This is a genomic window from Prolixibacter denitrificans, from assembly GCF_003014495.1.
GTDB lineage: Bacteria > Bacteroidota > Bacteroidia > Bacteroidales > Prolixibacteraceae > Prolixibacter > Prolixibacter denitrificans.
This window is the reverse complement of sequence record NZ_PYGC01000004.1, coordinates 230,687-287,159: the sequence shown is the minus strand read 5'-3', so window position 1 is coordinate 287,159 and position 56,473 is coordinate 230,687. Positions and strand designations below refer to the sequence as shown.

The following is a 56,473-nucleotide window of genomic DNA, read 5'->3' as shown; positions in this document are numbered from 1 at the left end:
CTACGGAGTCCCGCTTTCGGATAAAACAACGGTTGACCGTTTGGCAGAGGATATCGAAAATAAAGAAGTTGAACCTGTAAACAACGCCCTATGATTTATCTGATTATAGCCATTGTACTGGGAATTATTATGCTGGTGGCTGCGGTCATCGCGGTGTATAATAAGGACCTGAAAACAGCCATCATTGCGGCAGGTGTTACCAGTCTGTTTGCATCGGTGCTGTATGTGCTGCTGGCCGCTCCTGATGTGGCGTTGACGGAAGCGTCGATTGGAAGTGGTTTGACGACCCTCATTTTCTTCTATGTGTATAATAAAATAAGACGAAATAATGCTCAGGAATAGTTTAATACTGCTGGTATTGCTCGGATTTGCCGCAGCGATTTTTCCACTTCTGCACTCGTACGAAGCGAAAGATGCGTTGACCGGTGTTGCTGAGCATTATGCCAACTACGGAAAAGAAGAGGTGGGAGCAGCCAACCTCGTATCGGCGGTGGTAGTTACCTACCGTGGTTTCGATACGCTGGGTGAGGTGACCATCCTGTTTCTGGCCTCTGCGGTTATCGGCCTTTTTCTGAAGGCTTCGGAAACCTATACCAAGGATACCCGGTCGGTTTTCTTCAAATCGACAGAAATTCTGGTAACGGCTTCACGGTTGCTGGTTCCCATGATTCTGCTGTTGGGCGTGTACATCTTCATCAACGGACACTTAACTCCGGGTGGAGGTTTCCAGGGAGGTGCAGTCATTGCGTCGGCATTTGCACTCCTGCTGTTGTCGCGTCCGCAGAAACATTTCAGCCACAAAGTGATTTCGGTGGTTGAATCGATTTCGGGAATTTCCTTTGTTTTCATCGGCCTGTTAGGTGTTTTGCTGGCCGGCGGATTTCTTGATAACCATATCCTGGCGATGGGAAAATTCGGTACGCTGTTGAGTGCCGGCGCCATCCCGATTATCTACATTCTTATCGGACTGAAAGTTGGTTCCGAACTGACCGGTATTGTCCGTAATCTGAAAGAATCTCAAAAAGAAGGATAAATGCAACTCTTTAGTATAGAATATATCAGTCTGGTCGTTGGTTTCCTGATTCTGCTGATCGGAATCTGGGGCATTCTCACCCGGAAGAATATCCTGAAGATGGTGATTGGTTTCTCACTGTTCGACACGGGCACACACATTATTATTGTGGCGCTCGGTTATGTGAAAAACAAAACCGCTCCGATTCTGAACCAGCCCGATCTGCAAACCGATACCGCACATAAGATTGTTGACCCGGTGCCACAGGCGCTGGTATTGACAGCTATCGTGATTGGCCTGGGTGTAACCGCTTTGATGCTGGTTTACGCCATGAAGCTTCATAACGAAAAGAAAACGTTGAACATTCAAAATTATAAAGACTTGAAATGGTAGCACCTATCTACATCATCGCTACGTTGCTGGGAGTTGCATTCGGCCTGGGTTTATTTGGAAAGAAAATGAACTCATCGGCTGGCTTCCTCTCACTGCTGGCGCTCGGTTTTGCATCCTTCATTTCCCTCGAATGGCTGGCCGGTTTCTGGTTGTACGACAGGGCTGCCGAGTATATTTATACCGCAGGCTTTCAACCGCCATTCTCCATCAACCTGTTGATGGGAAAAGAGGAAGCACTGTTTACGTCCCTGATAAACATAGCCGGATTTTTCGGAGCAGTTTATCTCTGGGATAAGTTAAAGAAAATTGGTTCGAACGGTTACGTCACCCTGATGGGAATGATTCTCGGTCTGAACGTGATCATCATGACCCGCGACTTGTTCAACCTGTTTGTGTTTCTTGAAATCAGCAGCATTGCAACGGCTGGTCTGATTATCTTCAGTCAAAACCTGAGAACTATCGCCGCCGGTTTTAAATACATGCTGGCCACCGGAATTATCTCCGGAATCCTGTTGCTGGGAATCGTTTTCATGTACTATTTTACCGGTACCCTGAATATCGATGATTTCCTGGCCGTTCATTCCCTTGCGGTGAAAGGATTTGGCGTGGCTGTCTTCTTTGTGCTGATTGCCATTGTACTCGAATTGAAACCTTTTCCGGCTAACGGTTGGGGACTGGATGTATACGAAAGTGCCGATTCGGGCATCGCTGCTCTGATTTCCGCCGGAACAGCCACTGCATCATTCTTCGTGATGTACAAACTGTTGCCGCTGGGAACTCCGCAGTTCCATATGGTACTGGCCGGTATTGGTCTGGCTACCTTCATCGGTTCCAACCTGATGGGCCTGAAACAAACCAACCCGAATCGTTTGTTGGGTTATTCATCCATCGGACAGGTTGGTTTGCTGGTGACTATCCTGGGACTTTCTGAGTTTCTGGGCGAGCGCACGACATTCATTGCCTACAGCATTCTGATTAGTCACTTCCTGGCGAAAGCCGGATTGTTTTGGATTTCCGGAATCGTGAAGCGCTCCACAATCAAAGAGTGGGCTGTACTGCGCAACAGCCGCCTGTTGATGATTCTTTTCGGCGTGTTTGTTTTTACGCTGATTGGTTTTCCTCCTTTCCCTTCTTTCTTCGGAAAATGGGACATGATGCTGCAGTTGGCTGCCTCTAACCAGTATTTTTGGATCATTGGCGTATTACTCGGCTCACTGCTCGAAGGTGTTTATCTTTTCCGCTGGTTGGGCTACGCACTGAAACTGGACAATACGGAACTGCCTTCTTTCGAAGTGAAATGGAACAAGGTATTGCCGGTAGTTGTCTTCGGAGCTGCGACCTTCGTGATTGGCTATTTCGTTAGCTCGATTCACCCTTACGCAAAAGTGATTAACTACATCCCGTTGGCAGTTGCACTGGCATTCGTGCTGATTGACTTCCTTCCGGCGTATGTGAAAAATACCCTGGCTATTCTGGCCATGGCTTACTACTATTATTATCTCTACCCAACACTTTCCAGCTTTGGAGCCGTGTTCGGAGCCATCTTCATGGTGGGAGGTATTGTAACCCTGATTGCCGGCTATGCTTACAAAGGTCAGCGCCGCGGTTTCTATCCGTTTGCCCTGATGATGTTTGCCGGCCTGATTGGTCTGATTGAAGCAAAAACCACCATCGCATTCTTCTATGCCTGGGAAGTAATGACCGTTGGTTCTTATTTCCTGATTATTAGGGGTAAGAAATCGATGCCGCACGCATTGAGTTACATGATCTTCTCGATGGGAGGGGCTTACCTGATGCTGGCTGGTTTCGCCATCGCGTCGGTTGGACAGTTTAACCTCGATATGAGCACGCTTTCACATGTGCTGGTTTATCCGACCTGGGTGTTCATCCTGCTGGCGGTTGGTTTTATGACGAAAACCGCGTCGCTTGGATTGCACATCTGGCTGCCGGGTGCACACGCCGAAGCAGAGACCGATGTCTCTCCGATGGTGTCTGCCATCCTGCTGAAAGCTGGTGTTTTCGGTTTGGTAACGCTGTTCCTGGCTATGGGCGACCAGTTGATTGGCGGAGAAGTGAGTGTGATTTACCTGTTGGGTTGGCTGGGTGCCATCACCGCAGTAATGGGAAACCTGATGGCAGCTTTCCAGGAAGATGCCAAGCGTTTGCTGGCTTATTCCAGTGTGGGCGTGCTGGGTTACATCCTGTTCGGCCTGTCGCTGATGTCGCACTTAGGATGGTTATCGGCCATTTCCATTTCGGTCACTCACTTCATGTTTAAAGCATTGCTCTTCCTTGCTATCGGTGGAGTCGTATGGCGGGTGAAGACGAAAGAGATGTACCGCATGGGAGGACTCATCAAACGGATGCCGTTCTCATTCTTCTCTGTTCTGATCGGAATCATTGTGTTGGCTGGTTTGCCACCATTGTCCGGTTTCTCCGGAAAATGGATTTTCTACAACGCCATCATGATGAAACAGTGGTACCTGCAGGGAGCCTTGATTTTCTTCTCCGGAATTGTGGCATTCCTCTATACCTTCCGGTTGATTCACTCGGTTTTCCTCGGTCAGTTGAAGGACGAGCACCGCGAAGTAAAAGAGGCTCCGTTTTGGATTCTCGTTCCACAGTACCTGATTATCGGCGTATTGTTGTTCTTTTCGGCTGTTCCGAATTCACTGCTGAAACCGATTGGCAAGATCATCACTCCTTACTTCCCGGTAGGAGCTTTGGACTGGACCGGACAGCACGCTGTTAGTCCGTTTGGTTACTGGAACGGTTTGGTGATTTTCTACATCGTGGTTAGCATCTTCCTGGTGGTACTGGTTTGGTTAATCATCAACAACCGCAGGGCACAGAAGGTAAAACAGTTCAACATTGTGTTTGCCGCTGAGCGTCCGTTCAAACCCGAAACGACACATTACGCCTATAACTTCTATGCACATTACCGTAAAGCCATCGGTATTCTGGTTGAACCGAAAATCACCGGATGGTGGGAAGGTGTTGCTGAATGGGCGCATGCCATGGGCGATAAAATCCGGAAAATCTACAACGGCGACGGACAGTCTTATGTGATACACATTATGGCATTCATCGTTATCATCTACCTAATTTCATTTGGAGGTTTTTAAATGGGAACTATTGTAACGAAAATACTATACGCGCTGCTCACCCTGTTTATTGTGACCAACTACGGATTGATTCTTTCGGGTGTGGTTCACAAGATTGGAGCAAGGGTAGGGCGCCGGCATGGCATTCGGTTTTACCAGCCATACATCGACTTAATCAAGAACTATACATTCCGTACCCGGATTACTCACGGCATCATGTACTACATTGGCCCGGTTTTCCGGTTAACCGGAGGAATTGGCTTGCTGCTGTTCCTGCCCGTGATTTACGGTTCACCGGTATTCGATAACTTCTCGTTCGCCGGGGACTTAACCTTCGTGCTCTACTTCCAGTTCTTTGGTGTACTGGGAATGGCACTGGGAGCAGGTGAAAGCGGTCACCCGTATTCGGCACTGGGTGTTTCACGCGGTCTGGCTCAGACCACCGCCATGGAGCTTCCGCTGACGCTGGGTGTTCTGGCACTGGCTGTTCAGTATCATACCTTGAATATTCACGATATCGTAGCTGCACAGCAGGGAAGCATCCTCCACTGGACGCTCTTTACCAACCCGCTGGCTGCTATCGCGATGATGTTGTCGTTCCTGGCAATGATGGGACGCTCGCCATTCGACGTGGTACTGGCACCGCAGGAAATTCCGATTGGCCCGCCAACCGAGTACCATTCAGCCTTGCTGGGTGTACTTCAGCTCAACCGCGCTATTTTCCCGGCAGCCAAGCTCATCCTTTTCATGAACCTGCTGTTTGGTGGCGCTACCAATTGGGGCGAACTGATTATCAAAACCTTCTTCATATACATGTGGTCGGTGTTTGTTGGAATCGCTTACCCGCGTTTCCGGGTCGACCAGTCGGTGCGGTGGTACCTGGGTATCCCGCTGTTAATCGGGGTGGCCGCCATCCTGGTAGTCAAATACTTTTAAAGCTTAGTTGACATGGGTAAAGAATATATAGAAAAGAGGACCGTCATCTCACCGGAAGGTAATCCAATTGAGGTGGATCCGTTGAAGGATTACTTCTGCGATGCCGCTCCTAAATCATGCAAATCGGCCAGTGGCATCATCGAAAAGTTCGCCAACTGGGCCCGAAGCGAATCACTCTGGGTGCTTGGTTTCGGAACCGGGTGTGGTGCGATTGAAATGCGCCCGCTCATGACGCCCCGTTTCGATGCTTACCGTTTTGGTATCCAGTGGCGGCCAACGCCCCGTCAGGCTTCGGTGTTCGTTATCTCTGGTTACCTTTCGGTGAAAACGCTGAAACGCGTGGTTCGCAGTTACGAACAAATGCAGAACCCCAAATTTGTGGTAGCGCTCGGAAGCTGTACCATCAACGGCGGAATGTACTGGGACAGTTACAACACCATTAACCGTCTCGATCATTACATGCCGGTTGACGTATACATTGCCGGTTGTATGCCGCGCCCGGAAGCACTCCTGGCCGGTTTCGACAAACTGAAGCATATCATCCGTGAAGGAAGAGGAGAGGGCGCCAACAAGTACGCCGAGAACTTCGACTGGTACAAAGGCAACCAGAAGAAAATTATCAAGGACTGGGATATGCCCGATTATAACTGGTAAACTGGTTTGAACCTGTAAAAAAGAAGATTATGCAAACGATTATAGAAAATCTGCAAAAGCACTTTCAGGTGGTCAGCTATCACCAGCAACGGGAAAACCTGGGTTTTCTGATTGCCTCAAAAGAGGTGGCTGTTGGTTTGATTACACACCTGAGAGACTATGAAGGTTTCGCTCACCTGGTGCTGCTGACGGCAGTCGACTGGATTGAAGACGAGCATTTTCAGCTGACCTACCTGCTTCACCATCCTGAAAAGAAAGTGGATTTGGGTGTTCGCGTGATGATTAGCCGCGAGAACGCTGAGATGTACTCCATCCACCACTTGTGGGAGCAGGCTCGCACTTATCAGCGTGAGCTGCGCGAAATGTTTGGTATCAACTTCCCCGGCAGTCCGGACGTGGACAAGCCGTTCATCCTCGAGGGGTGGGAAGAAATTCCACCTTACCGGCGCGATTTCGATACCAAAGAGTATTCGGAGAAAACGTATTTCCCCCGTCCGGGACGCGAAACACACGATCCGGCGGAATACATGAAGAAAAAGCTTTATCCCAATGAGTAAGAAGCTGCTGAAATGGAACGAGGACAGAACCCTCTTCCCCGAAAAAAATAGCGAGGGCAAGATTGACGTGGATTACGATTCGCACAAGTTCATGAAAATCTGGCATGGCCCTCAGCACCCCGGTATCACCGGAAATATGTCGCTGGAGCTGACTTTGCTGGGCGATGAAGTAATGGATTGCGAAACACACGTGGGCTATCTGCACCGTGGTTTCGAAAAGCTGATGGAGCGCCGGAAATACATTCAGTGTTTCCCGATTGTATGCCGTGTAGCGGTTCCCGAACCTGATTTTAACGAGTACTGTTTCGCTTCCGCGATGGAAGAGCTGGCCGGCATCGAAGTGCCGGAAGCTGCCGAGTGGTTGCGTACTCTCGTACTGGAAATGTCTCGTCTGCAAAGCTTCCTCGCGTGGATGGGCGGACAGGCCGGTTCTCTCGGACAGGGTATCATCGGACAATGGACGATTTACCTGCGTGACCTGATTCTCGATCGTTTCGAGGAACTGACCGGAGGCCGTATTTATCACATGTATATGCTGCCCGGTGGTGTTCGCGGTTTGCTGCCTGACGGTTTCCGCCAGCGGATGACTGAGAACCTCGACGAAATTGATAGATTCATGAAGGACGTGAAGAAGGTGATGTTCGACAACGCCGTGTTCAAGAAACGGACCGTTGGTATGGGCGTTATCGACCCGGCCTGGATTCATCCCTTCGGTATTACCGGCCCTAATGCTCGTGCAGCGGGTGTGGCCAAAGATGTCCGCAAGGACAATCCGTATCTGAAATATCCGGAGCTGGATTTCGAACCGGTTGTAGGAAAAGATTCTGATATCTACACCCGTGCCGATGTTCGTCGCCGCGATTTGCTGATGACGGTTGATTTGATTCGTCAGATCATGGCGAAAATTCCGGATAAAGGCGATATCCGCGCGAAAACTCCGAACGTCCTGCACTGGAAAGTGCCAGCCGGCGAGACTTATTCGCGTGCTGAATGTACCCGCGGTGAGTACGGTTATTACATGGTTTCCGACGGAACCGAATACCCGCGCAGAATCAACGTACGCGGACCGAGCTATACGCACGCTGTGGCCCTTCTCGAGAAGATGATTGTAAACGCCAACATCGCCGATGTGGCCGGATTAATGGTTTCATTGCATACGTATCCACCTGAAATTGAACGATAATTATGGCAAAGTTAAATGATATACTGTCCCCGTTCACAGCATGGAAACATGTGGTCCGCGAACCCGTGACCATCAAGGATCCGCTGAACCGTGAGGCTGCCGACCGGTACCGGGGATTTCATAAAAACGATATCAGTGAATGTATTGGTTGCGGTACCTGCGAGTCCATTTGTCAGAATGCTGCCATCGACCTGGTGCCGGTGGACGGCGTCGAAACAAAGGATGGCGACAGTGGTCTGCGTCCCCGTGTAGACTACGGACGCTGCTGCTGGTGCGGTCTGTGTGTGGATGTTTGTACCACCAATTCGCTTTCGCTGAGTAATGAATATACCTGGGTGGACGAAGACCCGGATAACTTCCGCTTCGTTCCCGGTGCTGAGAACAAGTCGTGGGACAGCCGCGAAAAAGGTTACAAAAAACCGGGTAACGGCTATGAGCTTTACAATCCGAAGCGTGAAGCGATGGAAGAGCTGGAACCGGAAAAACGCGACCAGTCATTCATCGAAATCGTACAGGGATACTCGAAAGAGCAGGCTGAGCAGGAAGCCGACCGTTGTGTGGAATGTGGTATCTGTGTGGCTACCTGTCCTGCTCACATGGGTATTCCGGAGTACATCAAAGCCATTCGTAACGACGATTTGAACGAAGGTTTGCGCGTGCTGTACGACACCAACCCGCTGCCTGAAATTTGCGGTCGTATCTGTACCCACAAGTGTGAAACCGTTTGTTCCGTTGGTCACCATGGTGATCCGTTGTCAATTCGCTGGCTGAAGCGTTACATCGCTGACCAGAATCCGGCAGAGGAGTACAAGAAAATCCTCAATACCGAGAACTTGCAACCTACCGGGAAGAAAGTCGCTATTATCGGTTCAGGACCTTCCGGCTTGTCCGCTGCACATTATCTGGCCCTCATGGGTTACCAGTGTACCATCTACGAAAAATTACCGGCTGCCGGTGGTATGATGCGTTTCGGTATTCCGGAATATCGTCTGCCGTACGACCAGCTCGACAAGGATATCAACTACATCCTTTCATTGGGCGTTGAAATTAAATACAATGTGACCATCGGTAAGGATATCACACTGGAAGAGTTGCACAACCAGTATGACGCAGTCTTCTCAGGAACCGGTTTGCACATGGGCCGTAGTACTCGTGTACCCGGAACCGACCATCCGAAAGTATACCAGGCAGTCGATTTGCTGCGTGACATCGTGCTGGGTAAAGAGATACCGCTGGAAGAGAATATCGTGGTGATTGGTGGTGGTAACGTGGCAATGGACATCACCCGTTCACTGGCTCGTTTGCAGAAACAGAAATACGGCAAAGTGGGTGTGTTGGCCACTTCACTCGAATCGGAAGACATTATGCCGGCCGACCGTGAAGAGGTAATTGAAGCCCGCGAAGAGAACGCCGTTATCGATCCGGGATGGGGACCAGTTGAAATCGAAACCGAAGGTGATAAAGTGAAAGGTTTGCACGTGGTGAAATGCCTGTCGGTATTCGACGAAAACCGTCGTTTCGCTCCGAAGTTTGACGAAGAGCAGAAGAAGTTCTTCCCGGCTGACATGGTGGTTGAGTCCATCGGTCAGGGAATGGATCTTTCGTACCTGCCGGAAGCGTTCAAAGAGCAGCTGGATATGGACCAACGCGGACGAATCCTGGTAAACGACGATTTCCAAACCAGTGCCGGATGGCTGTTCGCCGGTGGTGACATCATCCAGGGACCTGATGTAATTCACGGTATTGCCAACGGTCATAAAGCGGCCATGGGCATCGATAAATATTTGTCTGAAAAATAATGTTAACCCGGGGTTGTGAAGAATGAAGCATTTAAATCACAATTTCGATTGGTAACTCCGAGTGAATCACCCCTCCAAACCTCCACTAAAGGGGCGGCTTAAAGTCCCCTTTAGGGTCCCGAAATTTCGGGATAGGGGTGAGCAAACGGAGGCGTTATATGCAGCTTTCGAAATACTAAATTTGAATATGTTAGTTCTAACGCAACCTTATAAAAACTTAAGACAATGACCGATCTTTCGACAAAATACATGGGATTGGATTTGAGAAATCCCATTATCGCTGCCAGTTCCGGCCTGACCGATTCGGTTGAGAATGTCGTGAAACTGGAAATCAACGGCGCAGGTGCTGTCGTGCTCAAGTCGCTTTTCGAAGAGCAGATCATGATGGACATCGACGAACAGCGCATGAACAACATGTATGGCTCGTACGACGATGTGGAAAACTACATCGGTTTCTACACTAAAAAACACCGCATCGACCATTACCTGGAATTGATTCGCGAAAGCAAAAAGAAGACTTCCATACCGATCATCGCCAGCATCAACTGTGTGTCAGCATCGGAGTGGACCGAGTTTGCCAGCCGCATCCAGGAAGCGGGTGCCGATGCACTCGAACTGAACATGTTCATCATGCCGTCGGACGGTAATTATGAAGGTGCCGATATCGAGCAGATTTACTTTGATATTGTGGCAGCCATTAAACAGCACATCACCATTCCGGTGGCCCTGAAGATTAGCAATTTCTTCTCGGGTATGGCGAATTTTGCCATCAAACTGTCGGAAACCGGAATTTCATCGCTGGTACTGTTCAACCGTTTTTATCGCCCGGATGTGGACCTCGAGAAGATGAAAATCACCTCGTCGCACATTTACAGCAACCCCGACGAGAATGCCATGGTCCTTCGCTGGATTGGCATCCTGAAGGGAAAACTGGCTTGCGACATGGCGGCTTCAACCGGTATTCACGATGGAGAAACCATCCTGAAGAACCTGCTGGTAGGTGCCAACGCGGTAGAAGTGGCTTCGGCCATCTACAAAAATGGCATGGGCATTATTCCCCAAATGCTGACCGATATGACCAACTGGATGAAGGCACACAACTACAACTCGGTAAATGAACTCATTGGCAAACTGAGCCAGGAGAGCGTACACAAACCGATGATTTACGAACGTGCCCAGTTCATGAAGTACTTTTCGGATGTAAAATAGAACCACCTGGGACTTTCTGTAAAATCTGGTTGAAAAGATTGGAATTGAGAATTTAACAGTAACCTGGATTAGACCCCTAAAAACCATTCCTGAAGGGAGACTTAAAGTCCCCTTTCGGGGAGGTTTGGAGGGGAAAAAAGTGACTGCTACAATTTGACCGTTCTGATCAAAACACAACCCCGATTTTACGAAAGGCCTATTCAATACTACCGGGTGCCGCAACGACTTCCTGCTTTATAACGTTACTCTCTGTCGTTGCTGGTGCCCGGTTTGTTTTTATCTATTCCCTTCCTGTTCTATCCTACCGGGAAAAACGTAACTTTGCTGCTTCACTTGAATAATTACGGCAGTTAAGTTATGGCTATTGATCTGAGTAAAGTTCCTTCGCCCTGTTATGTGCTCGACGAAGGTTTATTGCGGAAAAATCTCGAACTCATCCGGGGCGTGAAAGACGCGGCGGGTGTGGATATCATTCTCGCGTTTAAAGGCTTTGCCATGTGGAGCGCTTTCCCCATTGTCCGCGAATACATCAGCGGGGCAACGGCCAGCGGAGCGTATGAGGCCCGTCTGGCAGTGGAGGAGATGAAGTCGCTGGCGCATACCTATTCGCCGGCTTATACCGAGGATGATTTCGATGAAGTACTGGAATGTTCCTCGCATATCACCTTCAATTCCCTTTCGCAATTGGAGCGGTTTCTGCCGGCCGTGAAAAACTATTCGCGCAAGATTTCTGTGGGTCTCCGGGTCAATCCCGAATTCTCGGAAGTAAATACCGATTTGTATAATCCCTGTTCGCCGGGAACGCGTCTGGGCATCTTATCCTCGCAACTGGGCGACGAACTACCCGAAGGCGTTGAAGGACTCCATTTTCATACGCTGTGCGAATCAAATTCTGTTGATTTGGAGAAAACACTGGCGGCGTTTGAAGAGCGTTTTGCCCGTTTCCTGCCCAGTGCAAAATGGGTGAACATGGGCGGCGGCCACTTGATGACCCGCAAAGGGTACGATACACAACATTTGATCAATCTCCTGAAAGCGTTCCGCAAAAAGTGGGATGTGCAGGTAATCCTCGAACCGGGCAGTGCGTTTGCCTGGGAAACCGGCGTGCTGAAATCGACCGTGGTGGATGTGGTGGAGAACAAAGGCATCCGCACGGCGGTGCTCAACGTGTCGTTTACGGCCCACATGCCCGACTGCCTCGAAATGCCTTACAAACCCCGCATCCAGGGCGCACACTTCGACCCGTTGGATGGCAAACCAACCTACCGCATGGGCGGCAATTCCTGTCTGGCCGGTGACTTTGTCGGCTATTGGTCATTCGACGACGAGCTGCAACCCGGCGATTCGATTGTCTTTGAAGATATGATTCACTACACAATGGTGAAAACCACCATGTTCAACGGCGTGGCCCATCCTGCCATCGGCATCTGGAACGACGAAACCGGTTTCCACTTGATGCGGGAGTTCAGCTATTCGGATTACAAACAGCGGTTGTCGTAATATTTTCCACGGATACACACGGATTGCTTTCACTGATTTACACAGATAGACTTTGTTGTTGCCGGGAAAGACGAAGGGGCGAAATGCTTTTCGCCCCCGAGGGGTAAAATCTTCATAGCCCGGGGTAAGGAGGTACGACGCCACCCCGGGATAAGAACGTAGCTAGGGAAAGAGGCGCACGCCTTGTCGTGGATTAGAATATGAATGTCCCTGCGCCGCACGTAGTCACCAACCTGTAGTTGAACATTCCATTTAAACCGCAATAGATTTTGACATCCTAAGACGCTGGCCTGATGCGTCCTTAGCCGCATCTATTCCTTACTTTTGGCATCGTTGCCGTGGTCTCTCAACTGGGCATCAAACCATACATGAAGCGCATCGATGACGGCAGCATCTTTCGAAGCAAATGTGAGCTTTGCTCCATTCGGTAATTGCTGATAGTCAGCCGTAAACTTACCCTTTGATTCCGAAAGTGTTTTGAGTCCCGGCATATGCATCCCGTGGAGGGTTTTGGGGTCTTTAAAATCGGCCTTCGAAAACAAGATTCCCTCTTTGTGAAGGTGTTTCCTAATCATCGAAATTTGCAACGTATCTGTCGGGTCTTTCGCCTTGATTCGTAAAATGCCACCATTGCTGGTTTTGATAAAATAGTGGGTGACTTTGCTCATATCGAAAGGCATCACCATATGACTCCGGGAATGTATCATCTCCTGCCGCTTCATCAGGGTGGAATCCTTCATCTGCAGACATGGATGGTGATGGTTATCCCGGGCCAGTACATTGCCGGAAAGAAACGGACTCATTATAAATACAATGGCAAAAACAGTTTTCAGTTGACCAGGCATTGAAAATCTTTTCATATTCGTCTCCTCAAGATTGTTCTGAATGATAATAATGAGACATATGACCCGGTAAAAAGTTGAGTTCCCATCACAACTCTTTTGTTAAAGAAACTTAATCGGTAAAGCTTAGTGACACGGTTTCCGGTTGATGCGGGAGTTTAGTTACTCGGATGATAACCAGCGACTGTTGTAAACCCGAAATGATTCTGCCCGTAATGCATGCGTTGCACCCTGGTATACATTATGATCGAGTGTAAGGTGTTGTTTTTTAGTCTCTAAACAATTCCTATGTTGAGTTCTATAGTTGTTCTTTCCAATCTTATTTCCAGCATAAGCTCGTATTTTTTGTTGTCAATACTATACGGGCGAAACAAATTGGATTTCTATTTGAATTTAACGTATGTCAATTTTTTCTATTGAATTGTATTTCATATTCATTGATTGCAACGGATAAACAAAGCCTTTTTTATTTGCAAATGGTAATATTCCTTTTGTGTGCATAAATAATGTTTTGTTGTTGTAATCAGCGAAAGTTGAAACTAATTTCTTTACAACCTGCCCATTTTCATTAACTCTAGCAAGTGAAGTGTTTTGCATTTTGGCTACTTGTACGAGGCCTTTTTTGGGTACCATTTCATTGTATAGAACATATACTTTGTTAGCTTCGCATAAGTAGGAATAGGAATGGAAGGGATTATCTAGTCCAAATTGTGTCTTCTTTACCTTCCCGTAATTGATTATTTCTCCATTTTCTTTAACCCTTATAACATATAAACTTCCATAATTATATATTGAATAATATTGCTCTCGTATTCCTCCCCCAGAATCGAGTTGTCCGAATAATTGCTGTTCGGCAATAACAAAATAATCCCCATTAGATAATCTTTCTATTTTACTTAAAGAATAGTTAAAGGGATCCCATTCATTTTCTTTAGTTGCACCTTTAAAGCCTTTTAATTCATTGTGGTCAATATTATTTGTGCAATCTATTTTATTAAATGGTAATACTCTTTCGTTTTCAGTTCTTCCGTTTCCTAGATTCAGTTGACATGTAAATATTCCTTTCGCACTAATTGAATTTAACTCCGAATATATTCCAGCGCATAATATGTTATCATCATGGTTTTTAATCGAAATGTTTTTTGCGAAAAGATTCTTCAGGTTAACTACTATTTCTTTCGTTTCATTCCCATTATTTCTGAAAACTAATATACTTTGTTTATAATTAGACGGTTCAACAAAAGTAAAATACTTGTCTACAAAAGTTTTGGAGCTTTCATATAGAATCCTTTTTTGTGCCGCTTCAGTATTGATATACTTTTTTGCTGTTATGTATGCATTCGCTTTATTATCGACAAAGAAATTTTCGTAAACATAGGTTCCGGAATTTATTGCACTGTTTGCTTTCTTTTTCCAAAGGAGATTTAAGTGTTTGTCAAACGCTAAAAGATATAAGCTGTTTTTGTTAAAAGTTTTTTCTTTAGAACTACTTTGAACAATAATATTTTTTTTATCGAAAAAAGTGAGGTAGATCAATAGTTTTGTGCTGTCTTCAGATATTACGTACTTTGTTTTAATCCCATACCTTACATTTTTATCTTCACCTTCAAACTCAGCTATTTTTTTGAGATCGTCATTTAACTTTAATGATGACTTATTCATGGTTTGGATATACAGATAGTTCTTATTGTTATGCTTATCATATGACGAGCTAAAAACAACAAGTTTTGATTGAAAATAAATAAGTTCATTTAAAAATTTAAAATCATCTTCTTTGTTAAAACTGATTTTTTCCCGTGTAACGAGATTCAAGTTAGAATCGTATTTCTCTACACTATATCCTACCCCAAAAATATAAGCCATAAGTGGACCTGATGTTAAGAATAGGTACGTACTGTCGAAATTAGCAACGCCTGTATGTCTGTATATTTGATTTCTCGGTTTTTTTTGTTCAATTTTTCCATCACTTTTTTCAATGTTGATATTTTGCCCGTTGATATACTGTGTTAGACTGATTATTGATATTATTACTAAAATGGTTTTTTTCATGTTATAGATTGTTATAGGTTTATTAGCCTCATTTTTCTATCGACAGTCTCTATGTTTTCAAAAGCCACGAAAGCCAGGCAAAGGCTTTTGTACGTCAATAATATGTCTGTACATTGTTCGTATATGCCCAAATAAGGATGTATAGTGCACCTATTCTATTTGGTCAGGCATTTATCTTCTTGGTTTTGATTTAGTAGTATAGTTTTCATTTATGAAAGTAATGTTTGTTATCATAAATAAAACGCAGATGAAGGGAGATTTATTGCTCGTGTATTCGGAGAGAGACAATGCGCTTGTCTATAGTTTCTTGACTGCCGGCAGTTTTTAATCGATATTCAGAACAATCAAAATCGATATCCAAACTTCACCGACAATTCCGGGTCCAGGAGCGGCGGGTCAAAGGTTTTAGTATCGACCGGGATATGGCGGTCGCCTCCCACGCGAAGGCTCAGGCCGGCCCACGAACTGAGATAAAACCGCTGTGAAAGATTGAAGATATACCCCATACTTCCGTTCAACAGAAAAGTTTGGTACGATGCTGTTTCGAGCTGTTGGTCGGTTTGAATTTTCCCGTCCCACAAAACGAGGCCGCCACCCAGCCAAAAACCGGTCTGTTCTTTTTTCAGAAAATAATCTTCCAGCAGGGCATAAGAACGGATGGTATTGTTCGTAAATCCATCCCGAACGATAAAGTCGGGCATATGCACCCTGGCAAAAAGCGCCCGCGTGCGTAGATGTCCTTTACCCACCCAGGCGGCACCAAAGTACCCGCCGGTCAAATAGGGCAGCACATCCAGTTCAACGCCAGCTTCCACCCGTTCCTGTGCCCGGGCCGCATGAATCGAAAAGAGTGGTATCAAAAGACAAAAACATATCTTCATCGTCGTTCGGTGGGAGGCTCTCATCTTGCTTTGTTTTCTGTGTCGTGATTCGTTTTGCACCGCTTAAAGTAACTTTTTCTCCCGGAAAACAAAAGATTGCGATAGCGAAGTCCGCCCATCACCCAGCGGATAGTCAGCACCAGTCAGCGAACGATCCACACCGGTGAGCCAAATCCCTGTCAGTGGTCTTGTACCCTGACAGTGGTTGGTTCATCAAGCCTTCGCACAGTTCATTGAATAGACCCGAATAGCCACACAGCAGTAGCTAAAACATGTTAAGCATACATACTTTTCCCCGCAGGGATGGCTGAAATATGTTGGGCAGGCATACTTTTCTTTGCAGTGAAGCCCCAAACATGTTAAGCATACATACTTTTTGTACGGCACACCCTAAAACATGTTCGGGGGACATACTTTTTGGTGCGGCGCACCCTGAAATATGTTCGGGGGACATACTTTTTCTTACGGCATACATACCTTTACCGGCTGTTGTGCATACCGCTGCGTCCACGGGCACATTACCGAACAGCGCAGGCAGAGGTACTATGAATAGTGGCTTAATGGCTGTGTGAAAGCCTTGTCATTCACTAGTGAGCACAATTAAATGCGTGCTAATAATTCTGTTTTTAACCAGTTAAAAGCTTCACTTTGATTGTACGTAATTCCAGGTCGCAAAAGGCCTTCCATGTCACCTGTAAACACCGCACTATTTTCTTTTTCTTCGATATTGAGTAAAAACTCCTTCCTACTCGGAGGCCTTTTGCCAGTTGCAAATGACGTGTATTCCTTAAAACAAGTGATGATTTCCTCATAATTCAGGTCGACATTTCGTCTTGAATAATCCAAATCAAATAAGTCACGGCCTTTGCTTCGCTGGTACAATGCACGCAACTTGGTTCCCAGTAATTCATTGATTGAATAGGTCCGTATCCTGGCCTTACCCGAGAACCATTCACTTTCTACTTCAAAGGGAAAATCGATCCAGCCTAATATATTCAAATGCTCCTTGCAGTTGATTTCTAACTTTAACCGCATCCTTATTTCTTCATATTCAGATGTAAAACGGTATAAAGCCCTTGCTCCATGTCCCCGCACCTGTGTGTTTCTCGGCTCGTCAAAAAACGTAATCACTTTATTGAGCCGTTCCATTATTGGTTTTACCGGGCCTGGTTTGATTTGAACCAGGTCAATGTCTTCAGAATATCTTGGTGCAGGATGAAGGTACAACTTGTGCAACGCAGTTCCTCCTCTGAATGCCAAATTATCGTGTAAGAAATCATCCGAGAATATTTCCACTAACGTTCGGGAAATAATCAAATCCTGTTCGACCTGCGAAAATTCAGTCCATGGTGCCTGCTCCTGCCATTGGGCGATATAGGGCTTGGGTATCATAAATCGCTTTCCAATTTCACATTGACGTCTACTTTCCACTTATTATACACGGCACCCGGCTTTTTTTTTGACCCGGGAATTAACAATACCGGGAAAAAGTTCTTTTGTTTTAAGTGGTTAAATATCAATTCCTGATAGTTCTCATGCATTTCGAGCTCCTCAAAGAGGAACCCCAATCTTTGCAATGTACTTTTGTTTGGATACCAGCTTAAAAGTTCCGCTACATCATCTTGGGTTAACTCCTCTGTCAGCTCCTCAATGGTGGCAAGCATCCTGTTGATTCCGCCTAATTTTGTTTGGTGATGTATTAAATCGACAATGGTCAGGGCAGGACTTGATATTTTATAAATTCCAGCATCTGATTTTTTTATTTGAATATTCTTGTCAGACCAATTACTTGTCGTAAAAAAACGGATGTCAATATTTTTTTTTGATATATCGTTCAATTTTGGTTTTTCAGTCATCAGGTAATCCCGTTGAATCTGTTGATGACTGGCACCGTGAAACCTGGCTGCTGAGAATAAACCTACATAGTAATTTCTTTTCAGATAGTTAAAAAGCTTATTGCAATAGAGCTGAATGGGTAGTTTCTTGGCTGAAGAATATCTCGGAGTTATGATTAAATAAAATCCTTTGCGGAGGTTGACGATTTCTCCTTTTTCCGTTAAACGTTCGAGCTCTTTTTTTAGAGGAATTTCTGTTTTTCCGATAACCCGGCGAATCTCCTCCAATGAAAAAGAGTATACTTCTTCTGATAAAAGTTTCTTTATGTAGGCTGCAATTGTCAATTTTAGTAAAATTTAGAGAAAAGTACCTTTTTTAGGTGATATTCTCAAATTATTACTAAGATTTGTTTGTGCGGAGGTAATAAATAATTCGTTATAAATACTGGTAGTTAGCTCACCACTTGGTTGACGGGATTAGAGTGTTGTGCATACCGCTGCGTCCACGGGCACATCACCAAACAGCGCAGGCAAGTGGTGCAGTGTGCAATGTTTTGTTCTTCCGGCAAAGCCGAAACATCGACAAATTGCAGGAAATCGATGCCCCGATGGTATAGCTTACGAGTCAGTTCAGACTGAATGGACATGTTGGTTGGTTTGGTTATTTCAGGATAAAGATACAAGAAGATACCGGTGTATGACTGCTGAGGCTGAAACTACCGGTAGTCAATTTAAACGCTGTTCGGCCTTTCATCTTTGTGTGCCTTGCGAAAAACTTAGTGCTCTTAGTAGTAAGAGAATATAACCACCAGGGGCACAACGAAAACTCAAAGGACACTATTTGCTTGCACATTTTAAAGGAAGACAGCGTGATTTTGGTGGTCGATTGAAACCGTAATTCAGAGGCCAAACTCCTTTATCTGATTTTTCTATATTTGTCGGGCACCAAATCTGTGACAAGGAGAGGATGAAAAGTGTGGCCATCATCGGGGCCGGAGCGGCCGGTCTGACCTGTTTGAAAAGCTTATTGGAATACGGTATTCAGCCGGTCGTTTTTGAACGAAGTGACCGGTCCGGGGGATTGTGGAAGCTCAATCAAAATGAGCGGGAATGCGACACTGCAGCTTACCGGTCGTTGATCACCAATACCTCGAAACAGATGATGGCATTTTCTGATTTCCCGTTTGAAAAGGAGGTGGCCGATTTTCCCTCGCGGGAAGTAGTTTCGGAGTACCTGAAAAACTACACGGAACAATTCAATCTGGCCCAATACATTCAATTCAATACGAGCGTTATCCGGGCCGATAAAGAAACTGACGGACGGTTTGTTGTGGAGGTGGAATCGGGTGGAAGTAAAGAAACACATACCTTCGACTGGCTGATTGTAGCCAATGGCCGCCACGAGAAAACATCCATCCCAGAAATCGATGGTCTGGTAACGTTTCCCGGAACGGTTTTGCACAGCCGCGACTATTTCTCGCCGGAAAGCTTCGAAGGCACGAAAGTGCTGGTCGTGGGAGCGGGGAGCAGTGCCATCGATATTGCTTCGGAAGTCGCGGAGGTCGCCCCGGGCACGTTTCTCTCTATGCGAAGCCCGTCGTGGCTGGTACCCCGGTTTATCGATGACAAGGCGTACGACCTGCTACTCACGAAATTGTCAGCAAGTCTGCCCAAGGTAGTTCGGGAAAAGGCTTTCCGCAGCAAGCTGATGAAAGCGTACAAACAATATGACGATGAGGCTATCCGGCAATATTTTGGAAAACCCGACCACTCTCTTGATTTGGAGAAGCAACGGTTTGTGCCAAATGATTTGCTGCTGAAACGGCTGGAACAGGGGAAGCTGAAGGTCAAGCCGGTGATTCAATCCATTTCAAGAGACCAGGTCACGTTTGAAGATGGAAGTAGCGAAACAATTGATACTATCATTTTTGCCACCGGCTACCAGATTGACATTCCCTTTATGGAATCATCTTTCACAGGAGTGGAGAACAACTACATTCCCTTGTATCAGCAGATATTCTCTCCGGTTACACCCAACTTAGCCATGTGCGGCATGTGCTATATTGTGGGGCCGATTTTGCCGGCTCTCGAGATGCAGGGAAGGTACATTGCCGAAGTGATTGCCGGGCATACACAGCTTCCCTCTGCAGAGATAATGGAACAGGAAGTGGAGAAGCACCGTGTTTTGTGCGAGGAACGAAAAGTCAATCCGATGCGGGTGCAAACGCTGACGTACCTCGATACCATCGCCCAAATCATCGACGTAGCGCCGAAAGTTTGGCGCAACCCAGGCAGCCTCCTCCAATTACTGACCGGACCGGTGGTGGCAGCCCGCTACCGGCTGAATGGCCGCCAAAGCAAGAAAGCGCAGGCCCGGAAGGTGCTGAAGGATTTGACGAAGAGGATTTAAATGTATGCAGACTCACTGCTTGCGTACGGCACCCCACAGCCAAAAAAGCGTAAATTTACATCAAAAGTGTTATATTTGGCAGAGAGCCGGATCGTCCGGTTGAGGCGTCAAGGTACGTACGTCATTTGTCTCTCAGGTCCGATGGAATAAAAAAACTTGCTAGTTTATGATGGGTGAACAGAACAGGGTAAGAACCATTCAGCACGTCACATTGGTTGGGTCGGCAGTCAATCTTCTGCTGACCTTAGGAAAGATCGTGGCGGGAGTTGTTGGTAAGAGTTCAGCGATGCTGGCCGATGGCGTCCATTCGTTATCGGACCTCATAACCGATGTAATCGTGCTGGTTTTTGTCAGGATTTCCGGGAAGAAGAGAGACAAGAATCATCGGTACGGACACGGGAAATACGAAACCTTTGCCACAATGCTTATCAGTTTCGCGTTGCTGTTTGTGGGCATCGGGATTTTATGGACCGGAGCCAGAAAAATAGTGGCGTCGTTTCATGGCGTCGTCATCGAACAACCGGGTTATATTGCGTTATATGCAGCGCTGATTTCCATTGTTAGCAAGGAAGGCTTGTATTGGTATACAAAGATCATCGGTTCAAGGGTCAACAGTCGGGCCGTGGTTGCCAATGCCTGGCATCACCGGTCGGATGCGTTTTCTTCGGTGGGAACCGCGTTGGGCATTTCGGGGGCTATCCTGCTGGGGGAAAAGTGGCGGGTTCTCGATCCGATTGCAGGAGTCATTGTTAGTTTCTTTATTCTGAAGGTGGCCTGGGACATTGCCCATCCCAGTATCCGGGAGCTACTGGAGGAGGCTTTGCCTGACGAGACGGAGGAGGTGATTTCCGGGATTATCCGGACGACCCCCGGTGTGAAGGATTTTCACCAGGTACGGACCCGCAAGATTGGTGATATCATCGCCATCGAGGCACACGTCAAGGTTGACAAAACGTTGACGGTGGTCGAATCGCACCATATTGCCACGGCCATCGAAAAGTCGATTCGGGCGAAATTCGGGCGCCAGACCCATATCGGGATTCATATTGAACCGTACAGTGAAAGAGCTCCTGAAGACCCAAACGACACTGGGACATTGGATATACAATGAGTGGAACATTAGATGTCCTGCATTTTAGCAAGTGTGGTGTGACGATCATCTGACTGAACGATGACAATACCTGGCAAACTCACCATTCGAAAGAAAATCGGGGGAGCATTGTTTCATAATGTTCTTATTTTTGATGTGAAAGGAAACAGGCATGAGTGAATATTTAAGAAGCGTCAATCAGATTTCGCCGTTGTCGGAGGAAGCAGCAGAAGAACTGTTGCAATGTGTTCGGACGAAAACTTACCCGAAAGGAGCGTTAATCCATACCCAGGGAAACGTTTGCAAGCACTTGTTTTTTGTGAAGTCAGGGTTGGTGAAACATTTTTATTATCACCATGACAACCAGTATGTCCTGCGATTTTTTGATGAGAATAATTTCTTTATCGCCACGGACAGTTTTTTCAATGATTTACCAGCTGAATATTCGACCATGGCCCTGGAGGAGACGACGATTTGTTATTTGAAATATGACGATTTTGAGCATCTCTGCCAAAAATACCATTCGTTTGAAAGCTTTGCCCGGAAGTTTATATCCAGGGTCGCTTACACGGCCATTTCAAAATTAAAGAACTTACTCTATCTGGATGCAACAGAGCGCTATGCCAAATTTCTGAAGGAATTCGGTCATCTTCAACAACGTATTAGTTTGGGCGATACAGCGGGTTATCTGGGCATATCCCAGGTGACGCTCAGCCGGATTCGATCGAAGAAGTGACTTTTTAACATTTGTAAAAAGAATTCCGCGACCCACACAATACATTTGCATCACCATCTTCTCATAAACGATATCGCTTGAAGTAGAGAGACCCTGGTAAGGTTAATTGGTAATGGAGCTTGAAAATATAGCAGGCTTTACATGGAATTGCTATGCTCCGGATTGTCCAAAAGGTCTCGTGCTTTTTATAAAAACAGAGAAGATGCTACAAGCTTTATGGCTTGCTGAATGTCAGTAATGAATGGATTTTAAAGAGATTAAAATGAGCAAGTTATTGTATATAAAAGCGAATGCAAAAGCAGATGGAGAGTCACGAACTTTCCGGATTTCAGATAGTTTCATTAAAGCGTATAAAGAGAAATATCCGGCAGACGAAGTGGTGGAACTCGATTTGTATGAAGCCGGTTTGGGCTTCTTGCCGAAAGGAAAAATTAATGAATTACGCGAAGCCGTTCAGCAAAATGACCGGAATCACCCGATTCTGAAATTTGCTTACGAATTTGCCGAAGCCGATAAGTATGTCATTGCCGAACCTATCTGGAATTTGGGACTTCCGGCTATCTTAAAAGCATATATCGATTACGTGGCTGTTGGCGGTATTACCTTTACTTATACCGAAAAGGGACCGGTTGGTTTATGTCACAATAAAAAGGCAGTTAATATTATCACACGGGGAGGCGATTACTCGTCGGAGTCGATGGAAACGCTTGAAATGGCCGACAGGTACCTGCGTAATATCTTCGGGTTTATGGGGATTACCGATTTCGAGACGATTGCCACCGACCGCCTTGATGTCATTACAGAAGATACGGATAAACTGATGGAAGGTGCTATTCAAAAAGCTGAAGAAGCAGCGTTAGCATTTTAGCATCGAATGATTGATAAAATAAAGAAAATGAGAACGAAAGTTTTTGGAATCGTGCTGCTGTTTGTTGCAGCTTTTATTGCTCAGGGAGTAAAGGCCCAGGAGCCGGTAGCGAATGTACCTCATTCGGCACCTATCCCGGTGGAAATTTTCTTGGGAACGAAAGGTTGGACCTCCCAGGTTATCGTTGACAAGAAGTTGACACCCAACAGTAAGTTTGGATTCTTCGGATTGTCATTCCTGAAAGCCGATTATGATAACGCTGAATTTCTGAGGGAATCGATCAATCTGGCTTTCCTGAAATATGATTTGTTTAAGAACGTGAGCATCCTTTCCGGTGCGGAGTTTAATTCGCAATGGGGATTCAGACCGTATGCCGGCGCACAGTATGCCTATCACAGCAAAAATTTTATGGGTGTTGTTAACTCCGGATTTCAGCTGACCGAAACGAAAAACTTTGAATCATTGGCTATCGCTGAATATCGTCCGACGATTAAAGGTGCCTGGTCATTGTATACTCATGTGCAAGGTCTGTACAGCCAGAATACAGAGATTGGCGAACACGATCGCAGCTTTTTGTACAGCCGACTAGGTGTTAGTTATAAAACATTTTCGTTCGGGTTGGCGCTTGACAATGATTGGTACGGGTATGGCCCAATGAAAATATCCAATCACCAGTTCGGAGTTTTTATCAGTACGGTTTTGCAATAACGTTGGTTAAGCAGATTTTCCCAGCTAAAAAGGGACACGAATGAAGAATACGAAGCTCTTAGAGGTCACATTGCTTTTGGCCAGTACGTTGACGATTTTGGCGAATGCCATCGTGGCGCCGTCCTTGCCGCTCATCAGCAACGCTTTTAGCGGGGTAAAGGATGTTGAGATATTGACCAAGATGATGCTGACGCTTCCGGCACTTACCATTGCCATTGCGGCTCCGCTGGCGGGCCGGTTGCTTGATAAGGCCGGACGAATTAAGGTGCTGTATGTTTCTCTTTTGATTTATCTCGTTGCCGGAACATCAGGCTACTGGCTGGAAAATCTTTACTCTATTTTGGTCGGTCGAATGGTCTTCGGACTGGGCGTTGCCGGCATCATGACTGTCTCAACTACGTTAATCGGCGATTATTTTTCCGGCGCTAAGCGGGAACATTTCATGGGCCTGCAGGGAGCCTTTGTTGCCTTGGGGGGACTTCTTTTTATTACGGCTGCCGGCGTTTTGACCGATATCAACTGGCGACTGACCTTCCTCATCTACGGTTTTTCGGTGGTTGTGCTTCTGTTGGTTCCGTTTGCTTTGCATGAGCCCAAAATCATACGGCAGGAAGCAGCAGCCGGAAGTCAAAACGGGCAATCGGTTTCACCACTGGTTTGGCTGGCCATGGCAAGTGCATTTCTGACAACGGTGAGTTTTTACCTGATTCCGGTACAGTTGCCTTTTCTCTTGCAAAAACTGGAAGGAATCGACGGGAACCAGGTTGGCTTAGCCATCGGATGTCTTCCGTTTGCGCAGGCCATTGCCTCTTTCTTTTACAAGCATGTGAAGAAGCGGCTTGGTTTTATGAGCATCTATGGTTTGGGCTTCATCCCAATGGCCATTGGTTTTTCAGTCATCGGTTTCAGTCAAGCATACTGGCAGATGATTGCCGGAGTGTTAATCACCGGGCTGGGTGTCGGGCTTTTGATACCCAATGGCAACCTGTGGATGATTTCATTGGTACCGGTTCAGGTCAGGGGAAAGTACATTGGCTTTTTAACCACGGCTACGTTCCTGGGGATGTTTCTTTCTCCGATCATTATACAGCCGGTACAGGATGTGGTTGGCATTGATGCCAGTTTCGTGGTAGCCGGAACTGTTCTGGCCTTTTTGTCGGTTGTGTATCTGCTTGTGCAAAGAAGAGTGGCGGTTGTCACCGAATAATCGAAACTAAACCAAAAAAGATATGGCAATGAAAAACTTTTTAAAACAGGGGCTTATGGGCGGAATCATGGGGTTTATCATGAGTTTTGTGATGGTGTACTTCATTTCTTCGCTTCCTGAAACAGCCACCGAAAATGCCTTCGGTAATGGTATTAGTGGTGCGATTAGCGGTTTTATGGGCGGCTTTATGGGTATTATGGGCTATTGGGCACAGCAAAAGAGAAGCAAAGCTCAAGTTGGCGGCTACAAAATAAGCCATTTACGACCGGTCGGTTGATACAGTATCAGCATACCTGTGAGGTGCTTTCGTCATGACTCGAAGGAAGTATTTAACTGATTTACTTTCATTATTTGTGTATAGAAAAGCGAGAAACATATTCGCGATGTAACCTGTTCTCCTTAGAAAGAACAGTAACACATAAAAGACAAAATCATATGAAAGTATTAGTGATTGGAGCCAACGGAAAAATTGGAAGAATCCTTTCTAAGAAGTTAAGTGCCTCTGAGGATTATGAACCGACAGCCTTTATCAGAAATGAAGAGCAGCGTGCGTATTTCGACGAAATCGGAGTTCCGGCAATTGTTGAAAGCCTGGAACAATCCGAAGAGGTGATTGGGAATGTGATAAAAGATTTCGATGCGGTTGTTTTTACGGCGGGGTCGGGCGGCAAAACCGGTTATGATAAAACACTGGAAATCGACCTCGACGGAGCGATAAAAGCTGTTCAGGCCGCCAGCAAGCATCAGGTGAAGCGTTTTGTCATGGTAAGTGCCGCGCACGCTGATGAGCGGTCGTATTGGGGGCAATCGAGTATCAAACCTTACTACATTGCCAAGCATTACGCCGACAAAGAGCTTTCGCAAAGTGACCTCGATTATACCATTTTGCGGCCGGTGCGACTAACCGATGAACCGGACGCGGGGAAGGTGAAAATGCTTAATGAGCCCGGTCAACTGGAGCGGGAAATTCCGCGGGCTGCTGTGGCTGAAACCATTCTGACGATTCTCGAAGATAAAGCTACCTATGGAAAAATCATCGAGATGAGCCGAGGAGAAGACTCTATTGAAGAGGCAGTGAAGAAGGTGTGTTCATGAATTTTTAGTCTTAAATAAATGGGTTTTTTAGAAAAGAGAGTTGCAGGGGAGATTTCCCTCTTCTCTCTTTTTTTGTTCATAGCTTCTGAAAAAATATACTGATGTATTTTTGGTGGTGAGTATCTGTGCTTCCCACTCATCTTTTCCGGATTTTGTTAATCATAATAATCACTTCATCTTCAATAAATCGTATCCATCAGTAATTTAGGTAGGTAAATCCGTAAACAGGATAGGTAAGTAATAACAATCCTGGCAATATTTACATCTGAATTAACCAGGGTAATAAACCTTAATTCGGATGAGATGAAAACAATAGGAATACTAGTCGCAATAGTTTTAATCATAACATTAACAAGTATGTCCATACTAAATCAACCCCGGTTCGGACAATTACCGAGAGGAGAAAGATTGGAGCGCATCAGGAAATCGCCCAATTACGTAGATGGAGAATTCAGAAACCAGCATGAAACGCCGGTAATGACTTCTGACAAAAGCAGATTTAAGGTCATGCTTGATTTTATGTTTCGGAAGAAAATCAGGCTGTCGCCGGAAGAGGAGATTCCTGTTATTAAGACGGATATCAGGGCATTAAGTCCGGACGAAGATGTTGTAATATGGTTTGGTCATTCGTCCTATTTTATTCAGTTAAAAGGAAAAACGTTTTTGGTTGATCCGGTATTCAATAGCTATGCGTCACCGTTCTCGTTTATTAACCAGGCGTTTAAAAGTACCAATGCATATAAGGCTGACGATTTTCCACCAATCGATTATTTGATAATAACCCACGATCACTGGGACCATTTGGATTATAATACGGTGCTGGATTTAAAACCGAAGATAAAACAAGTCATTTGTGGGTTGGGCGTCGGCCAGCATTTTGAATCCTGGGGCTTTGAGCATTCGATCATTACAGAACTGGATTGGTATGAAGGAACGGAATTAGCACAGGGATGGCAGGTAACAGCCACACCTGCCCGGCATTTTTCAGGAAGGGGACTAAAGGGAAATCAGACCCTGTGGGCTTCTTTCGTCTTGCAGACACCGGATAGCAATCTTTTTTTAGGAGGTGACGGCGGATATGATTCTCACTTCACAGAAATTGGCTCGAAGTACGGACCTTTTGATTTGGCCATACTGGAACAGGGACAATACGACAAAAACTGGAACCTGATTCACATGATGCCCGCTCAGGTTTTTGAAGCAGCCAGAGAGTTAAGGGCTCATCAGATATTACCGGTTCATCATTCCAAATTTGCACTGGCCAACCATCCATGGGATGAACCGCTGAATAAAATAACAGAAAACCACATCGGTTCCGGCACTGATGTATTAACACCACGGATTGGGGAACCTGTTCTACTGAGAGACACAACGCAAACGTTCAGTAAGTGGTGGAAAGAGCCGGATTGATTTCCCGGGTAATTTGGTATCTGGGATTTGCTTCGTAAACCGGAGGCTTTATGTCTATTCAGATACGGAAGGTTTGCCGATATACTCTGCTCCAATATGGTCTACTTTTATTAACTTACAGACAACTAACTTAGCACGATGAATTATGAAAATACAAGCCAAACCATTTCTTACCACGCTAATCGTCATTTTGGGTTTAATCGTTAGTTGGAATGCCAACAGTGCTCCGGTGGAAGAAGACACAGGTCTGAGTCAAAAAGAAAAAAGCCTGGTCCGTATATCCAGTTATACGGCGCAGGGAAAACTTGACGGATTGAAAAAGGTGCTGAATGAAGGACTTGATGCCGGATTGACGATCAATGAAATTAATGAAGCGCTGGTGCAACTCTATGCTTATTGTGGTTTTCCCAGGAGTTTGAACGGGATTGTCATGTTCATGGGAGTTGTGAAGGAAAGAAAGGAAAGAGGCATCCATGATGAGCAAGGCAAAGAGATCGAGTTCAACGATGGCGTGGCTGACAAATACGAACAGGGCCGGAAAGTTCTCGAAGTATTGACCGGTAGACCGCAGAGTAAGCCAACTTCCGGCTTTGGCCAATTTTCTCCCCGTATTGACAGGTTTCTGAAAGAACACTTATTTGCGGACATCTTCGCCAGCGATATTCTCAGCTATCATCAACGGGAACTGGTAACCATTGCTGCACTGGCTTCTATGCAGGGCGTCGAACCTCAGTTGGGGGCGCATATCGGTATGGGCATGAATGTAGGAGTAACCGAAAACCAGCTAAATGACTTATTATCAATCATTGAAGAGACCGTTGGAACAAAAGAAGCAGAAAGTGGTCGAAACCTCCTGCGAGGGATAAAAGTGCGGAGTAACTAATTCATATTCCTGTACTCATTGGGCGACATGCCCACCTGCTTTTTAAACATGCGGGTAAAATGCTGCGGATGTTTAAATCCCAGTTCGTAGGCAATTTCGCTGATGGATTTCTCTGAATCGAAAATCTTTTCTTTAGCCACATCAATTAACCGAAGTTGAATGTGTTCCTGGGCCGATTTACCGGTTTCTTTCTTCAACAGATCACCCAAATAATTGGGGGAGATAAACAGCTTGTCGGCGCAATAGCGAACTGATGGCAATCCTGCCTCTAAAGGTTGTTCCGAAGAGAAGTAGTCTTTCAGGACATTCTCAAAACGAACCAATATATCTTTGTTGACGTGGCTACGTGTGATAAACTGGCGCTCGTAAAAACGTTTGCTGTAGTTGAGGAAAAGTTCCAGATACGAGACAATGAGCGTTTTACTGTGCGAATCGATGGCGTGCTCTAGTTCGTAATTGATCTTACTAATGCAATCATTGATGATTTCCCGCTCCCTGTTTGACAGGTGCAAAGCCTCATTTACCTCGTAGGAGAAAAAGGTATAATCGTCGATGTGTTTTCCCAGTGAAGTACCGTGAATTAAATCGGGATGGAAAATAATGGCCGTGCCTGACGCCTGTTGTTTTTCACCGGTTCCTTCTACACCATAAACCTGCCCGGGAGCAATGAATATCAAGGTTCCTTCTTCATAGTCGTAGTTTTTTATCCCGTAGGTGATATTGCCACATTTGATATCTTTTAGAAAGATGGCATATACGTCCATCTGCCCCCTGAAATAGTGAAACGGCTCTGTTTTCGAAAAATCAATCACGGCGACCAACGGATGTAAGGTTTCCTGCCCCACTAAATTGTTGTATTCAGTCACTGAATTTATCCTGGTAACTTTGCTCATAACTCATTCTCAATGTAATTGCTGTTACAAATTTAAGTAACATCCCTTAGGTTGTTATGGTTGGAAATCAGATTCCGTAATAATGGTAGACGTTTCCGTAATTCAGGTAGTCTTCAATAGTGTTTTCTATGGAATTTTGTATGGATGTTTTTATGCCGGTTAATGAGGATTTGAGAAACGGAGATGAAACAAATGACGAGCTTTAAAGTGCTCAATCAGTCGTATGATTGTTTCGCAAAGTTTCGGGTTACAACTGAAGTGCAATGGATAATTTCAACAGGGAATCTTCCTTGTTTTTAGTTTTGTTTGTTTAATTGCAATTCCTGTTTTTAGTTTAGGAGAAAAAGAGAGGATATGATAAAGGAAAGACAGCAAGGGCTCGTGGCCATTTTTTCAGCCAATGTCATTTTCGGGTTGAATATACCCGTGACAAAGTCACTGGTCGCGAATTGGATGACTCCTATGGGATATACCATGACCCGGATGATATTTGGAGCCCTCATCTTTTGGGCCATTGGTTCGTTTCTGAAACGGGAGAAAGTTGAGGGAAAGGATTTGCTCGTTGTGTTTGTTGGCGGATTAATGGGCTTTCTGGGGACACAGTTTTTGTTTTCGCAAGCCCTTGAATTTACCACGCCGGTTATTTTTTCATTGCTCATAGCGATGACACCTGTGGTTGTGCTTCTTCTCTCTTCTGTGTTTTTGGGAGAAGCCATTCCCAACCGAAAGATTATCGGAATCCTGATAAGTATTTCCGGTGCCGCTTTAATCATCCTGTTAGGAAGTACACACGGACAGCATGGAACCAATAATGCGCTGGGTATTCTGTTTACTATCATTTGTGTGCTGTTCTATGCCGGTTACCTGACGATAACCCGGAAAATCTCGCAAAAATACGCTCCGGTAACCGTAGCCAAGTGGATGTTCCTGTTTTCCGCATTGATGGTGTTGCCGTTCAGTTTTTCTGCATTGCCAAATCAAAAGATTTACTCGGCAGATACGACAGGGACGGCAATTGCGTTGTTGGCGTTTGCACTGTTGTTTTCCACTACGCTGGCATTTTTCTGTATGCCTTATGCGTTAAGACGGTTGGAGGCGAGTACGGTTAGTATTTTCATGAATTTGCAACCGATTGTAGCCTCAGTGGTGGCTATTGCTATAGGACAGGATTCGTTAACCTGGGAAAAGCCGTTGGCGGCTGTTTTGGTATTAACAGGAGTTTATTTGGTGACGAAACCAGCTGCTCCGAAAACAACAGAACAGCGCCGAATAGCCCTGAGTTGGGTATTTTCGGCGAATAAGCTACGAAAGCGGTAGATGTAGCAATTCATTCTCTGGGCAACCTTTCTTATAACATTCGGTAATAAGGGTAACACTATCAGTTATTGAGGTAATTTTATCGTCGGGAGTATTGTGATATTTGTATGGTAAGAATTTCCGGAAGGATTGAAAAAGCAATTCTGACAAAAAATATACGATATGGACCGAGTAAAATTAAGCAAAGAGAAATTTGAAGAGCTGTTTGGCAAACACACAGGGCCGCTGGCTGAAACCGATCCGGACCTGCAGGAGATGCTCAATCGCTTCATTTTTGGTGAGGTTTTCTATCATGGAAAACTGACCGACAAGGTTCGGGAATTGATCACCATCGTTGTGCTGACGACGAACTAAACGTTGGAACAACTAAAGGCTCATGTTTTTGCTGCATTAAACATTGGTGTTTCGCCTGTTGAGATCAATGAAGCTGTTTATCAATGTGCACCTTATTTAGGTTTTCCTAAAACCCTGAATGCCATTCAGCAGGTGAACGAGGTTTTCAAAGCAGCTAACATTTCAGTTCCAGTCGGAAGCCAAAAGCAGGTAACTGAAGAAACCCGTTTCGATGAAGGACTGAAAGTGCAGAAAAGCATATTTGGCGATGTGATCGACCAGATGCACCAAAAAGCAACGGAGAATCAGAAACATATTCAGAACTACTTATCGGCATTTTGTTTTGGTGACATCTATACACGTGGAGGTTTGGATTTGAAAACCCGTGAATTATTGACCTTGTGTATCCTGAGTGCCCTGGGAGGCTGTGAAAGCCAGGTGAAATCGCATGTATATGGAAACCTGAATGTCGGAAATGACAAGAATACCCTGCTGGAGGCGGTTACCCAGTGCTTACCTTACATGGGCTTTCCAAGAACGTTGAATGGATTGAGTGCAATCAACGAAGTGGTACCGGAAAACAAATAGTCATTACAATAAAAAGATTTAAAAATGAGTGATTTTAAGCAAATATTCCCGTTAGGAGAAAAGAACGAGGCTTTTGCCCAATACTTTATCGGACAAAGTTATTTAGCTCCATTGACCTTGGATGGTGTTCCGTCATTTAATGTGACTTTTGAACCGGGATGCCGCAATAATTGGCACATTCACCACAAAGGAGGACAAATTCTTTTTTGTACCGCCGGAACAGGTTGGTATCAGGAAGAAGGAAAGCCGGCACGGTTGTTAAAACCGGGCGATGTGGTCAATATTCCGGCCGGGGTAAATCACTGGCACGGTGCCACAAAAGACAGCTGGTTTGCCCATATTGCTTTGTCGGTTCCCGCCGAAGGTGCTACAACCGAATGGCGCGGTCCGGTGACAGATGAAGAGTACAGAAAGTTGGGCTGATAGAGAGAATACAGTTGTTTTCCTGATGAAAACATAAAAGAGGCCGTCCCCAAAAGGATGGCCTCTTTTTTTTTTGCAAATGACTAGTAGTCTTCTTTTGAGATATACCTTTTGAGTTGAAACTAGATTATCGCGCGATTAAATATTCAGCCAGTAGGTCAGTTTCAGGTTGATGGAACGGAACCGGGGACCGAAGTTGTCCAGGAAGTAATTATCGTTGTAAACGATATAGAGGTCCGACAGCGGAGCAAAGCGCCATTGCAACCGGGAGTTGATGCCGAGGTTATCGCGCTGGTTACTGTATTGTATCAGGGTTGCCCAGAATACCGATTTGCTGAAAGAGATATCCACTTTGGGTGTAAGCAGCCAGTAGTCGGCATCAGAATAGGGGGCAGGCAGGCGGATGGCGTCGTAACGCATATTCAGACTAAGCACGGCCCAGGGCTGAATACGGTATATGAGATCGGTGCTTGCCATAAAGCTTTGCCCGTTAAAGAATTGTCCTCCGGAAGATTCTGCACTAAACGAAAACAGTTTGGCCGGATTTGACCGGTAAGAAACCTCGTATTGATTGTAAGTATAGCCGTGATCTTTGGGTAGAGGAACACCTCCCGACCGGGTCGGGTCGAAATCGAAAGGCAGATAAGCGTAATGATTGCTGATATTGGCATCCAGGACCGCCTGATTGGTGAAGTTCACCTCGTAATACAATTGATACCGATGGTCCGACTGCCGGAAATCCATATTGGGCTTCCAGTAATGCAGGATCTCGCCACCCGGTCCGTGCTGGCTGACGCTTCCGTTTTTGGGGTAAAACATCAATTTAAGGTTATTCCCCCATCTGAATATTCCGGTGCGTTGAATGTAGCCCAGATCAGAATGAAAATCCTCACCAACATACATCATGTCGATAATCCATCGCAAGTTTCTTTTCAGGTAAGTGGTTGTGGCTTGCGCCGAGAAATTCCCTTTTGTGTCATTGGGCTGAAAAGATTTGTGCAGGTAAAATTTACCGGTCCACTCATTATCTGCTGAAGCCAGATTATAATCAACACCAATCACCCGGTTGTATTTTTGAGAGTCCGGTACAAAATCATAATCTTTAAATGTTTGCCGGTTGATCAGAAACACGCCGAGGCTTGAGCGGGAAAACATCTTCTTTTGCAGCGTAAACATCATGTTGTTATTCGAAGGAATCGCATTTTTAACATCCTCAGCTGTTTGAATATTCAAAAATCCAAGACGCCAGTCTTCATTTAATTTACCACTTAGACGTACTCCGCCCAAAATGCGGTTTTCAATCAGGTTTCCGTTTTTGTCCCTGGCCAGACCGATTCTTCTTGAGAAAAATGGGTTGGCTTGATTATACACATCTCCATAACTTCCAAATAAGTCATTGTTATCAATAAAGAACTGCCGTTTTTCCGGAAGGAGAACCTCAAACCGGGTCAGGTTGGTGAAAATATCGTCCACTTCGACGTTTGAGAAATCGGGATTGACCGTCACATCCAGGTTCATGCTGTTTCCAATGGCGAACTTGGCGTCTCCTCCTATCTTGAGTTTGCTGTTGGCGTCTCCTGAGTCGTAATCCTTATCGGCCTGGGCGTTTACATACGGAATAACAGCAATTGGCGTGTGTGATTTGCCCAGCGGTTTCTCAAAATTCAGATTGCCCGAAAAGGCGAGGCTTGATAGTAACTGACTTTGCGGAACCCGTCCCCAGGCACTTTGTTCGTTCGTTTGTATATCCCATCGATAGCACTGCAGCCGCCAGCTGGTATCGCCCTCTCTGAATTTTAGTGAACTGAAAGGAATCGCTACTTCTATCACAAAATGGTCATCATACATTTTGCTTTCAGCCTGCCATTTCACATCCCAGGCTGTATTCAGGCTATTTTCACCGGAACCGCCGCCGGAAACAAACACATCGCGTTTCACGCCGTATGGAGTAACCCCAAACATGAATGCGTTGGTACCATCCCGGAAGGTGTCGAACATCAGCGTTATATTGTCATTGGTGGCACCACCGAAGTCGCGCCTGAGACTCGACACGACATAGTGATTACCTTGCACTTCGGCCCGAATGCCGACATACAAGGTGTGATCGTTATAGAGTATCCTGAATTCGGTTTTATTTTTGGCCCGGATGGAATCGGTGGGGAAAAACTCCCAAAAGTTGTCGGATGGAGTAGCGGTTTGCCATATCGGCTCTTTCATAACGCCGTCCACCTGAATGGAGCCGGTAATGTATTTTGCTGTAATATTCCGGGTTGCATTTTGCCCCCAAACCGAAATAGCAAAAAGAAAGAATGCGAGGAAGCCAATCGTTTTGATCATGAGTCTTTGGTTTGTTAGTTTAGTCGAATTCCTGTTCTCACTCACATGCAGCGTCAACGGAGCATAGCATCGTGTAGTGATTTAGGCAGGTTGTTTGGTCATTATATCCCTGCGCAATTGCCGTTGATGTTATGTTGGTTAGTTAGGTTCGTTCATAATTATCAACTGACAGTCATGTAAATATAGATGACGAAGTCTTTTTTAACTTATGAAATTCAAACCATAAGTTACGAAAATCAAACATTATTAAAACTTACACTTTCTTCTTCAGGAATTGTCTGCACGGTTTCGTCTTAAAATTCAGTTAGATATGGAGGCTAACTTGCTTTTTTGCAAAAAAAATCCGGCCTCCGCTTCATGTTTTGATTTACCTGAGCGGGGCCGAACCTTACTTATTCACTACAATCAGTTCTTGTTATATTTTGATAGAGCTTCCTCGTATTTTTTGCCTACAGCATTCCAATCTAAAACCGACCAGAATGCGTCGAGGTAATCGGCTCTTTTGTTTTGATATTTAAGATAATAAGCATGCTCCCAAACATCTACGCCCAACACGGGGATTCCTTTGTTGTCTGACTGGATGTCCATTAATGGATTGTCCTGGTTAGGAGTAGACGTAACTCCAACAGAACCATCCGATTTTGCATACAGCCAGGCCCATCCGGAACCAAATTGGCCCAGTCCTGCTTTTTTGATTTCTGCTTTCAGGTTATCGAGGTCGCCAAAAGCTGTTGCAATCTCATCGGCCAACTTTCCGGCTGGTGTCAGTTGAGGATTGGGAGACAGAATTTCCCAGAACAGCGAGTGGTTGTAGTGACCGCCTCCGTTATTACGCACGGCAGTACTGTATTTGCTCACTTCTTTAATGATTTCTTCCAGACTTTTATTGGCTCCATCACTTCCTTGCAGCGCATTGTTGAGGTTATTTACATATGCCTGGTGGTGGCGCTGATGGTGAATCGTCATTGTTTCTTTGTCGAAATGTGGCTCCAGTGCTTCGTATGCATATGGGAGAGCCGGTAATTGAAATTTGCTCATGATGTCTGTTTTTATTGTTATCATTCAAATCTAACTACAGGAACAATAAAACAACAAAAAGGTTGTTTTAAATTGATGGAAATTTTCGGTCTTTGTTTCTTTTAGTTTGCTATTTGGTTGATTATTGGTTTCTGGAGAAAAAGAGGTAACTTTGTATTTGTCAATAAAACAACTAATTGTTGTCAAAATGAAGAAGAATTCATCCGATCGTATTTTAATGGTCCTAAAGATGAGAGGTGAAGCCACATCGTATGTGATTGCCAAAGAACTGGCGATTACGAAAGAGGGGGCACGAAAACATTTGCTGAATCTTTCTTCGGAAAACCTGGTAAAAGCGACAGTGAAAAGTGAAGGCGTTGGTCGTCCTTCAACTTATTATTCGCTTACCAAAAAAGGCTTGTCCCGGTTTCCGGATACGCATGCCGAAGTTACGGTTCAGTTACTCCGATCGGTGAAGAAACTTTTAGGAGACAATGCCTTGAATCTTCTGATTAGTGACCGGGAAACAGCTGTGTACGATAGGTATGAAGAGGAAATGGAAGGCTCGGAAACACTGGAGGAAAAGCTGGAGATATTGAGCAAAAAGCGCACCGAAGAAGGGTATATGGCGGAATGGAAAAAAGAAGAGGATGCCTGGTATCTGATTGAAAATCATTGTCCTATTTGCGCCGCAGCGACCGCGTGCCAGGGATTTTGCCATTCGGAACTGAATAATTTTAAACGGTTAATTGGCTTGGGATACGAAATGGAAAGGGTGGAATATATTATTGAGAATGGAAACCGCTGCGTTTATAAAATTGAGGAGTCGAAATAATCAATGGCATCTTTTCTGAACATCTTGTTATTCATCATCGCGGGAAAGTGTTTGGATTTTTTAGCATATGTAAAAAAATAAAACGAATAATAACGCTAGCTTAGTAGGATGTTTTAAGCTTAAGTCAAATAAAATAAAGAGGAAAATCGATTATGTCACAGCTTACATCCGAAATGAAAGAGATGGTGATGAACCACCAGTGTTTCCACGCGACGGTCAGTAAAGACGGACTCCCGAATAACGCACCCAAGCGTTCGACCCGTGTATTCAACGATGAAACGTTGATTTTCAGTGAGGGAACAGGTGGAAGAACCTATCAAAATATCCTGGATGGCTCAAAAGTAGCCGTAGCTGTTGTGAACCGCGAAATTCTTGACGGATACCGATTCATAGGAACTCCGGAAGTATTGACTGACGGCGAGATTTACGAGAAATCGGCGGAAATGTCATTGAAGGCAGGAATGCCTAAGCCGAAGGCCGTCATTCTGATACATATCGAGGAAATTCACAGTCTGAAACCCGGACCAATGGCCGGTAAGAAGATTGGCTAATTACCTTACCTTATTCAAAGAGACTATTGAAAACTATCGGTTTTCCCGGTAGTTTTCAATAGTTGATGCATGCATCACTTCCGGATGAGATAACGTTCTGTTTACTATCTTTAATACAGATATTAGAACACCCTGACCGTGGCAGCTTTGGCCCTGTCACTGATCATGGAACCCAGATAAGGACTATCGCTGTATTTTTCCCGGTAAGCTTCGTCTATCTTTTCGTTGATACTTCCGCTTACAGGCTCAAAGCCCACTTCCTTTACCATGCCGGCCGCTTCAATTTTACCGGCCTTTTGGCTGAGGGCGGCCTGATACCACCGGGAACGTGTTCCGTTATACGCTCTCACATAAAGATGGTCCTCTGCCATCACCGACCAAATCCAGGTTGGCGTGCCACAGGTTGCACCGTCTTCACGAAACGGAGCGATATGAAAATCATCCGCTTCAGCAATTTTCTGTATTTCTTCTTTCGATAAATTCTCTGAAACACTCATAATCTTTCGTTTCAATTACATTTCATAACCGGGCTCTTTGTAGAGAATATCCTTTCGCCCGATAATGTCATTGGGATACACCTGATTCTTCCATTCTTCGTAAGAAAAATCTTCAATCGTCACGGAAAAGGATTCATCACCGTAACCAATAACTTTTTGGGCAGCTTTGACCACTTCTTTGGCCAGCTGTTTCTTCTGCTCTTCGGTTTTGCCTTCTAACAGCTTAATTTGAAAATGTGGCATATCAACTTTTTGAATATTGTTCGTCTGAAACCTTTTCCATCCACGTTACGGCTTCACCGTTCACCTCTTCCTGGATGGCGATGTGACTCATCGCTTTATTGGCCGAAGCACCGTGCCAGTGCTTTTCATCCGGTTCAAAATAAACTACATCTCCGGGCTGGATTTCCTCGATGGGACCGCCTTCTCGCTGTATCCAACCCAATCCTGATGTTACGATGAGAGTTTGCCCTGCGGGATGAGTATGCCAGGCTGTTCTGGCGCCCGCTTCAAAAGTAACCATTGCTCCTCCACCGTGTGTCGATTCTTTTTTCGAGAACAACGGGTCAATCCTCACTTCGCCTGTGAACCAGGCTTCCGGTCCTTTTACGGATGGCTGCGTGCCGTTTTTAATAATTTCCATAATCTCTTTTCATTAATCAATTTGTATCTGTTCAGATGTAAACAATTGCTTTTCTGAAATGGTTTTAGTCGGAAGAATGAATGCTAAATAGCTGTCTTCTGGTTTTTAGTCTCTTACAAGCTAACTAATCACAAAAATTACTGTCCGGAAAAAAGCTTTGTCAGGAAGGGCAAGTTCAACATGAAAACCCTGTTCTTCCGTTGCTTTTCCCCGGACAGTCCTGTTTTTTTTAAATGATACGAATGAATTATCGTCAAAAAATGTGTTGAGTTATTTCAGTTTTCCTCCGTATACCGGGAACATACTGGCCTCTCCGTAATCTTCAATTGTTTTCATATTCTTCAACACTTCCATGTCGTCATCCGAAATCACGAAATCGACCTCTGCATTGTTTTTCATATGCGCCGGATTCGCGGTTTTCGGTAATGGAAGAAGATCAAGTTGAAGCACGTAACGAATAGACAACTGTGGCACCGAAACGCCGTATTTCTCAGCCATTTTTATAACATCCTGATTTTTCATCAGCTCTCCGTGTGCAACCGGCGAATAGGCTTCTACGAGGATGCCCTTATCCTGGCAATATTCAATCAACTCTTTGGGTGTGTTGCTGATGTGTGCCAGAATCTGGTTGACCATCGGTTTCACCGTGCAGGATTCCAGGATATTGTCGATGTCTTCTTTTTCGAAGTTTGAAACTCCAATCGCCCGAAGTTTACCGGCTTTGTAAGCTTCTTCCAGCGCTTTCCATGCCTCGCGGTTTCCTTCGAAGTAGTGATCATCTTCGTGGAATTCCATCCATGGTTTCGGGCTGTGAATGATCATCATGTCGATATAATCCAACCCCAACGTTTTGAGTGAATTATCAATGGAGGCAACTGCTTCGTCATATGATTTGACTTCTGCAGCCAGTTTCGTAGTGACAAACAGATCCTCTCTTTTCACGCCACAGGCCTTGATACCTTTTCCAACGCCGTTTTCATTCTGGTAAGCCTGTGCTGTATCGATATGCCGGTAACCCATTTGGGTGGCTTCTTTCACGGCCTGCACAACATCTTCGTCACTAATAAACCATGTTCCGAGACCTAGTTTTGGGATCTCAACTCCATTTGATAGTGTAAACCTTTCTTCTAAAACCATAACTAATATCTCTTTTAATTATAAAATTGATTGTGAATAATATGCTATTAAGATTCAAAAGTAGCTGCATCGATCACGTATCGATAGCGTGCTTCTTTGTTCACTACTTTTTCCCAGGCATCATTAATTTGTTCAGCAGAAATCATTTGGATTTCAGGTCTGATGCCGTTGTCAGCGCAATAATGAACGACTTCCTGTGTTTCAGGCATTCCGCCAATCAGCGAAGCATTGAAATTAACCCGGGTAGCGGCTAAGGCAATGTTGCTGAGGTTGATCTGAAAACCTTCGGGCATTCCCACATACGTGAAGTTACCGTAGGGTTTTACGCAAGCCACATAAGGGGCCACATTAAACTGGTAAGGAATGGTACAAATCATGTAATCCAGCTTCTTATTGTACGGGTGCATATTTTTAAATGCTTCATCAACTACAATGACCTCTTTGGCTCCCCATGACTTAATATCTTCGACTTTATCGGGAGACGTGGTAAAAGCATAAACTTCGGCACCTTTCGATACCGCCAGCTTCACGGCCATGTGGCCTAAACCACCAATCCCGGCAACACCAACTTTATCTCCAATTTTAAAATCTTCTTTGATCAACGGAGAATAAGTGGTAATTCCCGCACACAAAAGAGGTGCAGCCTCCTGAAGGCTGATATGCTCCGGAATGTGAACCGCAAAATGGTCTCTGACGACAATGTTCGTAGAGTAACCACCCTGGGTAATGCCGGTGGGCGATTTCTTGTCGGGATAACCGTAGGTAAACAGCGTTTGGCCATTTTCGCAGTAGTGCTCTTCTCCATGCTGACAGCTATCGCATTCCATGCAGCTATCGACCATACAGCCTACACCGGCACGGTCGCCTACTTTAAATTTGGTAACATTCTTACCAACTGCGGTAACAATACCCGCAATCTCATGTCCGGGAACCTGCGGGTACTTTTGCGGTCCCCAGTGCCCTTTCATTTGGTGAATATCCGAGTGACAGATGCTGGCATACTTAATATCGATTTGGATATCATTATCGCCAACAGGCCGGCGCTCAAATTCCCAGGGTTGAAGCTTGCCTGAAGTATCGACTGCTGCATAGCCCTTCGATTTAATATTTTGACTCATATTTCTTGTGTTTGAATGATCATTTTGAGAAAAAGCTTGCAGCGGATTGGAAAGCAATAAGCTTGCACCAGCTCCGGCCATAGCCGTTTGCTGAATGAACCTTCTTCTCGATGGTTGTTTTCCATTTTCTTTCATGGTGTTTCTAGTTTTGAGTTTACGTATTAGAGATTTTGGTTTATCGATGGGGGAATGGTATCCCTGTTAATTGCTCACAGACTGACAATAATTTTTCCTGAATTCCTTCATCCTTCGCCTGCGGGTGACAATTCATTTCCTTTTGGTGATGCAGGTAGCGGCCACTGATAGTTGCTTCTTTATCCTGCCCGACGGCCAACCAAATCTGGGTAAGGAATCCCTTTTCCAGGTCATCCGGTGCACTTCGGCCGCCCATCTTGGTGGGGACCCATCCCGGATCAACCGCATTGGAAGATACTTCCGGCCATTTCCGGGCTACGGCAAGTGCCAGTATCAAGTCATGCAACTTGGTATCCGAATAGCTTGGAAAATTTTTGCCTTCGAGAATAGACTCCAACCTGTCTTTACTTGCTTCACCCTGCCGATGCATGCTCGAACTGAGGTAAATCAATCGTTCAGGCCGCTTGATCATCGCTGTCAGGATGTAAGGAGCAATGGTGTTTACAGCAAATATTCTCGGCAATCCATCACTGCTTTTGGTGTTACCCTGTGAGTTGATGATTCCCGCATTGTGTATTATGGCATGGAAAGGGCCGGACTTATTCACCTGTTCCGCCAGCCGTTTAGTTTCTTCCATACTCGACAAGTCACCGATGAGAACGTTTTCAGCACCTGGAACGTCGTTCATCGCGGATTTTGCCCGTTCCTCGTTCCGGGCATGAAGAACCACCTGGTGGCCTTGTGAGACCAGTGCTTTAGCAGCTAAAAGTCCAAGTCCGTCGGATGAGCCTGTTATGAATATTCTTGCCATGCTAGTTCAATTTTATGAGACACCATTTGGTTCGTTCTGACCCCTTATACTTAGTCGATGTTTGCGTACTCTTCGTCTGTCACCGGACCTTTCCATTCAACCATGCCTTTTTCAGTATTCGGCAGAATGTAGATATGTGACATACTACTGTCTTTGGAAGCACCGTGCCAGTGTAAAACATCGGGCGGACACTTGACCACATCGCCTTTCCGGATGATCTCGATGGGCTGTCCTTTAATCTGGTGATAACCCACTCCGGAAGTGACGATCAGAATCTGACCGCTCGGGTGCAGATGCCAGTTGCTTCTGGCGCCGGCTTCGAAGAACACGCTTCCGGCTGCGGTGGTAAAAACAGAGTCGTTAGCTACCAATCCGGTCACCCACGCATTTCCTGTAAAGAATTTGGCAGGAGCCAATCTTCCTTCCGGGAAAATTCCGTCACTTTTTGCTGTCGGTTCCTGTCCGGCACAAACCATGCTGAACATGACGAAGAGCGTAACACTCGCAACGAATAATACTTTCTTGCTGATTGTTTTCATATGTCAACTGTTTTAGTGATTAGTTTGCCTGTCAGTCTTTACTCGCTTTTGTCGTGATAGTGCCTTTCGGGCTTTCGCTGTTCGCCAGCTATTCCCCGAGATTTTTCATCACCTTGGCGGGAATGCCACCTACCACCGTATTGTCAGGCACATCTTTTGATACAACGGCTCCTGCTGCCACCACTGAATTTTCGCCAACCGTAACGCCGGGAAGAATGGTCACTCCGGCTCCTAACCATGCATTACGTTTGATACGAACCGGTTGCACCGAAAGCGCTTTTCTTTGCGATGGTTCCAGCGGATGGTATTCCGTCAGCAGACTTACATTAGGGCCGATCAGTGCATCGTCTTCGATGGTAATACCTCCCATATCGAGACAGGTACAGGAGAAGTTGATAAATACGTTTTTCCCGATACGGGTAAACTTCCCGATATTGATGTGAAAAGGAGGAAATACGATGGTGCTGTCATCGATTTTCGTACCCGTAATTTCACTTAACAAGCTGCGTATATGGTCCACGTCGGCAGAAGTGTTGAGTTCTGCTATCAACTTTCTCGTGTATGCACCTGCGTCTGCTATCTGTTTGTGTTGAGGGTCGGTATACGGAACTGACTCTCCCGATTGAAGTCTCTCAAAAATGTCTCTGTTGGCCTGATTCATACACTTCCTGTTTTTTCGATTGAAAATCCTGCTTTCCCGCTTAGGTATTTTGGAGCGCGTGCAAAAAGCGGTTAACGATAATCAATCCAATGAATAAGAATTTCAAACCATGGTATCCTGTTCGTACCATTGAGGAAGCATCACCGGCAGCCTTATCGTTGCTCACAAAACTGCCGATGAAGTATGGGGTATTTTCTACTTAAACAATCGTTGGGCAAAAATGGATAAATAATCGCGCCAGTTATTCCAGGTGTGTCCGCCTTTGGATTCTACATATTCATATTTCATGCCTATGCTATCCATCTTTTCCCTGAAATTCTTATTTCCGTTGTAAATCATGGGCATATCGTCAACACCCATGCCCATCCAGTATAGTTTGTATCCATTCTCCATCTGCTGTTTGAGTTTTTCATCCTGGTTTTGGTATACCGGTGACGGATTGTTGTTCATCGGACGAACACCCAATGCAGATGAAAACAATCCCACATAGTCGAAGGTATTCGGATAATACAATGAAATATTCGCTGTATGAAAACCTCCCATAGATAAGCCGGCTATGGCACGGCTCTCTTTTGTTGCCGGAGTGCGGTAATTGCTTTCGATGAATTTCATCACATCGATAAATGTCTCCTCAAACTTCCCGTCCATGGTATGCGGAAGCATAAATGTCGGTTTCACGAATCCCTGAATTCCTTCACCTGGTGCGGCCTCCTGTGAAACATTGCCATTGGTCATCACCACAATCATGGGTTCAGCCTTTCCCTGGGCAATCAGGTTATCCATAATCTCAGATGCTCTTCCTGAACCTAACCAGGCTTCTTCGTCACCGCCAACGCCATGAAACAGGTACAAAACAGGGAATTTCGCTGTACTGTTCTCATAACCCGGAGGAGTGTAAACCGATAATCTGCGCATCATACCATTCCCGGGGGAATTGTACCACCGGTAAGCAACCGTACCGTGAGGAACGTCGTTAACTTTGTAGAGGTCAGCTTTGCCGCCACCGATAAGAAAGACATTCGAGATGTTACCCACATCACGAATGGCATGAGCATTGGCCGGGTCAACGGTTCGCACACCATCTACCGTAAAATGGTACCGGTAGAATTCGGACGGCAAAACCGGCGTCGTGAAGGTCCAGACACCACTGTCTCCTTTTTGCATTTCATAAGTGATGTTTGCAAAGGCATGCTCACCATCCAGACTGCCGGAAGCGCTTACTTCCTTAGCGTTTGGTGCCATAATTCGGAAAGTGACCGTGTGGTCTGCATTTATTTCCGGAGAAACAATCGGATTAGAATGAAATAGATCCTGCTGCCCATAAGACAAACAGGAAACGAATGCGAAAAGTAAGGTGAAGAGAAGTTGTTTCATGATTAGTTGGTATTAGTTGATTTGTAAGTATTGTATTTCTCAGATATCATAAACTTCACTTTTATCAGATTGACAATGCAAAGTTCCTGATAATTGATTAGCCGGTTGTTATACGCATTACTGATTTAATTACCCATATTACGGAATCGGAGTGCAAGGGGGTAGTTAAACCAGCGTTTTTCTGTATAAGATGCTCTTTTAAAGATTTTTCAGCCGCATATGTTTGGACGTTATAATGTTGGTTTGGTTTAATCTTTATCGTCTACCTAAATTACTTAAATAAATACCCTTATTCGCGATCTACGGTACTATTCCTGACAAAAAACTCCGGGGAACGAAGCGTTCAGTTTTTCTCAACGCACTTTTCCCCGGAGTTTGCTTTATTATATCGTTTTTCAAACCGGTTTACCGGTCGATCAGTTTCTGGGCATTTTCTGAATATCTACCTCCCAGCAGATTGATTTTAGATGCTTCTGTGTTAATTTCCTGGAGTTCATCCGGCGTGAATTCAACGGAAGCGGCTCCAATGTTTTCTTCCAACCGATGCAATTTAGTCGTACCCGGAATGGGAACAATCCATGGTTTTTGAGCGAGCAACCAGCCAAGCGCAATTTGTGCCGGTGTGACGTTCTTCTTTTCAGCAATTTGGCGGATAAAGTCAACGAATGCCAGGTTGGCCCTGATATTTTCGGCTGATAAGCGTGGAACAGAACTGCGAAAATCATTACTACCGAAAGTGGTGTTTTCGTCTATCTTTCCCGTCAGAAAACCTTTCCCCAGCGGACTGAAAGGAACCAATCCTATGCCCAGTTCTTCCAGCGTGGGAATGATCTCTTCCTCCGGCTCTCTCCACCAGAGGGAGTATTCACTTTGCAAAGCAGTAACCGGTTGTACCGCATGGGCACGCCGTATGTTTTTTACGCCTGCCTCAGATAATCCAAAATGTTTCACCTTTCCTTCCCGGATCAGATCGCTGACAGTTCCGGCTACATCCTCCATCGGAACATTAGGGTCAACACGGTGCTGGTAGAACAAGTCGATCGCTTCTATTTTCAGGCGTTTAAGCGATTCTTCAGCCACTTTTCGAATGTTCTCCGGCCGGCTGTTCAGAGCGGGTAGGCCTTTCATGCCCCTGGGATCGTTATGAGGCGTGATGTTAAAACCAAACTTGGTGGCAATAACAACTTTGTCATGAAAAGGAGCCAGTGCTTCTCCCACTAATTCTTCGTTTATATAAGGACCGTACACTTCGGCGGTGTCAAAGAAGGTGATTCCCCGTTCGATGGCTGCGTGCATCAGGGAAATCATCTCTTTTTTGTCTTTGGGCGGACCATAGGAAAAACTCATTCCCATGCAGCCCAGACCGATGGCGGAAACTTCCAGGTTACTGTTTCCGAGTTTTCGTTTTTGAATTTCTGTTGTCATATTCTGATGTTTTTAGCGTAGTGTTACAACGGTTGCCACAGTTCGACAAAAGAACTAACAGATTTCAAACCACTAGTTACGAAAATCAAACATTCCTGAATTTTGTAGGTGTCATTTCCGTGTGTTTTTTAAAGAAGTTATTGAAGTGAGTTACTTCCGAAAAGCCGAGCGCGTAGGCTATTTCTGAGATATTCCAGCTGCTGTGTTTCAGCATTACTTTGGATTCCTGTAATATGCGGTCGGAGATAAGCTGCGTGGTTGTTTTTTGTGCGGTATTTTTTATCGCCCGGTTCAGGTGATTAACATGCACATTTAATTGTGTGGCAAAGTCGGATGCGGAGCGAAGATTGATTTTGGGATGAGAATCATCGATGGGAAACTGGCGCTCAAGTAGTTCCATAAACAATGTGGAAATGCGTTGATTGGCATCGATTTGTTGTTTTACCAGGTTGGAGTTGGGTTGCATCTTCATGGCAAAATGGAGCAACTCAAATACCAGGTTCCGCAATACATCGTACTTGTGAATGTAATCGGAGTTGATTTCCTCGAACATTCGCTCGTAAACACCACTAACCTTTGCCACCTGTTCGTCCGACAAATCGAACACATGCAAACCATTCGGCTGATATACTTCATATTGTTCCGGATTGCCGTATTGTCGAAAGAAATGCTGGTTGAAAATGCAGTAGTAGCCGCTGTGCATCGATTCGGAATGTTCCCATTTGTAGGGAATCTGTGGGTTGGAGAAGACCAGCGCCTGCTTTCCGATTTTTAAAACCCGGTCGGCATAGTGTATGGTACTCTCCCCGATAATCAGGGTGACTTTGTAATAATCGCGCCTCCGGTAAGGAACCGGGCGAGGTGGCTTTACGGTAAAAGGTTCAACCCTGAATACATTGAAATGTCCCAGATCGTTGTGAATGTTATCGGGTATCCAGTCGAATTTCCGTTGGTAAAATTCTTCTAATTTTTCTGCATCTTCCATCTTGAAATCCATTTTATCAGTTAAGTTAATCTTTATTGATGAAGGACATTTCCGATGCAACATATTTCTTATTGAACGAATAAACCAGGCTTACGTTCCATAAAAAGTCCTCTCCTGCAATTTGGCTATCGATTTTTTTGTTGATGATGGCAGCAATGGAAAACGGAGAATCCTTTTTGGTCAGAGAAAAAGCTGATGTGGCATAAAGGCCATCGCGTTGGTCCAGCCTGAGGTAGTAGACCTGTGGAGTAATACCAAACGCTACATCTTCAAATAGTTTGATGTTTGAAAAACTTCCCACCATGGAAATATAGTGCGTGTTTCGCGCCACATCTTTTTCGAGGCTACGCGAATAGAGGTAATAGGGACCAACACTGATATTTCTGGTAAGAAAAAAAGTGGGGGCAAGGTCGGTTGCCAGGTACCGGTAGGTCCGGATAATTTCCTGGGAAACGCCGTTTGTTTCCGCTGTTACGGTTTTGAAAAGCAAGGCGGGGTGAGCTCCTACTCTGAACCGGAAGTTTTCATTTTCAACGAATTTGTAGCGCCACCAGAATATCAGCGACCAGGGCTTTCCCTCCATCGATATGCGAATAATGGGTTCGAAGCGCAAATTGCCTTTGCCTACCCACAGGTCCAGTTCGGCAGCTGGTTTTCCCAGTGTAAACGAGGGAACCGTGGAGATTCCTTTATTCGTAATGGAAATAGCGCCGGAAAAATGATTGAAAATGTCCGTACTGTCGGAGCTCTGAGCAAATGTGAAACAGGTAGTCAATAAAAATAATGCTGCTAATAACGGTTTCCCGAAATAATTTGTATTTCTTTTCATTAACCCAATTAGTTAGTTTACCGGGCAAAGATATGGGATAGAAGGAACTGCTCATAACGAAATTCAAACGGATAGTTACGAAAATCAAACAATAGGTGCTCGGATATACAAGCCGTATTACTCTCTTGTACTTTAAAGCAATCGTACAAATCATGCCCGGAATAAACCAGTCAGTGTACAGAGTGGTCTACCTCGGGCATAATTTCAAGTTTCAGATGTTTATTATTCAGGTAGAATGGTAATGATGATTCGTTGATACCTCGATAAGTGAGGTGTGCCTTTGTCGGTTACCTTCAGGATAATATGAGCCGTTTCCTTTTTCTGCACGTTGGGAGCAACGAACCATATTTTGTGCATATTCTCCGTATGGGTAATCAGTGCTTTTTTATAGGAGCCGGCCTCCGGGTAACTGAACCACTGAAAACTGAGGTTGTCTCCATCCGGGTCATATGAATTGCTGGCATTGAGCGAAATACCTTCCCCCGATTTGACGGTTATCTCATTGGGACTACTCAGTACGGGAACAGGAGGGTGGTTAGCCTCCGGGTAGCTTTCGGTGCACCAGGCCATCCGGGCGGCAAAATCGTTCTGAAAATCATCGCGCCAGCGCCATAAACTTACTTTATTGCCGGTAAACGTAGCCGTATCCAGCTTGATGGTACGTCCATATTCCTGGGGAAGCGTAGGTGTGTAAGTGTCGGTTGCATTGGTCCAGATGGCCCGCGGTTCCGGTTGATGCGGAACGCCGGAACTGCCTCTCTTCTCTTTGGCAAAATCGGGCTCGTACCGTTCGTACCGGCCGCCCCAACCGCCCCAGTCGGAATGTTCAGGCGCATTCAATCCATTCGGTATCAGTGACAGCCACGAAGGCGTATCGCCTTCCATCCCGTACGCGACATCAGGATATTCTGCACCAAGAGGACCGTGCCCTTGCTGAATGTTTTCGGCCAACCACGAGTTGCTGATTTTATGGTTGTCGATACCGGTTATAAAACTGTTGATGGCAATCCACGTGGCACTTCCGTAATCATCACCGGGGCTGACGATATAAAACAGCTTGGGAAAATTTTTCCGAATCCATATACCACTGTCGTCCTGGTCGGAGATGGTATACACCCGGAGTTTCGCGATCAACCTTCGGGCTTCGGCTTTCGATTTTGTGTGTTCTATCGTGTAGAGTGCCTGTGCCAGGGTATTGACTCCTCCCCAGACGGCTATCCACAAAGGCCGCTCGTCGTTTTCTTCCAGTACTTTCACAATCCAGTCAGAACCTTCTGAGTTCCTGCCTTCTCCAACACCCTTCATGCCATATACCGGCAAACCATGTTTCACTTTAGCCAAAAGGGTTTCAGCAGTTGGGAAACCAGCTTCGTGTTTTAATAGGTTGGGCTGAACCTTACCATAGGCGCGAACTATTTTTTTTATGGCTTCCGGAGCTACACTCGTTTTCTTCCAGACCGATGTGGTGGCAATTAGTCCTTCGATATCGATTTCATTCGAATACAACATCAACCGGACAAACGATTCGGTATCATCGGCTTCTGCTTCAATATCCGAAAGTACAATGAGCCGGCTTTTCTTTATTGACTGCCCAAAGAGTGAGCAGGCACTGAGCATCAAAACGACGAGGAATAGAAAGTTCTTTGACATAGTTCTTTAATAGACGATTACTTTAAATACTTCTTTATCACCAGGTATTTCAGTTCTGTATCGTTCACGTTGCGGATGCCGTGCATGACATTCGAAGGACAATAGAAACTGGCGTACGGTCCGGCTGTCATGGTTTTTCCATCCAGGTAGAATTCGGCGGTGCCTTTCAGAACGAAAAAGAATTCATCTTCGGCATGTTTGTGCGGCGCGTGTGTGGCAGAATGCGGGGCCACCACGCTCATCTTCAGGGTGCGGCCATCAACAAAGTCTTTATCGGCAAACCAGAACTGGTAGCCAACTTTGGTTTTAACCGTATTATCCATTGAGAACTTGGTGACGCAATTCTCGATGGTGTACTTTTTCTTTGTTTTTGTTGAATCCGGTTGGTCTTGCGCCAGTGAGATGTTGCAAATCAAAAGCAAAACCGCCAGGCTAAGGAATACCTTTTTCATCAGTTGAAGGTTTAGTTATATGTTGAGGTGTTGAATTTAAGCTTTTAGGCGAAATTCTGAGAACAGTATGTAGGTTGTCGATTGCTTTCAACCCACTTCATTCAGATTATCCCCGGGACTTCGGACGTGCTGCACAAAGGCCTCGGCGTAGTCGCATCCGAACTCCATTCCGCGAAACACTTCCATTCTGGCGTGATCATTCGGGTACCATTCGTCAACTTTCTGACTGACGTGGGCATAACAAGCCTCATGTTTCTGCTTGATAACGCCCGTGATATCCACATAGTCGGTCGGTGCAAAGTTCTGTGATTGCGCTCCGGTCATCACTTCACCGAAATAGAGGGTAGGTTTGGTTTTCATCCGTAACCAGGCATCGTACACCAGATTGGAACAAATCCGGTGGTCGCGGTGCGTATCGATGGGCCAGTGTGTGATGATGATGTCCGGGTTTTCCTTTTCCAGGAAATCGCTGATGGGACCGTATTTTTCCCTCGTTATTTCTGTATTCCCGTCGATTTGTCCCAGGAACTCCGGGCGGCATTTCAGAATCCTGCAGGCCGTCAAGGCTTCGGCGGTGCGGATTTTGGCCGCTTCTTCATGCGATTTACCCTCAATACCTGCTTCTCCCCGTGTCAGATACGCTGAAACCACTTCGTGCCCGGTATTGGCGTACAAGGCCATGACGCCACCGCACATGGTTTCGGGGTCATCGGGATGAGCTCCGACTACGACCAGTTTCAATTTCTTTCCCGATGAGGTGGACGGGCTGTTTCCCATCGCATTTGCCTGGGTGATTCCCATCGTCGCACCGATGGTGAGGGGGACGGTTTGGGTCAGGAATTGTCTGCGTGAATTTTTTGTCATAGCATTTGGTGTTTAGTTAGGAACCTAAATGTAATGGAAAACGAGTAAACATCAATTATCCGGACTAGCCTTTTCCAGGTAGGGAAGGGGTGAAACCAGTTCAAATTCCTTCGAAACATCAAAAAACAGGTTGAGCAGGTTCAGGTGCTCACGGCCAATGATTAATAGAATTCTGTCGTCGCTGGAGTGTTGTATCCGCTGGATGTTCCGGAAGATGCGCAGGTTGCGGTTGAACCATCGCCCGGTTTCGAAGTCAACACCGGTGAAGTCACCGGGCTTTTCCTCATACTTGAAGGGGTTTAGCAGGTATACCGATAACCGTTCGCGGATTGCAGCCGGATCGTTCAGCTTTTTCAATTCATCGATGATGTTTTTCACTTTGGTTGGCGCGCGGTGAGGTTCATAAATGGAATCGGGCGAATTCCGGAAGTATTCCACAAATTTACTTTGCCGGATGCTGTCTTTAAACAGTGCTTCAATCGATTTGTAATGCCTTCCCCAGTGGTTGACACAATGGATGATCGGTACGTTCGATATCTTCCCAATGCGGAAGCCTAGCTGGTAAACCTCACCTTTCCTTAAGGTGAATTGGTCGGCGCGGTAAAGTGCGTACAGAGAGTCTATTTTGCCTTGCTGGTCGGGAGTCACTTCAATAGCAATGATAGTCGGACGAAATTCGCTGACGGCATTGGCGATGGCGATAATTTCCGATTGATACGGTTCGTTGAGAACAGAGATTTGATTTTTTTTTTTTGTTTGGATGGCATCCAGGTTCGGGTACGCAAAATGGAAAACGCCCAACGTCATGATTTTAGTTTGGGGAGTGATTTCATCGCTTTGCGGCAATGCGTTGGTGAAGAGAAATACTCCCAGTAGAAAGGTCAGTAGTTTGTGCATGTCTTTATGTTAATTATAAACCATAAGACGCCAAGCTCCCGGAAGTTGTTACATTAGCTGGTATAGATTATTAACGTTTATAGGTTAACGGCTTTATTTTTACTGTTTTTCCGTCTTCAATACATGGACATACGACACCCAATTGGAGCCAATCAAGGCGATGTTCGCCAAAAGTGCGATGTAGTTGGATTGATTGCTTCCCCAACCGAAGTCCGAATAGTCGAACAGCACCGTTAAAATCACGATGATGAGGATAACGGAAAAGAGGATGAGACCGATTCGTAGTTTTTGCAGGTTCATATTAAGGTCTTTTGTTTGACGTTTGGATTTGAAAAGTTTTTATTCCTTACCCGTTTTTACATGATAAACCCGATAGGCTCTCGGCTTTAAAGCCGGTAAATCGTTCGTGGGTTGATCGAGATAGAAATAAGCGGTTGAGGAAACATCATCGGAACGGTAAAAGTTGGTCCATCCGTTATAGGGGATGGTTGCCAGATTCACTACCGTATCCTTTTTGTAGATAGGATGCAGTGTACGGCCATCGTGGATGGTGACCGGGATGAGTTTCGCTCCCTTCTCCTGCATTTCGATTACCTGGGCTTTCGGAGCTCCACCGATTTGCTGGATGGTGACCCGGCAATCGGAACCAAAATAGATGGGGTCGGGGATGTGATAGCGGTAGAAGGCCCATTGCTTGTTTTTGCGGTCGGCCAGGCTACAGCCGGAGTACCGCGTAATGAATTGGCCCTGTCCCCATGCCGTACCAATGTAATCTTCGGTTCCGGTTCCGGCCAGCGTCGGATATTTCGTGTCGCCGTCGAGGTACATTTTCACTTCGCCTTCGCCCCACCACGAATCTCCGTAGGCCGGGTTGGCATTTACCCCGATGTTGGTCCCCAGGAAGCGGCCTTTGCCCGATACATCGGGAAGTATGGTATAATCGACGCCGGGCGTGGTGGCGGTGTCCCGGTTCCAGTAGCAATGGAAATAGAGGTTGTCTTTCTTCCAGGGCGTCAACAGGTAATCGATGTCGTAGAACAGGGCTGAAACCGGTTGATCCGATTCGTTGGTGAGTGTAATTTTTGCCCCGGTTTTGAAGGGCATCCGGATGTAGCTAACGAACGAACGTCCTTCCGGGTCGGCAAACAATGCATTCTCGAAAGCGGTCATCCGGCCCAAACCGATGCCGAAGAAATCGCCGAAAGGAGCTGAAACAGCTGGTTTGCTTTCACCGTCCCAATACATATCGATGCGGAGTGAACGCAGCATTTCCGGACTCCGGTCATTAATGGTTACCCACATCCGGTTGATAACACCGCTACCTTTGATGTCCATCAACACCTGGGTAGCGCCGGCGCCAATGCTGTCCTGCGGATGTCCTTTGGCCCCAAAGTTCTCCATGCCACCTTTCCCCTTTTCTCCTTGCGGATTCTCAAAGCTAATCCAACGCGATTGGGTTTGCTCCGGAAAAGAGTACATCGATTGGACCTGCTGCTCCGCCTTTTGCTGGCAGGAAACCAGGAAAAGGAGTGCAACAATGAGTAGGTTACCGGTGTGTTTCATGACGTGTTGGTTTAGTTGGTTTGCTCCAGTTCTTATGTCTGTAGTCAGACAATATGCAAAATATTGGCCGTCGGTTTGGATTCCTGTGATTTAATTTATTTGATCTACTAGTTCAGGAGGTCTTCAAGATTAATATCTTCATGTATCCTAATATTTGTGAACCGCAAATCGCCATTCCAAAGAAATCCGTCTCTTGTATCGTTTCCATTGTCTGTTAAATGTATTTCTCCACCCAGTGTGATTATTTTGATCGTTGATACATTTAGATAGAATTGAACTTCATTTGTATCGTTTGTATCATGGATATTTTGTGATGTTGCTCTTACTTTAATAAAATCTTGTGTTTTCATAGTTTAATTAATTTAATGCTTGCGCGGTTAAGTGTTTTAGTGATTATGTTTTTAATTGTGTGTCTCTAATGTCTTTTTGCCTTCTCTCCTTAATGTTGTCTTGAAGGGCAAATAGATGTAATTTTTACTAATATTCTTGATTGTAAGGCTATTCCCATACTTGTCTAGTTTGATTTTTAGTTTGCCATAGTCTATCTGTTGTCCCTGTCGCTCAATGTTCGATAATTTAATTTTTCCTTTGCGAAGTCTAAGTTTTCCGTTTACTGAGACATTTCTCATTTCAGAGTCAGTTTTCTTATTTCTTGAGTTTATGATACCTACGATTTCTCCTGAATCGAGTTCAATTTCTAGTTCTAGAAAAACATAATGAGTTTCAAATTTGGATAAAGTAATATCACCTTCATTGAGCCAGTTATCATGTAACTTTCTTCGATAATATTTTTGCTTATCTCTGTATGATCTAAATAAGAAATAAGACCCTGTTGCAAAAGTTCCAAGTATTACTGCAATGTATGACAAGTTTTCTAAAGTCATTTATTTTTTCAATTATTGTTATCTAATAAGTTGTGCCTGCTGTAAGTTATATGAGACTGGGGGTATTTCCAGGAGATATATTGCCAGACCTAAAAAGTTCTTGCCTGCCATGTTACAGTTTGTTACCTTACGTAGTTTTTTAATAGAACTTTATTGTTGTGCATCCTTTTGTTTCTGTTTTTGTAATAGAGCTTCTTGATAGACTTCCGTCATCAGGTCATAAAACTCGATACTTCTCTTGTAGTAATCGGATTGAGCTAATTTCAAGTTGTTATCTCTCATGGCTAGAAATTCAAATCCTTTGGGATAGTAATGATAGGTATCCATTGATTCATTTGTTTCTGGGTAATCCAAATCACTAGCCATCTGTTTCAACAGTTTGTATGTTCTATCCATGCAAATTTTACGCTGTTCTTCGGTCTCGTCTTTTTGCAACTCCAAACGAAGGGTTCTCCAGGCTTTTATCACACTATCGTGTCCTTGAAAGACTATTTCAATTTGATTCAGCCCCATCACAAAGTCGTAGTTTACAGGAGTACCTCTCAGAGCGAAAAGCGTTAAAAAGAGCTTTCTTTTATCTTCGTCTTTCTTCTGTTTGTCAGAAAGTTTTTTCCCAATCTCAACTGCCTTTATCGGTGCTCTCCAAACAGCTAATGCAGTTACTAGGAGAATTAATGTGCTTATTCCGAACGTTAAGTAAGCAAATAAGTCACTATCGATTACTACATGTACTAATTCTGATGAATCGTTCATTTCTGATTTTGTATTCTCGTGTGGTTTAATTCCATCCGTTAGTTTTACGACGTTCAAATTAGCAAAAACTTATCATAAACCAATGACGCGGCAACTGCTATTTAGCAACCTCTGAATGATGGCGAACGGATAACTGCTAATGGCGTGTAGGCGTTCTTTTGCCTGGTGCTGTACTATACAGGCGAACTGAACGTGCTGGTCAACCGTATTTTGTCATGAAAGTAGGGGCGGAATTGCATGAAGCGTGAGTCTGACATCTTTGCATGAGAGACAAAGGTAAAAGTATGCTGACTTCAGTGGCAGAAGAGTGAACGAAATACCCGGAAGCATGAACAGAACAGCTTGAAACGGCTGTTGTAGGTTACGATTCAGGCGTTAGAGCCTACGGGCCGGTCTTCAATAACTACATTTCAGTCTTCAACGGGTACATTTCATGTGTTAACAACTACAATTCAGCCTTTAGTAACTACGGTTGGGTCTTCAACAGGTACATCTCAGTCTTCAGTGCGTTCAATCCGGTCTTCATCGGGTACGAATGACTTGCTGGCAAGGGGTGTAGTGGGTAATTCACTGTATAGGAAATAGTACTCACCCCATCCTGACTGCAACCGGAATATCCATTTCTTACCAGTAACCAAGATAGCCATTGCCCGTAGGGCATCCGGTATTGTAGCGAAACGTTGAATGGAAGACCGTTACTCCGTAGGAGTTATACATTAAAAATACCTTTTACCGGAATAGACTATTTGTGCATCCCCTACGGGGAAATGTCAGCATTCAACGCTGCTATTCTACCATACCCAAACCGCTACGCGGTATAATGCTTCGCTTATGGATTGGCTGTTAATTTCTACTCACCCCATCCAGACTGCGTCTTAATTGCTAAGATTGAGGTTAGAGAGGTGTGAGTAGAGCTAACGACGATTATGCTTTTCGCACCAACTCCAACTCAATCTCTCCATCCGGTAGTTCTCTCATCTCTTTGAAGTTGAGTCGTTCGAATAGCTTCCCGGCTTTATGGTTTTCGGTTGCGGTAGCCGCCCAGATGCGGCGGAGCATCATCTGCCCGATGCCAAAGTTGATGGCCAGTTGCAGGGCGGCGGTCATAAAACCTTGTCCCTGAAACCGGGGCAGCAGGACACACCCCAGTTCTCCTGCGCCTCCGTAGAATCCCCGGTAATAACCACACGTGCCAACGATATCGCCGGATGCATTATCGATAATGCCCCAGTGGATGGAGTTACCTTCCTGGTAATCGTTATCGATTTTCTCCTGCATTTCCATGGCTTCTTCCGTGGTTGAAGCCTTGACGGCGTTATAGAACGAAATGTCGATAATGGCGGGGATATCGGATGGTTGAATTTGTCGCAGGGAGACTTTGTCACCGGAAATGTTCGGGAACGTATCGTAAGGAGGTAATTTCATGTGGTTTTTCAGACAATTATTTCGTTGAAACCCGTTGTGTGAAACTCAAGGCCTTCGTGATTTTTCAGGACTAAGCGTCGTTTCACACAACGGGCTGTTGAATACTATTTTAGCTCCACTCGGGGAACTGCGTTTTGTTCAGGTCGAGTGGGGCAATGGTTCGCATATCGGATTCAGTCAGCTCAAAATCGAAAATGTTGAGATTCTCCATCCGGTGCGCATTTTGCGACGAGCGCGGAATAGCAATGATGCCTCGCTGGTAGTGCCACCGTAAACTGACCTGTGCGTTGCTTTTGTTATACTTTTTGCCAATGGCTGCCAGCGTTTCGTTGGTGAAGAGTCCATTACGGCCTTCGGCTAACGGCGCCCAGGCTTCCATTTGTATCTTGTGTGGCTTCATGTAGGCATGGGCTTTGTTTTGCTGGAAGAAGGCGTGCGATTCGATTTGATTGACGGCGGGCGTTACATCAAAACCGGCCATCAAATCATCGAGCTGGTGTGGCTCGAAATTACTAACCCCAATCGCCCTGATTTTGCCTTCCTTATACAGCTCTTCCATTGCTTTCCACGAACCTTTTACATCGCCGCGTGGCCGGTGAATGAGATAGAGGTCGAGATAGTCTGTTCCCAACTTGTCCAGCGATGTTTGAAAGGCTTTTTTCGCTTTTTCATAACCTGAATCATCGACCCACACCTTGGAGGTAATGAACAATTCTTCCCGTTTTATCCCGCTTTGTTTGATGCCGGCACCCACAAATTCTTCGTTCCGGTAAACCGTGGCTGTATCGAGCAGACGGTAGCCCATCGAAATTGCGTCGGCAACGCTATCCTTGCATACTTCACCGTTCAGTCCGTAGGTTCCGAACCCGAGAATGGGCATTTTTACACCATTGTTCAGCGTGACATTTTCAATAGATACTTCCGGCAGACCGGTCGCACCGAATAATCGGGATGTTCCCATTCCCATGAACATGGCGGTGCCGGCAAAGGCAGCACTGGTCTTCAAAAACTCGCGACGTTTGATTCCCTTGTTGTGATTCTTCTGATTCATCTTAGTCTTGTTAGTTTGATTTTGCCTCAAAATACTAATATTTCGTCAGAAATGAGGTGGACACACTCCTCACCCCTTTATTTCCCTTTCTCTTCGGATATCTTATCTTAATAAGTTCGTTGCCA

At 45.3% G+C, this 56,473-nt stretch carries 59 protein-coding genes and 1 pseudogene (1 of these 60 only partly in view); 28 read left to right on the top strand and 32 right to left on the bottom strand.

Annotated features, from left to right (window positions below; all coding sequences use genetic code 11):
• The 12 genes from mnhG to nspC all read left to right on the top strand — a co-directional run.
• Positions 1 to 94: the end of a monovalent cation/H(+) antiporter subunit G gene (gene mnhG / locus CLV93_RS10270; protein WP_106542107.1), read on the top strand. Its footprint begins 266 nt before the window's first position; the window shows 94 of its 360 coding nt (coding positions 267-360); its start codon lies beyond the left edge, outside the window; it ends in the stop codon at positions 92 to 94.
• Positions 91 to 342, top strand: coding sequence for a Na(+)/H(+) antiporter subunit B (locus tag CLV93_RS10265; RefSeq protein ID WP_106542106.1), 252 nt, complete (start codon positions 91 to 93; stop codon positions 340 to 342). The genes mnhG and CLV93_RS10265 overlap by 4 nt, the downstream gene beginning before the upstream one ends.
• Complete coding sequence (gene mbhE / locus CLV93_RS10260; RefSeq protein WP_106542105.1) at positions 329 to 1,033, top strand: hydrogen gas-evolving membrane-bound hydrogenase subunit E; 705 nt, start codon at positions 329 to 331, stop codon at positions 1,031 to 1,033. The genes CLV93_RS10265 and mbhE overlap by 14 nt, the downstream gene beginning before the upstream one ends.
• Positions 1,034 to 1,405, top strand: coding sequence for a sodium:proton antiporter (locus CLV93_RS10255; protein WP_106542104.1), 372 nt, complete (start codon positions 1,034 to 1,036; stop codon positions 1,403 to 1,405).
• A complete protein-coding gene (locus tag CLV93_RS10250; RefSeq protein WP_106542103.1) occupies positions 1,399 to 4,530 on the top strand; it encodes a proton-conducting transporter transmembrane domain-containing protein in 3,132 nt (1,043 codons plus the stop codon). The genes CLV93_RS10255 and CLV93_RS10250 overlap by 7 nt, the downstream gene beginning before the upstream one ends.
• The gene (locus CLV93_RS10245; protein ID WP_106542102.1) at positions 4,531 to 5,445 is read left to right on the top strand and encodes a respiratory chain complex I subunit 1 family protein; all 915 of its coding nucleotides are present in this window, start codon (positions 4,531 to 4,533) and stop codon (positions 5,443 to 5,445) included.
• Positions 5,446 to 5,457: 12 nt separating this feature from the next.
• On the top strand, positions 5,458 to 6,099 hold the full coding sequence (locus CLV93_RS10240) for an NADH-quinone oxidoreductase subunit B (protein ID WP_025863904.1): 642 nt from the start codon (positions 5,458 to 5,460) through the stop codon (positions 6,097 to 6,099).
• A 29-nt stretch (positions 6,100 to 6,128) separates the two neighbouring features.
• Positions 6,129 to 6,656 (top strand): NADH-quinone oxidoreductase subunit C, encoded by a 528-nt coding sequence (locus CLV93_RS10235; protein WP_036984376.1) that lies wholly within the window; start codon positions 6,129 to 6,131, stop codon positions 6,654 to 6,656.
• Complete coding sequence (locus tag CLV93_RS10230) at positions 6,649 to 7,839, top strand: NADH-quinone oxidoreductase subunit D (RefSeq protein ID WP_106542101.1); 1,191 nt, start codon at positions 6,649 to 6,651, stop codon at positions 7,837 to 7,839. The genes CLV93_RS10235 and CLV93_RS10230 overlap by 8 nt, the downstream gene beginning before the upstream one ends.
• Before the next feature lie 2 nt (positions 7,840 to 7,841).
• Entirely contained in the window at positions 7,842 to 9,638 is a 1,797-nt protein-coding gene (locus CLV93_RS10225) for an FAD-dependent oxidoreductase (protein ID WP_106542100.1), read from the top strand.
• Between the two features lie 225 nt (positions 9,639 to 9,863).
• Positions 9,864 to 10,847, top strand: a complete 984-nt coding sequence (locus CLV93_RS10220) for a dihydroorotate dehydrogenase-like protein (RefSeq protein WP_106542099.1) — start codon at positions 9,864 to 9,866, stop codon at positions 10,845 to 10,847.
• Positions 10,848 to 11,204: 357 nt separating this feature from the next.
• Positions 11,205 to 12,347, top strand: a complete 1,143-nt coding sequence (nspC, locus tag CLV93_RS10215) for a carboxynorspermidine decarboxylase (RefSeq protein ID WP_106542098.1) — start codon at positions 11,205 to 11,207, stop codon at positions 12,345 to 12,347.
• Between the two features lie 311 nt (positions 12,348 to 12,658).
• Here the strand turns inward: nspC and CLV93_RS10205 are convergent, their stop codons facing one another.
• The 6 genes from CLV93_RS10205 to CLV93_RS20120 form a co-directional block, all read right to left on the bottom strand.
• Positions 12,659 to 13,192, bottom strand: a complete 534-nt coding sequence (locus CLV93_RS10205; protein ID WP_106542096.1) for a hypothetical protein — start codon at positions 13,190 to 13,192, stop codon at positions 12,659 to 12,661.
• Between the two features lie 390 nt (positions 13,193 to 13,582).
• A complete protein-coding gene (locus CLV93_RS10200) occupies positions 13,583 to 15,238 on the bottom strand; it encodes a hypothetical protein (protein WP_106542095.1) in 1,656 nt (551 codons plus the stop codon).
• Positions 15,239 to 15,582: 344 nt separating this feature from the next.
• On the bottom strand, positions 15,583 to 16,143 hold the full coding sequence (locus CLV93_RS10195; RefSeq protein WP_146142002.1) for a hypothetical protein: 561 nt from the start codon (positions 16,141 to 16,143) through the stop codon (positions 15,583 to 15,585).
• Between the two features lie 576 nt (positions 16,144 to 16,719).
• Positions 16,720 to 17,511 (bottom strand): nucleotidyl transferase AbiEii/AbiGii toxin family protein, encoded by a 792-nt coding sequence (locus CLV93_RS10190; RefSeq protein ID WP_106542093.1) that lies wholly within the window; start codon positions 17,509 to 17,511, stop codon positions 16,720 to 16,722.
• Complete coding sequence (locus CLV93_RS10185; protein WP_106542092.1) at positions 17,508 to 18,299, bottom strand: type IV toxin-antitoxin system AbiEi family antitoxin domain-containing protein; 792 nt, start codon at positions 18,297 to 18,299, stop codon at positions 17,508 to 17,510. Before CLV93_RS10185 ends, CLV93_RS10190 begins: the two co-directional genes overlap by 4 nt.
• Before the next feature lie 107 nt (positions 18,300 to 18,406).
• Positions 18,407 to 18,601, bottom strand: a complete 195-nt coding sequence (locus tag CLV93_RS20120; protein ID WP_146142001.1) for a hypothetical protein — start codon at positions 18,599 to 18,601, stop codon at positions 18,407 to 18,409.
• Positions 18,602 to 18,921: 320 nt separating this feature from the next.
• On the opposite strand from CLV93_RS20120, the gene CLV93_RS10180 reads away from it, so the two are divergent.
• From CLV93_RS10180 to CLV93_RS10135, 10 genes are all read left to right on the top strand, one after another.
• On the top strand, positions 18,922 to 20,364 hold the full coding sequence (locus tag CLV93_RS10180) for an NAD(P)-binding domain-containing protein (RefSeq protein WP_106542091.1): 1,443 nt from the start codon (positions 18,922 to 18,924) through the stop codon (positions 20,362 to 20,364).
• Between the two features lie 166 nt (positions 20,365 to 20,530).
• The gene (locus CLV93_RS10175) at positions 20,531 to 21,475 is read left to right on the top strand and encodes a cation diffusion facilitator family transporter (protein WP_170108916.1); all 945 of its coding nucleotides are present in this window, start codon (positions 20,531 to 20,533) and stop codon (positions 21,473 to 21,475) included.
• Positions 21,476 to 21,626: 151 nt separating this feature from the next.
• Positions 21,627 to 22,190 (top strand): Crp/Fnr family transcriptional regulator, encoded by a 564-nt coding sequence (locus CLV93_RS10170; protein ID WP_106542090.1) that lies wholly within the window; start codon positions 21,627 to 21,629, stop codon positions 22,188 to 22,190.
• Between the two features lie 262 nt (positions 22,191 to 22,452).
• Positions 22,453 to 23,058 carry an FMN-dependent NADH-azoreductase gene (locus CLV93_RS10165; RefSeq protein WP_106542213.1) on the top strand — a complete coding sequence of 202 codons (606 nt, stop codon included), beginning with the start codon at positions 22,453 to 22,455 and terminating at the stop codon, positions 23,056 to 23,058.
• 27 nt (positions 23,059 to 23,085) lie between these two features.
• A complete protein-coding gene (locus CLV93_RS10160; RefSeq protein ID WP_146142000.1) occupies positions 23,086 to 23,766 on the top strand; it encodes a hypothetical protein in 681 nt (226 codons plus the stop codon).
• 40 nt (positions 23,767 to 23,806) lie between these two features.
• Positions 23,807 to 24,973: an MFS transporter gene (locus CLV93_RS10155; protein ID WP_106542088.1), complete on the top strand. Its 1,167-nt coding sequence runs from the start codon at positions 23,807 to 23,809 to the stop codon at positions 24,971 to 24,973.
• A 22-nt stretch (positions 24,974 to 24,995) separates the two neighbouring features.
• On the top strand, positions 24,996 to 25,250 hold the full coding sequence (locus tag CLV93_RS10150) for a hypothetical protein (protein ID WP_146141999.1): 255 nt from the start codon (positions 24,996 to 24,998) through the stop codon (positions 25,248 to 25,250).
• A gap of 158 nt (positions 25,251 to 25,408) precedes the next feature.
• A complete protein-coding gene (locus CLV93_RS10145; RefSeq protein ID WP_106542086.1) occupies positions 25,409 to 26,068 on the top strand; it encodes an SDR family oxidoreductase in 660 nt (219 codons plus the stop codon).
• 357 nt (positions 26,069 to 26,425) lie between these two features.
• A complete protein-coding gene (locus CLV93_RS10140) occupies positions 26,426 to 27,478 on the top strand; it encodes an MBL fold metallo-hydrolase (protein WP_211297801.1) in 1,053 nt (350 codons plus the stop codon).
• Positions 27,479 to 27,623: 145 nt separating this feature from the next.
• The gene (locus tag CLV93_RS10135; protein ID WP_106542084.1) at positions 27,624 to 28,361 is read left to right on the top strand and encodes a carboxymuconolactone decarboxylase family protein; all 738 of its coding nucleotides are present in this window, start codon (positions 27,624 to 27,626) and stop codon (positions 28,359 to 28,361) included.
• On the opposite strand, the gene CLV93_RS10130 is transcribed toward CLV93_RS10135, so the two are convergent.
• Positions 28,358 to 29,254 carry a helix-turn-helix domain-containing protein gene (locus CLV93_RS10130; protein WP_106542083.1) on the bottom strand — a complete coding sequence of 299 codons (897 nt, stop codon included), beginning with the start codon at positions 29,252 to 29,254 and terminating at the stop codon, positions 28,358 to 28,360. The two genes, CLV93_RS10135 and CLV93_RS10130, sit on opposite strands and share 4 nt — an antisense overlap.
• Positions 29,255 to 29,608: 354 nt before the next feature.
• On the opposite strand from CLV93_RS10130, the gene CLV93_RS10125 reads away from it, so the two are divergent.
• The 4 genes and pseudogenes from CLV93_RS10125 to CLV93_RS10115 all read left to right on the top strand — a co-directional run bounded on the left by CLV93_RS10125 (position 29,609) and on the right by CLV93_RS10115 (position 31,915).
• On the top strand, positions 29,609 to 30,571 hold the full coding sequence (locus tag CLV93_RS10125) for a DMT family transporter (protein WP_106542082.1): 963 nt from the start codon (positions 29,609 to 29,611) through the stop codon (positions 30,569 to 30,571).
• Between the two features lie 162 nt (positions 30,572 to 30,733).
• Positions 30,734 to 31,051, top strand: a pseudogene (locus tag CLV93_RS20550) (carboxymuconolactone decarboxylase family protein); the annotation flags it as partial.
• A 135-nt stretch (positions 31,052 to 31,186) separates the two neighbouring features.
• Positions 31,187 to 31,492 (top strand): carboxymuconolactone decarboxylase family protein, encoded by a 306-nt coding sequence (locus tag CLV93_RS20450; RefSeq protein ID WP_246187288.1) that lies wholly within the window; start codon positions 31,187 to 31,189, stop codon positions 31,490 to 31,492.
• A 24-nt stretch (positions 31,493 to 31,516) separates the two neighbouring features.
• The gene (locus tag CLV93_RS10115; RefSeq protein ID WP_106542081.1) at positions 31,517 to 31,915 is read left to right on the top strand and encodes a cupin domain-containing protein; all 399 of its coding nucleotides are present in this window, start codon (positions 31,517 to 31,519) and stop codon (positions 31,913 to 31,915) included.
• 138 nt (positions 31,916 to 32,053) lie between these two features.
• Here the strand turns inward: CLV93_RS10115 and CLV93_RS10110 are convergent, their stop codons facing one another.
• Together CLV93_RS10110 and CLV93_RS10105 are read right to left on the bottom strand one after the other, a co-directional pair.
• Positions 32,054 to 34,252, bottom strand: a complete 2,199-nt coding sequence (locus tag CLV93_RS10110; RefSeq protein WP_106542080.1) for a DUF5916 domain-containing protein — start codon at positions 34,250 to 34,252, stop codon at positions 32,054 to 32,056.
• 405 nt (positions 34,253 to 34,657) lie between these two features.
• Positions 34,658 to 35,290 carry a superoxide dismutase gene (locus CLV93_RS10105; protein WP_106542079.1) on the bottom strand — a complete coding sequence of 211 codons (633 nt, stop codon included), beginning with the start codon at positions 35,288 to 35,290 and terminating at the stop codon, positions 34,658 to 34,660.
• 187 nt (positions 35,291 to 35,477) lie between these two features.
• On the opposite strand from CLV93_RS10105, the gene CLV93_RS10100 reads away from it, so the two are divergent.
• Positions 35,478 to 36,104: a helix-turn-helix transcriptional regulator gene (locus tag CLV93_RS10100; protein WP_106542078.1), complete on the top strand. Its 627-nt coding sequence runs from the start codon at positions 35,478 to 35,480 to the stop codon at positions 36,102 to 36,104.
• Positions 36,105 to 36,256: 152 nt separating this feature from the next.
• Positions 36,257 to 36,655 (top strand): pyridoxamine 5'-phosphate oxidase family protein, encoded by a 399-nt coding sequence (locus CLV93_RS10095; protein ID WP_106542077.1) that lies wholly within the window; start codon positions 36,257 to 36,259, stop codon positions 36,653 to 36,655.
• A 122-nt stretch (positions 36,656 to 36,777) separates the two neighbouring features.
• Here the strand turns inward: CLV93_RS10095 and CLV93_RS10090 are convergent, their stop codons facing one another.
• The 23 genes from CLV93_RS10090 to CLV93_RS09980 form a co-directional block, all read right to left on the bottom strand.
• Positions 36,778 to 37,152: a DUF2255 family protein gene (locus CLV93_RS10090; RefSeq protein WP_106542076.1), complete on the bottom strand. Its 375-nt coding sequence runs from the start codon at positions 37,150 to 37,152 to the stop codon at positions 36,778 to 36,780.
• Between the two features lie 15 nt (positions 37,153 to 37,167).
• Complete coding sequence (locus CLV93_RS10085; protein ID WP_106542075.1) at positions 37,168 to 37,395, bottom strand: tautomerase family protein; 228 nt, start codon at positions 37,393 to 37,395, stop codon at positions 37,168 to 37,170.
• 1 nt (position 37,396) lies between these two features.
• On the bottom strand, positions 37,397 to 37,795 hold the full coding sequence (locus tag CLV93_RS10080; protein WP_106542074.1) for a (R)-mandelonitrile lyase: 399 nt from the start codon (positions 37,793 to 37,795) through the stop codon (positions 37,397 to 37,399).
• Positions 37,796 to 38,065: 270 nt separating this feature from the next.
• A complete protein-coding gene (locus CLV93_RS10075; RefSeq protein ID WP_106542073.1) occupies positions 38,066 to 38,932 on the bottom strand; it encodes an aldo/keto reductase in 867 nt (288 codons plus the stop codon).
• Between the two features lie 47 nt (positions 38,933 to 38,979).
• The gene (locus CLV93_RS10070) at positions 38,980 to 40,185 is read right to left on the bottom strand and encodes an NAD(P)-dependent alcohol dehydrogenase (protein ID WP_106542072.1); all 1,206 of its coding nucleotides are present in this window, start codon (positions 40,183 to 40,185) and stop codon (positions 38,980 to 38,982) included.
• A gap of 40 nt (positions 40,186 to 40,225) precedes the next feature.
• Positions 40,226 to 40,996: an SDR family NAD(P)-dependent oxidoreductase gene (locus tag CLV93_RS10065; RefSeq protein WP_106542071.1), complete on the bottom strand. Its 771-nt coding sequence runs from the start codon at positions 40,994 to 40,996 to the stop codon at positions 40,226 to 40,228.
• Positions 40,997 to 41,046: 50 nt separating this feature from the next.
• Positions 41,047 to 41,535, bottom strand: a complete 489-nt coding sequence (locus CLV93_RS10060) for a cupin domain-containing protein (RefSeq protein WP_106542070.1) — start codon at positions 41,533 to 41,535, stop codon at positions 41,047 to 41,049.
• An 88-nt stretch (positions 41,536 to 41,623) separates the two neighbouring features.
• The gene (locus tag CLV93_RS10055) at positions 41,624 to 42,196 is read right to left on the bottom strand and encodes a sugar O-acetyltransferase (RefSeq protein WP_106542069.1); all 573 of its coding nucleotides are present in this window, start codon (positions 42,194 to 42,196) and stop codon (positions 41,624 to 41,626) included.
• A 195-nt stretch (positions 42,197 to 42,391) separates the two neighbouring features.
• Positions 42,392 to 43,570 (bottom strand): esterase, encoded by a 1,179-nt coding sequence (locus tag CLV93_RS10050; protein WP_106542068.1) that lies wholly within the window; start codon positions 43,568 to 43,570, stop codon positions 42,392 to 42,394.
• Positions 43,571 to 43,975: 405 nt separating this feature from the next.
• On the bottom strand, positions 43,976 to 44,995 hold the full coding sequence (locus CLV93_RS10045) for an aldo/keto reductase (RefSeq protein WP_246187231.1): 1,020 nt from the start codon (positions 44,993 to 44,995) through the stop codon (positions 43,976 to 43,978).
• An 85-nt stretch (positions 44,996 to 45,080) separates the two neighbouring features.
• Positions 45,081 to 45,992, bottom strand: a complete 912-nt coding sequence (locus CLV93_RS10040) for a helix-turn-helix domain-containing protein (RefSeq protein WP_211297798.1) — start codon at positions 45,990 to 45,992, stop codon at positions 45,081 to 45,083.
• Positions 45,993 to 46,005: 13 nt separating this feature from the next.
• Positions 46,006 to 46,809, bottom strand: a complete 804-nt coding sequence (locus tag CLV93_RS10035) for a hypothetical protein (protein WP_106542066.1) — start codon at positions 46,807 to 46,809, stop codon at positions 46,006 to 46,008.
• A gap of 222 nt (positions 46,810 to 47,031) precedes the next feature.
• Positions 47,032 to 48,459 carry a nucleoside hydrolase-like domain-containing protein gene (locus tag CLV93_RS10030; protein ID WP_106542065.1) on the bottom strand — a complete coding sequence of 476 codons (1,428 nt, stop codon included), beginning with the start codon at positions 48,457 to 48,459 and terminating at the stop codon, positions 47,032 to 47,034.
• A 17-nt stretch (positions 48,460 to 48,476) separates the two neighbouring features.
• Complete coding sequence (locus CLV93_RS10025; RefSeq protein WP_106542064.1) at positions 48,477 to 48,911, bottom strand: cupin domain-containing protein; 435 nt, start codon at positions 48,909 to 48,911, stop codon at positions 48,477 to 48,479.
• Between the two features lie 87 nt (positions 48,912 to 48,998).
• Positions 48,999 to 49,775, bottom strand: coding sequence for a PIG-L deacetylase family protein (locus tag CLV93_RS10020; RefSeq protein ID WP_106542063.1), 777 nt, complete (start codon positions 49,773 to 49,775; stop codon positions 48,999 to 49,001).
• A gap of 51 nt (positions 49,776 to 49,826) precedes the next feature.
• Positions 49,827 to 50,672 carry a DUF5694 domain-containing protein gene (locus CLV93_RS10015; RefSeq protein ID WP_106542062.1) on the bottom strand — a complete coding sequence of 282 codons (846 nt, stop codon included), beginning with the start codon at positions 50,670 to 50,672 and terminating at the stop codon, positions 49,827 to 49,829.
• Positions 50,673 to 50,771: 99 nt separating this feature from the next.
• Positions 50,772 to 50,972, bottom strand: a complete 201-nt coding sequence (locus CLV93_RS10010) for a hypothetical protein (RefSeq protein WP_106542061.1) — start codon at positions 50,970 to 50,972, stop codon at positions 50,772 to 50,774.
• A 39-nt stretch (positions 50,973 to 51,011) separates the two neighbouring features.
• Complete coding sequence (locus CLV93_RS10005; RefSeq protein ID WP_211297797.1) at positions 51,012 to 52,235, bottom strand: glycoside hydrolase family 172 protein; 1,224 nt, start codon at positions 52,233 to 52,235, stop codon at positions 51,012 to 51,014.
• 107 nt (positions 52,236 to 52,342) lie between these two features.
• On the bottom strand, positions 52,343 to 52,585 hold the full coding sequence (locus CLV93_RS10000; RefSeq protein WP_106542060.1) for a hypothetical protein: 243 nt from the start codon (positions 52,583 to 52,585) through the stop codon (positions 52,343 to 52,345).
• Positions 52,586 to 52,636: 51 nt separating this feature from the next.
• On the bottom strand, positions 52,637 to 53,119 hold the full coding sequence (locus CLV93_RS09995; protein ID WP_106542059.1) for a hypothetical protein: 483 nt from the start codon (positions 53,117 to 53,119) through the stop codon (positions 52,637 to 52,639).
• A 150-nt stretch (positions 53,120 to 53,269) separates the two neighbouring features.
• Entirely contained in the window at positions 53,270 to 53,872 is a 603-nt protein-coding gene (locus tag CLV93_RS09990) for a DUF6680 family protein (protein ID WP_106542058.1), read from the bottom strand.
• A gap of 924 nt (positions 53,873 to 54,796) precedes the next feature.
• Positions 54,797 to 55,297, bottom strand: coding sequence for a GNAT family N-acetyltransferase (locus tag CLV93_RS09985; RefSeq protein WP_106542057.1), 501 nt, complete (start codon positions 55,295 to 55,297; stop codon positions 54,797 to 54,799).
• A gap of 109 nt (positions 55,298 to 55,406) precedes the next feature.
• On the bottom strand, positions 55,407 to 56,348 hold the full coding sequence (locus tag CLV93_RS09980) for an aldo/keto reductase (RefSeq protein WP_106542056.1): 942 nt from the start codon (positions 56,346 to 56,348) through the stop codon (positions 55,407 to 55,409).
• Positions 56,349 to 56,473: the final 125 nt, after the last annotated feature.

What these genes read in the sequence shown, in the direction of transcription:
- CLV93_RS10265 (WP_106542106.1), top strand. Translation starts at nt 91, where the DNA reads ATGATTTATCTGATTATAGCCATTGTACTGGGAATTATTATGCTGGTG.
- mbhE (WP_106542105.1), top strand. Translation starts at nt 329, where the DNA reads ATGCTCAGGAATAGTTTAATACTGCTGGTATTGCTCGGATTTGCCGCA.
- CLV93_RS10255 (WP_106542104.1), top strand. Translation starts at nt 1,034, where the DNA reads ATGCAACTCTTTAGTATAGAATATATCAGTCTGGTCGTTGGTTTCCTG.
- CLV93_RS10250 (WP_106542103.1), top strand. Translation starts at nt 1,399, where the DNA reads ATGGTAGCACCTATCTACATCATCGCTACGTTGCTGGGAGTTGCATTC.
- CLV93_RS10245 (WP_106542102.1), top strand. Translation starts at nt 4,531, where the DNA reads ATGGGAACTATTGTAACGAAAATACTATACGCGCTGCTCACCCTGTTT.
- CLV93_RS10240 (WP_025863904.1), top strand. Translation starts at nt 5,458, where the DNA reads ATGGGTAAAGAATATATAGAAAAGAGGACCGTCATCTCACCGGAAGGT.
- CLV93_RS10235 (WP_036984376.1), top strand. Translation starts at nt 6,129, where the DNA reads ATGCAAACGATTATAGAAAATCTGCAAAAGCACTTTCAGGTGGTCAGC.
- CLV93_RS10230 (WP_106542101.1), top strand. Translation starts at nt 6,649, where the DNA reads ATGAGTAAGAAGCTGCTGAAATGGAACGAGGACAGAACCCTCTTCCCC.
- CLV93_RS10225 (WP_106542100.1), top strand. Translation starts at nt 7,842, where the DNA reads ATGGCAAAGTTAAATGATATACTGTCCCCGTTCACAGCATGGAAACAT.
- CLV93_RS10220 (WP_106542099.1), top strand. Translation starts at nt 9,864, where the DNA reads ATGACCGATCTTTCGACAAAATACATGGGATTGGATTTGAGAAATCCC.
- nspC (WP_106542098.1), top strand. Translation starts at nt 11,205, where the DNA reads ATGGCTATTGATCTGAGTAAAGTTCCTTCGCCCTGTTATGTGCTCGAC.
- CLV93_RS10205 (WP_106542096.1), bottom strand. Translation starts at nt 13,192, where the DNA reads ATGCCTGGTCAACTGAAAACTGTTTTTGCCATTGTATTTATAATGAGT.
- CLV93_RS10200 (WP_106542095.1), bottom strand. Translation starts at nt 15,238, where the DNA reads ATGAAAAAAACCATTTTAGTAATAATATCAATAATCAGTCTAACACAG.
- CLV93_RS10195 (WP_146142002.1), bottom strand. Translation starts at nt 16,143, where the DNA reads ATGAGAGCCTCCCACCGAACGACGATGAAGATATGTTTTTGTCTTTTG.
- CLV93_RS10190 (WP_106542093.1), bottom strand. Translation starts at nt 17,511, where the DNA reads ATGATACCCAAGCCCTATATCGCCCAATGGCAGGAGCAGGCACCATGG.
- CLV93_RS20120 (WP_146142001.1), bottom strand. Translation starts at nt 18,601, where the DNA reads ATGTCCATTCAGTCTGAACTGACTCGTAAGCTATACCATCGGGGCATC.
- CLV93_RS10180 (WP_106542091.1), top strand. Translation starts at nt 18,922, where the DNA reads ATGAAAAGTGTGGCCATCATCGGGGCCGGAGCGGCCGGTCTGACCTGT.
- CLV93_RS10175 (WP_170108916.1), top strand. Translation starts at nt 20,531, where the DNA reads ATGATGGGTGAACAGAACAGGGTAAGAACCATTCAGCACGTCACATTG.
- CLV93_RS10170 (WP_106542090.1), top strand. Translation starts at nt 21,627, where the DNA reads ATGAGTGAATATTTAAGAAGCGTCAATCAGATTTCGCCGTTGTCGGAG.
- CLV93_RS10165 (WP_106542213.1), top strand. Translation starts at nt 22,453, where the DNA reads ATGAGCAAGTTATTGTATATAAAAGCGAATGCAAAAGCAGATGGAGAG.
- CLV93_RS10160 (WP_146142000.1), top strand. Translation starts at nt 23,086, where the DNA reads ATGAGAACGAAAGTTTTTGGAATCGTGCTGCTGTTTGTTGCAGCTTTT.
- CLV93_RS10155 (WP_106542088.1), top strand. Translation starts at nt 23,807, where the DNA reads ATGAAGAATACGAAGCTCTTAGAGGTCACATTGCTTTTGGCCAGTACG.
- CLV93_RS10150 (WP_146141999.1), top strand. Translation starts at nt 24,996, where the DNA reads ATGGCAATGAAAAACTTTTTAAAACAGGGGCTTATGGGCGGAATCATG.
- CLV93_RS10145 (WP_106542086.1), top strand. Translation starts at nt 25,409, where the DNA reads ATGAAAGTATTAGTGATTGGAGCCAACGGAAAAATTGGAAGAATCCTT.
- CLV93_RS10140 (WP_211297801.1), top strand. Translation starts at nt 26,426, where the DNA reads ATGTCCATACTAAATCAACCCCGGTTCGGACAATTACCGAGAGGAGAA.
- CLV93_RS10135 (WP_106542084.1), top strand. Translation starts at nt 27,624, where the DNA reads ATGAAAATACAAGCCAAACCATTTCTTACCACGCTAATCGTCATTTTG.
- CLV93_RS10130 (WP_106542083.1), bottom strand. Translation starts at nt 29,254, where the DNA reads ATGAGCAAAGTTACCAGGATAAATTCAGTGACTGAATACAACAATTTA.
- CLV93_RS10125 (WP_106542082.1), top strand. Translation starts at nt 29,609, where the DNA reads ATGATAAAGGAAAGACAGCAAGGGCTCGTGGCCATTTTTTCAGCCAAT.
- CLV93_RS20450 (WP_246187288.1), top strand. Translation starts at nt 31,187, where the DNA reads ATGCACCAAAAAGCAACGGAGAATCAGAAACATATTCAGAACTACTTA.
- CLV93_RS10115 (WP_106542081.1), top strand. Translation starts at nt 31,517, where the DNA reads ATGAGTGATTTTAAGCAAATATTCCCGTTAGGAGAAAAGAACGAGGCT.
- CLV93_RS10110 (WP_106542080.1), bottom strand. Translation starts at nt 34,252, where the DNA reads ATGATCAAAACGATTGGCTTCCTCGCATTCTTTCTTTTTGCTATTTCG.
- CLV93_RS10105 (WP_106542079.1), bottom strand. Translation starts at nt 35,290, where the DNA reads ATGAGCAAATTTCAATTACCGGCTCTCCCATATGCATACGAAGCACTG.
- CLV93_RS10100 (WP_106542078.1), top strand. Translation starts at nt 35,478, where the DNA reads ATGAAGAAGAATTCATCCGATCGTATTTTAATGGTCCTAAAGATGAGA.
- CLV93_RS10095 (WP_106542077.1), top strand. Translation starts at nt 36,257, where the DNA reads ATGTCACAGCTTACATCCGAAATGAAAGAGATGGTGATGAACCACCAG.
- CLV93_RS10090 (WP_106542076.1), bottom strand. Translation starts at nt 37,152, where the DNA reads ATGAGTGTTTCAGAGAATTTATCGAAAGAAGAAATACAGAAAATTGCT.
- CLV93_RS10085 (WP_106542075.1), bottom strand. Translation starts at nt 37,395, where the DNA reads ATGCCACATTTTCAAATTAAGCTGTTAGAAGGCAAAACCGAAGAGCAG.
- CLV93_RS10080 (WP_106542074.1), bottom strand. Translation starts at nt 37,795, where the DNA reads ATGGAAATTATTAAAAACGGCACGCAGCCATCCGTAAAAGGACCGGAA.
- CLV93_RS10075 (WP_106542073.1), bottom strand. Translation starts at nt 38,932, where the DNA reads ATGGTTTTAGAAGAAAGGTTTACACTATCAAATGGAGTTGAGATCCCA.
- CLV93_RS10070 (WP_106542072.1), bottom strand. Translation starts at nt 40,185, where the DNA reads ATGAAAGAAAATGGAAAACAACCATCGAGAAGAAGGTTCATTCAGCAA.
- CLV93_RS10065 (WP_106542071.1), bottom strand. Translation starts at nt 40,996, where the DNA reads ATGGCAAGAATATTCATAACAGGCTCATCCGACGGACTTGGACTTTTA.
- CLV93_RS10060 (WP_106542070.1), bottom strand. Translation starts at nt 41,535, where the DNA reads ATGAAAACAATCAGCAAGAAAGTATTATTCGTTGCGAGTGTTACGCTC.
- CLV93_RS10055 (WP_106542069.1), bottom strand. Translation starts at nt 42,196, where the DNA reads ATGAATCAGGCCAACAGAGACATTTTTGAGAGACTTCAATCGGGAGAG.
- CLV93_RS10050 (WP_106542068.1), bottom strand. Translation starts at nt 43,570, where the DNA reads ATGAAACAACTTCTCTTCACCTTACTTTTCGCATTCGTTTCCTGTTTG.
- CLV93_RS10045 (WP_246187231.1), bottom strand. Translation starts at nt 44,995, where the DNA reads ATGACAACAGAAATTCAAAAACGAAAACTCGGAAACAGTAACCTGGAA.
- CLV93_RS10040 (WP_211297798.1), bottom strand. Translation starts at nt 45,992, where the DNA reads ATGGATTTCAAGATGGAAGATGCAGAAAAATTAGAAGAATTTTACCAA.
- CLV93_RS10035 (WP_106542066.1), bottom strand. Translation starts at nt 46,809, where the DNA reads ATGAAAAGAAATACAAATTATTTCGGGAAACCGTTATTAGCAGCATTA.
- CLV93_RS10030 (WP_106542065.1), bottom strand. Translation starts at nt 48,459, where the DNA reads ATGTCAAAGAACTTTCTATTCCTCGTCGTTTTGATGCTCAGTGCCTGC.
- CLV93_RS10025 (WP_106542064.1), bottom strand. Translation starts at nt 48,911, where the DNA reads ATGAAAAAGGTATTCCTTAGCCTGGCGGTTTTGCTTTTGATTTGCAAC.
- CLV93_RS10020 (WP_106542063.1), bottom strand. Translation starts at nt 49,775, where the DNA reads ATGACAAAAAATTCACGCAGACAATTCCTGACCCAAACCGTCCCCCTC.
- CLV93_RS10015 (WP_106542062.1), bottom strand. Translation starts at nt 50,672, where the DNA reads ATGCACAAACTACTGACCTTTCTACTGGGAGTATTTCTCTTCACCAAC.
- CLV93_RS10010 (WP_106542061.1), bottom strand. Translation starts at nt 50,972, where the DNA reads ATGAACCTGCAAAAACTACGAATCGGTCTCATCCTCTTTTCCGTTATC.
- CLV93_RS10005 (WP_211297797.1), bottom strand. Translation starts at nt 52,235, where the DNA reads ATGAAACACACCGGTAACCTACTCATTGTTGCACTCCTTTTCCTGGTT.
- CLV93_RS10000 (WP_106542060.1), bottom strand. Translation starts at nt 52,585, where the DNA reads ATGAAAACACAAGATTTTATTAAAGTAAGAGCAACATCACAAAATATC.
- CLV93_RS09995 (WP_106542059.1), bottom strand. Translation starts at nt 53,119, where the DNA reads ATGACTTTAGAAAACTTGTCATACATTGCAGTAATACTTGGAACTTTT.
- CLV93_RS09990 (WP_106542058.1), bottom strand. Translation starts at nt 53,872, where the DNA reads ATGAACGATTCATCAGAATTAGTACATGTAGTAATCGATAGTGACTTA.
- CLV93_RS09985 (WP_106542057.1), bottom strand. Translation starts at nt 55,297, where the DNA reads ATGAAATTACCTCCTTACGATACGTTCCCGAACATTTCCGGTGACAAA.
- CLV93_RS09980 (WP_106542056.1), bottom strand. Translation starts at nt 56,348, where the DNA reads ATGAATCAGAAGAATCACAACAAGGGAATCAAACGTCGCGAGTTTTTG.